Here is a 55,682-nt window from a genome sequence, read left to right as displayed (position 1 = left end):
TGAGTGACGTCCGCCTCGGCATAATCGACCTGGCTCTGGGTCAGCGGACGGCGCGACCAGTCGGTGAAGCGGTTCGATTTGTCCAGAACGATGCCGGTCACCCGCGCCACCAGCTGGTCATAGGAGATGGAGTCGCCGAAACCGCAGACCATCGCCGCCACCTGAGTATCGAACAGCGGTACCGGCACGAAGCCACCGAGGTGCCAGACGATTTCGATGTCCTGCCGGGCGGCGTGGAACACCTTCAGCACCGCTTCGTTGCGCATCAGCTCAAAGAAGGGCGCAAGGTCAAGGCCGGGCGCCAGCGCGTCGACCACGAACACCTGTTCGGGGCTGGCGAGCTGTACGACGCACAGCTTCGGCCAGAAGGTGCTTTCCCGGAGAAATTCGGTATCGACGGTGACGAAGTCGAAACGGGCGAGGTGGGCGCAGGCATCGGCCAGCGCGGGAGTGGTGGTGATCATCGACATGAGCACCGTCTATAGCGCAGGCCAAGCGCTTTGTCGCCCGCTCCGCCCTACGAAATGCAACCGATCCACGAAGGTTTATCGACGGGCCGCGAAGGTGGCGAGGGCACGCTTTCGTCCATCCTCATGATCGATGATTGGCGGCGAGTATACCGGGCGCAGCAACGGCGGCGAGTCCCATGGCCGGTGTAGCAGCTTGTTGGGCAGATCAGCGATCTCCGGCACGAAGCGACGAACGTAGACCCCGTCGGGATCGAACTTCTCGCCCTGCGCGATAGGGTTGAACACTCGGAAATAGGGCGCGGCGTCGGCGCCGGTTCCCGCCACCCACTGCCAGCCGAACGGGTTGGACGCGAGGTCCGCATCGACCAGCGTGTCCCAGAACCATTGCTCGCCCAGCTGCCAGTCGATCAGCAGATGCTTGACGAGGACCGAGGCGGTGATCATGCGCACGCGATTGTGCATGAAGCCGGTTTGCCAGAGCTCCCGCATGCCGGCATCGACGATCGGATAGCCGGTGCGGCCGGCCGTCCAGGCTTTCAGGGCCTCATCGTCCGTGCGCCATTGAAAATGCTCGAAGCCAGACTGGAAGTTGCGCGTCGCCAGGTCCGGGAAGATGGAGAACAGATGCCAGGCGAACTCCCGCCAACCGATTTCGGCAAGGAATTTCTCGGCGGCTTCATCCGGAATCGAGCCGGCGGCTTCCGCCTGCATCACCTCATGGGCAACGCGTGCCACGGCGATCTCGCCGAAACGCAGGTGGGGCGACAGACGGGACGATGCCTCGGCGGCCGGAAAATCGCGTTCCGCGGCGTAGCGGGATAGTCCCTTGTCGATAAAGGACGAAAGCCGCTTGGTAGCTTCGGCCTCGCCCGGCGTCCAAGTCGAAGCGAGACCAGCCGACCAGTCGGGCTGTGTCGGATGAAGATCGAACGAGGCCAGCGCTTCGCAAGCGACTGCACCTTCGAAGAAGGACATCGCTTCGGGCCGGCGGCAGAGCTGGTTTCGTGGGCCGAGGTATGGCCGGTGCGCTTTCCAGAACGGTGTGAAGACCCGGAAGGGACCGCCTGTCTTGGTCTGGATCGCGCCGGGCTCGAACAACAGCCACGCGGCATGGCTTGAGACGCTGATCCCCTGCTGGCGCAGCCTTGCGCTCACGGCATCATCGATATCGCTGCCCTCCCGATCGTAGCGACGATTGAAATACAAAGCGCTGGCGCCGATCTGGGCGGCAATCTCGGGCACGATGCGGCGTGGATCGCCGCGCCGCAGGATCAGCCGGCCGCCGAGCCGCTGGAGATCGCTATCGAGAGCCGCCAAGCTCTTGTCGAGCCACCAGCGACTGGCCGCGCCAAGTGATCGTCGCTTGGTCCCCTCTTCGAGCACGAACAGGCAAAGCACCGGATGGCCTGATGCGTTCGCCGCGTCGAGGGCAGGGTGGTCGGCAAGCCGCAAATCGTCGCGGAACCAGACGACCACCGGCGCCTTAGCGCTTTCGTCGCTCGTCATGTCGCTCCCTTCGTTCGCTCTTGCCAGCCGACTGCAAACCACCCCATATGACTTGGAATCTTTGGCCCTCACAAGATGCCGAACGAGGAGAAGGTCTTGCTCTCGCCATCCGATATCCTGCCGGCGGCTACAGACGATCGCCAGCCGGCCGCCTTCGGCGAGCTCTTCAAGATCGGCATAGGTCCGTCGTCATCGCATACCGTTGGGCCGATGCGCGCTGCCTTCGTCTTCATGCAGCATTTGCAACCGAGGCTGTCGGAGGTTGCCCGTGTGACGGCCACCGCCTTCGGCTCGCTCGCCTGGACCGGCAAGGGGCACGCCACAGACAAGGCACTGATTCTCGGCCTCGCCGGGTTTCGCCCGGATGACATCGATCCCGACCTCGCCGACGACAGGCTGGCCGACATCGTCGCGGCGCGGCGCCTGTTCCTTCCGGACGGCCGAGCGATCAGTTTTGATCCAGATCGCGACGTGGTCTTCGACTGCGTCGCCACCTTCGAGCGTCATCCCAATGCCATGCGCTTTGCCGCCGAGGATACGACCGGTACCGAGCTTCTTTCGGAAGTCTGGTACTCGGTTGGCGGCGGCTTCGTGGTGTGCGAGGGAGAGCCGGAGGGGGATGACGGCGGGACGCCGTTACCCTGGCGCTACGGCACGGCCGCCGAGCTCCTCGCCCTGTCGGCTGCAACGGGTCGCTCATTTGCCGACATAGCCCTCGACAACGAACGGGCCCGCAAGCCGGACCAGGATTGCCTTGCCGCCGTCGACCGTATCGCCGAGGCCATGTTCGCCTGTATCGACCGTGGTCTTGGGCGCGACGGCGAGTTGGCCGGCGGTTTGGGTGTTCGCCGACGCGCACGGCAGCTCTACGAGCGGTTCCAGGCGCGCGAGGCCGGCAATGACCGTTCGCCGATGGTGGTGATGGATTACGTTTCCTGCTTTGCCATTGCCGTCAACGAGGAGAACGCTGCCGGCGGCCGTGTCGTCACCGCGCCGACCAACGGTGCGGCCGGCGTGGTGCCGGCCGTGTTGCGCTACTACCGCGATTTCTGCGGCGGCGAGTCCGACGGCATTCGGCGGTTTCTGCTGACGGCAGCAGCGATCGGCGGCCTCATCAAGCGCAACGCATCGATCTCAGGTGCCGAAGTTGGCTGTCAGGGCGAAGTGGGGTCGGCGGCGGCCATGGCTGCGGCCGGCCTCTGTGCTGCCCTCGGCGGCAGTCCCGCCCAAGTGGAGAACGCCGCCGAGATCGCCATCGAGCACCACCTCGGCATGACCTGCGATCCGGTTGGCGGCCTCGTGCAGATCCCCTGCATCGAACGCAACGCCTTCGGCGCCATCAAGGCGATCAATGCCGCGTCACTGGCGCTGGCCGGCGACGGCCGGCACGTCGTGAGCCTCGACGCGGCGGTCGAGACCATGCGCCAGACTGGCCTCGACATGCAGTCGAAATACAAGGAAACCTCGCTTGGCGGTCTCGCCGTCAACGTCACGGCCTGCTGAGTTTCTCGGGCCGTTTGGGAGGTGGGGTTTCGTCAGCGCAGACATCGCGCCGGAGATGGTTGCTCAGGGCTGAGACATCGGCCTGTCTTTCCCGACCTTCGCCGACATGCTCGCCGCTTGCCGGCGCGCGCTGGCTTCACTCTGCTCTGGCCAACCCAAGTCTCGCGGCCTTTCGGGAGTGGATTCTCGCCGAGGCGGCCCGGAAGGCTGACTAAAAGCGAACGATCAGGCAAACAGCTGGCGCTCAGCCCTTCGCCAAAGGAAGTTCGTCGGCGATGGCATCGGCGAACTTGCGCATCAAGCGCACCAGATCGGCGAACTCCTGGGGATCCCAGTTTTCAAACACCTTGCGGCCGATGCGTTCGCGTGCTGCGTCGACAAGATCGGTGGTCGCCTTGCCTTTTTCCGTCACCACCGCTTCACGAACGCGCCGATCGGCCAAGCTGGCGCGCCGCGTCACCAAACCGAGACTCTCCAGTTTGGCTACCTGACGGCTGACGGTGGTGTAGTCGCGTCCGGCCCGGTCGGCGAGCTCGACGACCCCGATCGGTCCGAAGCGCTCGATGCCGACCAGGAGCGGAAATAGCGCCCGGTCGAGCGGTATGCTGGCCTCGCGGATCAGCATCTCATCGCGCTGCGGCCGGTTCATGGTGCCGACGATGTCGAGCATGGCGCTGTGCAGCTGGCGCATCTGGTCGGAGTTGAGTGTATTTTGCACGCTTTTCCTTGACTCCATCCGTTGGGTCAAATATATGCTCATTATACACGTAAATGAGACCGGAAGGAACGCCCATGCAAGCCACTGGAGTCTCCTTGCGCCGCTGGGCGACGCCGTTGGTCATCGGCGCTTTCCTGCTGATGTCGGCAACCGGCGTTCTGATGTTTTTCGAACTGGACGTCGGTCTGGTCACCGTAACGCACCAGTGGTTCTCCTGGGCGTTTCTGCTCGGTGCCGGCGCTCATATTGCCCTCAACTGGCGTCCCTTCCGTAACCACCTGAAGTCGGGCTGGGGTAGGGCAAGCATCGCCGCCTTCACAGCGCTGACGATGGTGGCTTTGTTTTCCTGGGGGATGATCACCGGCCCTCAGATCGAGCGACCGATTGAGGAAGCACTGGTGGACGCGCCCATTTCCGCCCTGGCAGCGGTGACGCGCAATACCCCGGAGACGGTGCTTCGTCGCCTTGCCGCCAGCGGCATCGTCGCCGACGGCGACGACAGTCTCCGCGATGTCGCCCTGAGGAGCGGCGCCGACGAGAACTGCCTGCTTGCCATCGTCTTCTTTCTCAACTGAATCCCATCCTTGAAGGAGAAACAGCCATGAAGGCTGCCATCGTTCGCTCCGCTGGAGCCACCCCCGTCTATGGCGATTTCACTGAGCCGCAACCGACCGCTTCGCTCGCTCGGGTCACCGTGACCGCCGCCGCGTTGAGCCGGATCACCCGCGCTCGCGCCTCGGGTCGTCACTACAGCTCGTCTGGTGCATTTCCCTTCGTGCCCGGCGTCGACGGTGTCGGCCTTGCCGACGATGGCCGGCGTGTTTACTTCGTCATGCCCGACGCGCCTCATGGCGCGCTCGCCGAACAGACGCTGGTACCGGTCGAACACTGCATCGACCTGCCGGACGATCTCGACGACGTAACGGCCGCAGCGATTGCCAACCCCGGTATGTCGTCTTGGGTGGCGCTGACCGAGCGGGCCAAGCTCAAGCCGGGCGAAACGGTGCTGATCAACGGCGCCACCGGCGCCTCCGGCCGTCTGGCGGTGAGGATCGCCAGACATCTCGGCGCGGGAAAGGTAATCGCCACCGGACGCAATGCCGCCGCTCTCGCCGAGGTCGGTGCCGACGTGATGATCGTCCTTGATGACGATGCGGAGATGCTGGAGAAGAGGTTCAGCGAAACCGTCGCCGAGGGCGTCGATGTCGTCGTCGACTATCTCTGGGGAATGAGCGCCGAGCGGCTACTGATCGCCGCTGCCAAGTCCGGACGCGACGCCGTGCCTCTTCGTTATGTCGAAGTTGGCTCGGTGAGCGGCGAGACCATCAGCCTGCCGAGTGCCGTGCTGCGCGCCTCGGCGATCGAACTGATTGGCAGCGGTATCGGCTCGGTACCTTTCGAACGGCTGATCGTTGCGGCCGGCGACGTGCTGCGCGTAGCGGTACCGGCCGGACTGACCCTCACGGCCCGATCGGTGCCACTGTCGGATGTCGAACAGGCCTGGATCGCGCCCGACGATGGCCAACGCATCGTCTTCACCCCCTGAGCGCTTCCACCGGCGACTGGCGATAGGCGAGGGCAGCCGGCAGCGCTGCCATCAGGGCGGCGACGGTGAGGAAGGTGGCTGCCAGAACGGCATCGGACGTCGTGAACTCCACGGGCATATGAACACCGCTTTGAGCTGTGAACAGGCCGGCCAGGAATTCAGCGGCGCCATAGCCCAGGCCGAAACCGGCGCCGACACCGATCGCCACCAGCAGCAGCAGTTCCAGCCAGACGATTCCGAACACGGCAAAGCGGGGCGCGCCGAAAGCCCGGAGAGCGCCGATCTGTTTGCGCCGTTGGGCCACATGAATGACGGCGATCAGCATCAGCGCCGCGGCGACCAGCGTTTGCGCCCCGTAGGCGACATACATCAGCACGGTGCGGGCATCGCCGAGCGTCGCGTAGAGTGACGTCAGAACCTCGGCAGGGAAAACTGCACGTGTGCCCTCCGTCGTGCGATAGGTCTGCCGCAGCGTATAGGCGTCGCCGATCGTCTTAGGCTTGACCAATATGGCCGGCAGCCCCGGCACGTCGCGGCTGAAACTCTCGTCGAGTGGTGCATCGGCGTCGATATGGCCGTGGTGGTGCTCCTCGCCGCCTTCGGCAGCCGCGTTATGGTCGGCGTTCGCTTCGCCAGCGTGGTCGTGATCCTCGCCGAGACCGTGAATGTGCCAAACCGCCTGAATAGGAACGAGAATGGCGCGATCCCAGGCCGTTCCGGTCGGCTGAAGCTTACCGACCACATGGTAGATGCTGTCCGCATGCGTCTCGCCGCCTTCGCCGGCGGCGCCATGCATGGGTTTTACCTCTGTGCCAACCGAGAGATCGACACCCGAGCCGACCACAGCTTCACCCTCGTGGGCAAACATCTGCCCCTTGGTGAAGCCGGTTGTAGTGCCGGAGATCAGGGCCGTGGTGGTGCCGACGATGGGGTAACCGATGAAGTTGTCGCCGAAACCGATCGGCGCCGCCCAGGCGACGTGCGGATCGGCGATGAGCTTGGTCAGCACCTCACCAGGCATCAACGGCAGCGCGGCCGGTTGCAGGAACACTGAGGACAACACGAGCTGCGTTTCCGAGCCGGGTGCGCCGACGATCAGATCGAACTTGTCGGCGGCGCGAGCAGAACCGAGGCGCAGCGCCCGTTCCTGCAAGGTCACTGCAACGCCGAGCGCGGTGGCAAGCGCCACCAGCAGCACGATGACCAGCGAGGCCGCCCAGAGGCGGCGAAGGTCGGCGAAGACGAAGCGGATCACGGCGAAACCTCCGCGGCGGTATCGGCAACGACACGGCCGGCGGCGAGCCGAATGCGTCGATCGAGCCTTTCGGTCAGTCGCTCGTCGTGGCTGACGACGATCAATGTGGCGCCTTCCTGGTCGGCCAGTTCCAGAAGCAGCCTGCCGACCTCGGCGCCGGCCTCAGTGTCGAGGCTGGCGGTCGGCTCGTCGGCGATGATCACGCCCGGCCGGCGCAGGAGGGCGCGCGCCACGGCGACGCGCTGCATCTCGCCGCGCGACATGGTCTCCACCGACTGGTTCGGCCGAGAAAGGCCGACGCGGGAAAGAAGCTCAAGCGCGCGTGCCTTGATCTCGGCTGTTGCGGCGCGGGCGAGACGGGCGGGCAGCAGCACGTTGTCGATCGCCGCAAGACCGGGAAACAGGTGGAAGTCCTGCATGACCAAGCCGACATTGGTGGCCCGCCAGCGGTCGCGACGGCTTTCCGAAAGTGTCGCGATGTCAGTATCGCGCCAACGGATGGCCCCGGTGTCAGGGCGTTCCAGGCCGGAGACGAGATTGACGAAGGTACTCTTGCCGGAGCCGGAAGCGCCGGTGACGGCGAGCCTGCCACCGGCCGGCACCGCCAGACCATCAATGGAGAGTACCGGCTGAGCAAGGCCGGGGAAGGAGATGGCGACGCCGGAAAGAGCGAGTGGCAGCATGGCTCAAACCGTCTCGAAGGAGGAATGGACGAGACGCAGCAGACTGACAAAGCCCGTCTCGGGATCGGTCCACGAGCCGACCTCCAGTGTGCCCGTCACCTCGATCAGCTTCGACGGCGGCACGAAAGTGGTCTTCTCATCGATGTAGACGACGACGATGTTGCTCGGCCAGTCGGCATCCGACGAACAGAAGGGGCAGAGCGCCATGGGAATTTCGGTGAGCACGAAGAACTTGGCTTCGGCCTTGAGCGGCGGCGCCATGAAACCGCGCATCGACACCGTCTTGTCGGCGAGCGCCTTCACCTTGTCGGAAAAGGCCAGGCCGAGAACCGACACCTTGCCGTAGAGTTCGTCGAAGGTCAGCGTGTCGCCAGCCCGCGCGAGTCCCGTGCAGGAGAGGGCGGCGAGACCGGCGAGAAATGTCCGGCGGCTAACCGCTGGGACTGCCATAGGGGCCATGGAAGTCTCCATCTGCGAGAAAAGGCTGCGGGCCGGACGGCCGTCGACCGTCCGGCCCGCGATGGTTCCGTGGAAAGCTTACTGCTTCACGCCGAGGGCGAAGGTATCGGCGAGCACCTTGTAGACGTCGCTTTCTTCCATGTAGCCCTTGAACTCGTCGGCGCCGGGGCCGGCGGCCTGCAGCACGACGTCGTCAACGGTGTGCGTACCGGTCGACTCATCCTTCGGCAGGTTGCCTTCGACGAAGATGGCGCCCGGAACGTCCTTGTACTTCTCGTTGGCGACGTATTCGCCCTTTTCGTTCTTCACTGCCGGTTCGAACGGCCCGTCGAGCTTGGGATTGAACGTCTCGTAATGGTCGGGGTAGTTCGAGACGAACATGGCGAGGCGGCGGCTCGGATCGATCTTGTCTGGATAACCGTCCTTGTTGGCGTCGGCGTAGGTCGGGAAGCCGGCATTGGCGCCGACCAGGAACTTCTCCCGGCCTTCCTTGCCAATGGTGTCATCGATGGTACCGACGATCGACACGCCATGGGTATGGTCGCCGGTGACGACGATCAGAGTGTCAGGGTTCTTGGCCTGGAACTCGCGGGCCAGGGCGACGGCCTGATCGAACTCAATGGTCTCGAACACGGCGCGTTCCATGTCGAGCGGATGGCTCGCCTTGTCGATGCAGGAACCTTCGATCATCAGGAAGAAGCCTTCGGGATTCTTCGAGAGGTTGTCGAGGGCGATCTTGGCCATCTCGACGAGGCCCGGCTGGTTCGGGAACTTGTCGACGGTGCCTTTCTTCAGCTGCATGCGGTCGAGGGCGTAGTCCATGTTGCCGGTGTGGAACAGGCCGAGGATCTTGTCCGACCCGGCAGCCTTCTCAAGCTCGCTCTTGTCGGTGGCGAGCTTGTAGCCGGCGTCCTGGAACAGCTTGATATAGTCCTTGTCGTCCTTGCGCTTGGAGCCCGGCACTTCCTTCGACAGGAAGTAGGCCGAACCGCCGCCGAGCACCACTTCCGGCTTGACGTCGTAGAGCATGCCGACGATGTCGGCCTTGTCGTCGCGCTTACGGGTGTGGGCGACAACGGCGGCCGGCGTGGCGTCTTCGATCTCGGAGGTGACGACGACGCCGATCGACTTCTTGGTCGTGCGGCGCAGCGCCTCGGCGATGTTTTCCACCTTCGGGTCGTCCAGCGACGGCGGCGTACGGTCGGCATAGACGCCGAGGGCGTTGATCGCCGTCTTGTGGCCGGTCATATAGGCCGACATGGTGTTGGCCGAGTCGGTGTTGATGGCGTTGGTCGAGGACGTGCCGATGAAGGCCATATGGTCGAGATCGTCCATGGCGAGACGGCCGTTGGCTTTGCCCTCGGTCATGCCCTTGGCCATGATGCGCGCGGCAGTGCGGTGGGCGACCGACAGGCCGTCACCGAGCAGGAAGATGATGTTCTTGGCCTTGGGCGTCGCGGGCGTCGCGTAGACGTTCCAGGTGACAGACTTCGTCTCGCCGCCGGCCGAAACGTCGACCGTATAAGAGCCGGCCTTGTTGATCTTGACGCCGCGCAGCAGCACGGCCGAGCCAAGGACCTTGTCGTCCTTGCCCTTTTCGTTCTCGACGAACTGAACATCGCTGCCGAGCGTCGCCTTGTAGTCGGCACCGTTGACGGTGACCTTGACGTCGTCGGCCTTCACCTGGCCGTCGAACTCGACCTTGAAGTCGAAAGGGGAGCCGGCGAGAATGGTGGCCCGGTCGAGCGGGAAAACGGTGGCCGCATTGGCCGTCCCGATCAAAGCGGTGCTGGCGGCAAGTGCCAGAAGAAGAGTGCGCATTATCTGCCCCTTGAAAATGGATCGCGTCGAAAAGAGCGCGCGCTCCTTGGTAGGCAGGGGGTATGACGAGGGCGTGACAGCTACATGAAGGCTGGGTGACATGTAAGCTTCTGAAAATATTTGTAATTTATCGAGATGGTTAGCCGCCGACCGAAGGCTTATCCGGTCGGCGGCTTGGTGGTTCAGAAGCGCTCTCCGACCAGTTCCTCGCTCTTCGCCCACAGCGCCTTGGCGCGATCGGGATCGACGGCGTAGGAGCGGACGCCTTCGGCAACCGGATTGATCAGGCCGTCCGTCACCTCGGAAACGTGGCAGTTTTCGCAATAGCGGCCGCCGACTTCCTCGGCATCGGCCACGACGCCGGCCCAGATCGATGTCGCGGCGCCCTGCGGAATGGTCTTCCATTTGTAGGGTGGCTTGCCTTCGGCGGCGAGGTCGGCGTTGATGCGCTCGATCATTGCCTTCAGCGTGTCGAGACCGACGTGCCGGCCGAGTTCGGTGTTGATGCCACCAGGGTGCAGCGCAGCGGCACGCACGCCGCGCGCCTTGTGACGGCGATCGAACTCCACGGCGAACAGGATGTTGGAGGTTTTCGAGCGGCCATAGGCGACCCAGGGGTCATAGGGCGTACGCTCGAAGTTCGGGTCGTCGAGGTCAACGTCGGCAAAGCGATGGCCTGACGAGGCGACATTGACGAGCCGGCCGCCCGGCGAAATCAGCCCGGCGATGCGGTTGACGAACAGAAAGTGGCCGAGATGGTTGGTGCCGAACTGCGTCTCGAACCCATCAGCCGTGTGGTCGAACGGCGCAGCCATGACGCCGGCGTTGGCGATGACGACATCGAACGTCCTGCCATCGGAAACGAGCTTGTCCGTGGCCGCGCGAATGCTGGCGAACGAAGCGAGGTCGAGCTCGATGAGCTCGAAGGCGCCCTTGCCTTCAGTGACTGCGGCGCGCACCGGCGCCGTCGCCGCCTCGGCTTTTTTGAGGTCGCGTGCCGCGCCGACCACCGAGGCGCCATGGGCCACCAGCGCGCGCGCCGTTTCGACGCCGAGGCCGGCCGAAACGCCGGTGATGAGGATGCGCTTGCCGGAAAGATCGATGCCGGCGAGCACATCGTCGGTCGTCGAGGTGGCCCCGAATTTTGCGGTCATGTCTATCTCCATATATCGAGATCACCCCGCTGAACCCGGCGAACCATTGCCCATCAGCCAGTTTGGATATAAAAGAGGAGGGCGTCTCCGCTTTTAAATACGGAGGCATCCTCCGTTTATCAAGAGGTTCACGCGGACGTGATCGACAAGGCCAAAAAGCCGACCCGCAAGCCGCGCGCCGACGCCGAGCGCAACCGTTTCAGGCTGATCGATGCCGCCAAGGCCGTGTTCGCCGAAAGGGGAGGGGCTGCCAGCCTTGAGGAAGTAGCCAGAAGGGCGGAGGTCGGCATCGGCACGCTCTATCGGCATTTTCCGACGCGCGACGCTTTGATCGAGGCCGTCTATCGCAACGAAAGCGACCAACTAGTGAGCGCAGCTGCCGAGCTTGTGGCCAGCCGACCGCCGGTCGAGGCGCTGAGGGACTGGATGCGGCTGTTCTTCCGCTACATGTCCGTCAAGAACGGCATGATGGAACTGCTCGACTCGCTTGCCGACGGCAAGACGTCGCTTTTTGCCGCTTCCGGTGCCGCGACCAAGCGGACGATCGATCTGCTGGTGGGCAACGCCGTCGCTGCCGGTGACATCGGCATCGATACCGAGCCGATCGACCTGCTGCGCGCCCTGGCCGGTATGGTTCATTTCAGTGGCGGGCGCGACGACGAAGAGGCCGCCGCCGCGGCCATCATCGACATCATGATCTCCGGCATGCAGGCGAAACGCCCGCGCTGACCGGTGCTAGATGCGCCGCTCGGTCTCAGCGTCGAATACCGACAGGCGCCCGAGATCGAAGCTGACCGTGACGGGTTCTCCGAGCTTCGGCAGCGTCTCGGTGGGAAACTTGCCGACGATCTCCTCACCGCCCATCGCCAGCACCACCAGATTGTCCGAACCGGTATGCTCGGTGAGTGTTGGTTTGAGGGTGAGTACAAAGGCTTCACCGCCCGTCGCCGGCTGCACGGACTCGGGGCGAAGGCCAACCACGACGGCCTGTCCATCGGCCGGCGGCGTGGCGAAGGCATAGCCATCAAGCGGTATCGTCGCAGCGCCGACGTCGGCGACCACGTGGCCGCCGTCGATGCGGAGATGCCCCTTCATGAAGTTCATGCCGGGATTGCCGAGGAAGTCGGCGACGAACAGGTTGACCGGCCGGTGGTAGACTTCCTCCGGCTTGCCGACCTGCTGGATCTCGCCGGCCTTCATCACCACCATGCGGGTGGCCAGCGTCATCGCCTCGAGCTGATCGTGGGTGACGTAGATCGCCGTCGTGCCCAGCGTCAGATGCAGCTTCTTGATCTCGGTCCGCATGCTGGCGCGCAGCTTGGCGTCGAGGTTGCTGAGCGGCTCGTCGAACAGGAATACCTTGGGATCGCGCACCAGCGCCCGGCCGATGGCGACGCGTTGCCGCTGGCCACCGGAGAGCTGGCTCGGCCGTCGGTCGAGCAGGTGGTCGATGTGCAGCATACGCGCCTTTTCCTCCACCAACGGCCGGATCTCCGACAGTGGCTTGCCGCGCATGCGGAGGCCGAACTCCATGTTGCTGCGGACGCTCATGGTTGGGTAGAGCGCGTAGGACTGGAACACCATGGCGATGTCGCGGTCCTTGGGCTCGACGTCGGTGACGTCGCGGCCGCCGATCTCGATCTCTCCGGAACTCAGCCGATCGAGGCCAGCGACGATGTGCAAGAGCGTCGATTTGCCGCAGCCCGATGGCCCCAGGAGCACGATGAACTCGCCACGCTCGATCTCGAGGTTGATGTCTTTCAGCACCCTCAGCGAGCCGTAGCTCTTGTTGCAGTTGGAAATGCGGATGTCGATCATGACGGTCAACCCTTGACGGCCCCGGCGGTCATGCCGCGCAGGAAATAGCGGCCCAGCAGGATGTAGAGGATGAGGGTGGGGGCGGCGGCGATCACCGTCGCCGCCATATGGACGTTGTATTCCTTCACCCCGAAGTTGGAGTTGACCAGGTTGTTGAGGGCCACCGTCATCGGCGCGCTCGACGGGTTGGAGAAGGAAACGGCGAACAGGAAGTCGTTCCAGATGCCGGTGAATTGCAGGATCAGCGCCACCACGATCACCGACGGCGATAGCGGCAGCACGATGCGGAAGAAGATCCAGAAGAAGCCGGCACCGTCGATGCGCGCCGCCTTGATCAGGTCGTTGGGCACCGACAGGAAGAAGTTGCGGAACAGCATGGTGGTGATAGGGATGCCGTAGATCACGTGGATAAGGATCAACCCCTCCACCGAGCCGAACAGGCCGAGCGTGCGGAGCGTTACCGCCACCGGCGCCAGCACCACCTGGAACGGCACGAAGTTGCCGGCGACCAGCGCCGCGAACACGAAGCGGGCGCCGGGAAACGGCCACTTGGCAAGGGCATAGCCATTGATGGCGCCGATCATCACGGAGATCAGCACAGCGGGGATGGTCATCACCATCGAGTTGCCGAAATAGCCCTTGAGGCCGCCGCAGGTGATACCGATGCAGGCTTCGCCCCAAGCGGTGACCCATGGCTGCACGGTCGGCTCGTGCGGCAGCGTCATCAGCCCGCCAGACTGGATCTCCGGCATCGTTTTGAACGACGTGCTGAGCAGGATGTAGAGCGGGCCGGCGAAGAACAAGGCGATGATGACGAGCAGCAGATAGAGCACGCCCCGCGTCAGGATGGCCTTGCGTCGCCGTGGCGTCAGCCAACCGGATCGCGTGGCCTGGGGCGTCACTTGTGTCGAGGCCGGCATCAGGCGCGCTCCCTCGTTTCGACGTAGAGATAGGGGATCAGGATCGCCAGTACCGTGCCCAGCATGACCACCGCCGAGGCGGCCGACAGGCCGAGGTTGGTACGGCGGAAGGCCATGTCGAACATGAACACTGACGGCAGATCGGATGATACGCCGGGGCCGCCATTGGTCAGCGCCACCACGAGGTCGAAGGCGCGGACGATCGACAGCGACAGCAGCACGACCACGGTGAGGAACACCGGCGCCAGCATCGGGATGACGATGTAGACGTAGACGCGCCAAGCCGGGATGCCGTCAACCGCCGCCGCCTTCCAGATGTCCTCGTCGATGCCGCGCAGGCCGGCGAGAAACAGCGCCATGACGAGGCCGCAGCCCTGCCAGAAAGCGGCGACCACCAAGGCCCAGATGACGGTATCGGGATTGGTCAGCCAGTCGAGGCGGAAGCTCGTAAAACCGAGCTGATGCACCATTACCTCGATACCGAGGGTGGGGTTGAGCAGCCACTGCCAGATGATGCCGGTCACCACGAAGGACATCGCCATCGGATACATGACGATGGACCGGAAGAAGCTTTCGGCGCGGATGCGCTGGTCGATCAGGATGGCAATCACCAGCCCGAGCGAGATAGTCACAAGCAGGAACAGTCCGCCGAACAGGAACATGTTGGTGAAGGCGACGTGCCAGCGCGGCGTGTGAAACAGCCGCCAATACTGCTCCAGCCCGACGAAACTATCGAAGCGTGGGAAGGCCTTGCTGTTGGTCGTGGAAACGGCCGCCGTGTAGGCGATGAAGCCGTAGAGAAAGATCGCGATCAGCGCCAGCGAGGGCGACAGGGCGACCTGCGACACGTGCCGCTGGAGAAATCTGCGCATGATCGGAGCCTTCGCTTGGCGGATCGGAGGCAGGCCGGCGGTTTCCCGCCGACCCAGCTTGTCGAAATCCTATCAGCGGGTCGCCGCCACGGCGTCGGCCATGGCCGTGACGCCTTCCTGCGGCGTCATCTTGCTGTGCAGGAAGGTGGTCATCTGGTCGACCAGCGCGCCGATGCCGGTGGCGTCGGTAACGTTGTCCGGAACGAGGAACAGGTGACCTTCAGCCGCTTCGCCCATGGCGATCTGGGCGCAGGGATCGAAGCCGGTCTTGTCGACGTCGAGGCGCGGCGGGATCGAGCCCTTGCGCAGGCTGAATTCCTTCTGCACCACCGGGTCCATGATGGTCTTGGCGAGCGCCAGCTGGGCTTCGCGCGTCGCTGGGTCCTTGACGGCGGTCATGGCGAAGGCGTCGGTGCCGAACACCAGCGTCTTGCCACCGGCCGGGAACACCTCGCAGGCAATGTCCTTGCCGGGGGCCTTGTTCGCCGCCACGAACTCGCCCTTCAGCCAATCGCCCATGATCATGTAAGCCGCCTTGCCGTTGATCAGCAGGCCGCCGGTGATGTTCCAGTCGCGGCTTGGGCTGCCGGGATCGACGAGGTCGCGCACCTTGGCGAAGGTCTCGAAAGCCTTGAGCATTTGCGGGCTGCGCAACGCGGTATCATCGAGGTCATAGGTGACCTTGGTCAGGAAATCGCGGCCGCCGACATCGATCAGGATGCTCTCGAAAACGAAGATCTCCTGCCAGGACTGGCCACCGAGCGCCAGCGGGATATAGCCCTTGGCGCGGATCTTGTCGGCCGAGGCGATCAGCTCGTCCCAGGTCTTCGGCATGGGAATGCCGACGTCGTCGAGAACGGCCTGGTTGCCCCACAGCCAATTGTGGCCGTGAATGTCCATGGGCGCCGTGACGTATTTGCCTTTGTACTTGGCGTTGTCGGCGATCACCTTGGGTAGCAGCTTGTCCCAATCCTGGGCCACCGCGTCGATGTCGTTGAGCTGGCCTTCTTCGGCCAGCGCCATCAGCGGCGCGCCGACCTGCCACTGCATGGACGTCGGCGGATCGCCGCCGAGAATACGGGTGCGTGCCACCATGCGGGCCGCCTCGCCGCCAGCGACCGGATTGTCTTTCCAGGTGTTGCCGGTCTTCTGATAGGCGTCGACGAGAATTTTCAGCGCCGCCGCCTCGCCACCGGTGGTCCACCAGTGAATGACCTCGGCGGTGCCGGCGAATACCGGCGTGGTCGTCGTCAGGGCAAAGGCCATGACCGAGCCCAGCACTCCAAGCTTTGTGAACATCTTTCTCCTCCTTCGTCGTGGCCCTCTCCCTTCGGGCCCCTCCAACACCGTCGTCCGCTAAGGCTGGCTCAGCCCTTCAAGAAGCTGGCGAGCCAGCGGCCGCTGTCCTTCATGGTCCGCTTCTGATTGGCGAAATCGACGTGAACCAAGCCGAACCGCTTGGAATAGCCTTCCGCCCATTCGAAGTTGTCGAGCAGGCTCCATGTGAAATAGCCGGCAAGATCGACGCCGCCGTCCATCGCCGCGCGCAACGCATCGATATGCCGATGGATATAGAGGGCGCGCTTATCATCATGAACGGCACCGTCCGCGCTGATCTCGTCGGGATAAGTGGCACCATTCTCTGTGATGGCGATGGGAGCCGGCCGATAGTCCCGCGTGACGCGCTGCAGCAACTCGGTCAGACCCTCGGGATAGACCTCCCAGCCGAAGCCCGTCACGTCGGTGGCGTCTGGCTCGACGACGCGCGACCGCATCGGCCCGCCCTTGGGATCGTCGGCGATGATCTCGCGGAAATAGTAGTTGATGCCGAGGAAGTCGGTTTGTCCGGCGATAATGGCCAAGTCGCCGTCGACGATTTTTGGGGCGGCGGTGCCGAGCTCGCGCAAAACGTCTTTGGGATAGTCTCGGCCATGCAGCGGATCGAGAAACCAGCGGTTCCGAAGGCCATCGTGGCGGATAGCTGCCAGTCGGTCAGCTTCAGAGTCCGAAGCCGTATGGATCGGATGCAGGCTCAACGCGATGCCGCACTTGGCATCGGCGACATTGTTTCGGACCACCGGCAAGGCCAGACCGTGCGACAACAGGACGTGATGGGTCGCCTGGATCGCCGCGGCAAGGTCGCGCTTGCCCGGCGCGAATTCGCCCTCGTAGTAGCCCTTGATGGTGCTGCACCAGGGCTCGTTATGGGTGATCCAGTGCTTGACGCGATCGCCAAGGCGGCGAGACACCACGTCGGCATAATTGGCGAAGGCGAGGGCGGTGTCGCGACGCGGCCAACCGCCGGCATCTTCGAGCGGCTGCGGCAGATCCCAATGATAGAGCGTCAGCCAGGGTTCGATGCCGCGCTCAAGCAGCCCGTCGACCAGACGATCGTAGAAGGCAAGACCCGCCTCGTTCACCGCGCCGGTCCCTCTCGGCAGGATGCGCGGCCAGGACACGGAGAAGCGATAGGCGGTGACCCCAAGCGCCTTGATGAGATCGAGGTCTTCTTGGAGGTGATGATAGTGGTCGCAGGCCCGCGTCGGTGTGTCGCCATTCCGGATACGGCCCGGCTCGGCGGCAAAGGTATCCCATACTGACGGACGGCGACCGTCGATATCCGACGCGCCTTCGATCTGTAAGGCAGACGTGGAAACGCCCCACCTGAAATCGCCGGGAAACTGAACGCGAGTGGAACGAGGCATTCTGACGACCGCCGTTGATGACCGAGTACGTTTCAATTAATTAAATGAAATGGAAACCGAGTCAAGGAAGATAATTTTGAAGTCCGAAATTTATTCGCGTCACTCTGCGTCCTTTGCGAAGGGTGCTGGCAAGTGGGCGGATTTCTCCGGGATATGCCGGTTCCAACCTTGTTGATAAGGTTTCGGGGCGACGATCCCGTGGCCATCCGGAAACAACCGAGCTGTTGAATCGCAACGCCTTTCATTTCTATAAGTGAAACGAACGGAGCTCGCGCTCCATAGAACGGAAGCGTCTTCATGCCCTCGCTGAAGGGGAACCAGAGCACTTCGCGCACTCTCAACCGGTTGCTGCTCCTCAATCATTTGCGTCGGCATGGCCCTACGGCGCGCTCTGATATTGCGGTGGCGACCGGGCTCAGCCCTGCAGCCATCTCCTACGTGTCGTCAGAGCTTCTGGAACAGCAGATCATCACCGAGCGCGACGCAGTCGCCGATGGTGGCCGGCGCCGGATGACACGGCTCGATCTCAACTACGCCGGTCACGTAGCTCTTGGCGTCAAGCTGATGGAGCATAACCTCAGGGCGACGCTCACCGACCTTGGCACTACCGTCATCGACACTCTGACCGCAGACGTCGATGCGCGCTCGCCTGACGCGGTCGCAAAGGCAATCGCCGATGCGCTCACGGTTCTCCTCGAACGGTCGGGGCAGGATAAGGGGCGGCTGATCGGCATCGGCCTTGCCATGCCGGGCCAGCACGACGCCGAACGGGGCGTCTGCCTTCGATGCGACCGGTTCGGTTGGAAGGACGTTCCGATCGCCGCGCTGATTTCCAATCTGGCCGGTACGCCCGTCTGGGTCGATAACGACGTCAACGCCTTCGCGCTGGCCGAGCATCTGTTCGGCGCCGGGCGGCAGGCTTCGTCGCTAGCGGTATTCTCCTTCGGCCGTGGCATTGGCGCGGCGATGATCGTCGACGGTCAGTTGATGCGAGGGCGACACGGTGGTGCCGGCGAAATCGGTCACCTCACCGTGGTCGAGGGCGGTCCGCGTTGCGAATGTGGCCGGCTTGGTTGCCTTGAAGCGGTGACCTCCCTACCGGCCATTCTGAATGCCTATGGCATCGTGCGACCGTCGGATCGCACCATTGATCCGACGTCTCTTGCCAAGCTGGCCGGGGAGGGCGACCCGGTGGCACGCGAGATTCTCGACACCGCCGGCCACCGGCTCGGCGCGGCAGCGGCCACGTTTGCCAGCCTATTCGATCCGGAGACGATGGTGATCGGCGGCGAGGGCGTGCAGTTCGGTCCGGCGCTGCTCGATCCCTTGGTGGCCACGCTCAAGGAAAAGAACTTCCAGCGCAACACCGAGGTATTCGTCGAATTCTGGAACGATGACGCCTGGGCGCGCGGCGCCGCCGCGCTCGCAATCGACAGTTTCTTTTCAATTCCGTCGTGAGGCAGAGTAGGGAAGCTGCTGGCCTCTAGATGTCGGAGCTATGAAGGTTGTTCATCCGGGCTTGGTCTGCGAGGCTGGGGTTGCGAAGCACCAACCCTGACCGGAGTGCCCGGATGAACGTTCATGAGAATGCGCGGATGACCGTTCGCGGTCGAGTCCTTTTGGTAAAGCGGATTGTCGAAGACCACTGGCGCGTTGCGTCGGCGGCGGAAGCGGCCGGCATTTCGGTTCGCACGGCCTACAAATGGCTGGCCCGCTATCGCACCGGCGGCGAGGCGATGCTGGCGGACAGGAGTTCGGCACCGCATCGGACACCACATGCGACGCCGGCCGCAGCGGTCGACGCCATCGAGACACTTCGGCGTCGTCGCATGAGTGGGCCGACCATTGCCCAAAGCCTTGCCCTGCCGCGCTCGACCGTGGGTGCCATCCTGCGGCGACTGGGTCTTGGTCGTCTCGAAGCCCAGGAGGTGAAGCCCCCGGCGATCCGCTACGAGCGACAGCGGCCCGGCGACCTCATTCACATCGACACAAAGAAGCTCGGCCGCATTCAGGGCGTTGGCCATCGCATCACTGGCAACAGGCGCGGCCAAAGCAACAATCGCGGTGTTGGCTGGGAATGTCTGCATGTGGCCATCGACGATGCCTCACGCCTTGCCTACACCGAGGTCCTCGCCGACGAAAAGCAGGAGACAACCTGCGCCTTCACAGCGCGAGCCATCGACTGGTTCGAGCGCCATGGCATGACCGTCACTCGCCTGATGAGCGACAACGGCAGCGCCTATCGGAGCCAGGCATTCCGCCAACTACTCATGGCGCGCGGTATCCGTCACATTCGCACCCGGCCCTACACGCCGCAGACCAACGGCAAGGCCGAGCGCTTCATTCAGACCAGCTTGCGAGAATGGGCCTATGTCGTGCCCTATCGATCCTCCTGGGAACGCACCAAGGCCGTGCCCGGCTGGATCGATGCCTACAACACAACGAGACCTCACTCAGCCCTCAATGGCATCCCGCCATTCAATAGGCTGAACAACCTTCTTGGAAATGACATCTAGAGCTCCTTGCTGTAGAAACGGCAGGCCTTTCCACTTCAATACAAATAGTGTGGGGGCAATGCCTTCGGCTCGAAAAGGCAGTCTTGTACAAGACATGAAAATGAGCCCAAAATGCCTGCCGTTGTTTAGCTAGGTACGAGATTGGCAGACTTTCCCGTCTCCTTTGGCTAAGGTGGCGTCTGTTTTTGAGTCGCTGAATGAGTTGCCTAAAGTGGTCCAGAGAGAAACCGCCAGTCTCGTGATGTTAGTGTTACCGCGGGTGACGACTGCCCTATCAATAATCGGGACGGCCACAGTTTTGATCTGGGCGATGAAATATTGCTCTTATGGAATCGATTTTACTGACGAAGGTTTTTATTTGGTTTGGCTGTCGAACCCGTTTCTCTATGACATATCGGCATCACAGTTCGGTTTTATTTACCACCCGCTTTATGTCGCTTTGGGTGGAAACATAGCGGAGCTTCGGCAGGCAAACATACTGATCAATTTCGGGCTTGGGTGGGTTCTGGTTTGTGTTTTTTTGGTTTCTCTCGCCCCAGAGGTGCGTGAAAGCCGATTGGTTCTAAATACCGTTGCTGCAGGTATAGGCACAAGTACTATTGTCATACTAAATACTTGGCTTCCTACTCCGAATTATAATGGGCTAGCATTTCAATCGCTTTTGGTGACATGCATTGGTTTGATTTGGGCAGAAAGGAATTGCGGTATAAAGAGCCTTTTCGGGTGGGGAATTATTGGTCTGGGCGGCTGGCTGACTTTTATGGCCAAGCCAAGTACAGCAAGTGCCTTAGGTATCGTGGTCCTCGTCTTTCTTGTGGCGTCGCGTAAGTTCTCGTTTCGGCCATTTCTGCTTACCCTAGCAACGGCGGTTGGATTACTTCTGCTTAGTGCCTTACTCATCGACGGGTCAGTATCCGGTTTCGTAGAGCGGATATTCCTTGGAGTGGATGCTGGACGGATGATGGGAGGAGGGCACACCGTTAGCCAAATGCTGCGTATTGATAGCTTCCGGCTGCGAACCCCGGGTAAGCGGGCTATATTGCTTATGCTGGTGATCGTCTCGTTGGCGATGATTTGGGCGTCATCTAGGAGGCCCGGTGCGGCAATTACTTCGTTTATTTTGTCTGCTATTTTTCTTGCAGTAACCGCGGTATTGGCGCTGGGTATGGTCCATAAGACTACGGGACTTGGAGAATACGAGGGGATACTTATTCTTGGAGTAGCATTGCCCGCAGCTTTTACTGGATTGCTTCTCGGGAAACTGTCTCCATTGAAGTCCCTATCGACACCACACTGGGCGATGGCTGTTTTATTTGTAGTTATTCCCTATATATATGCTTTCGGAACAAATAGAAATTACTGGCAGAACGCGGTTTGGGTGGGAATTTTCTGGTTACTTTCTGGAATGACATTGCTTGGCCCGGTTATGCGTGAGCGCTTGACCCTGTCATTCATGTTGCCTCTCACGCTTGCCACTCAGGCGACCACGGCAGTTCTTCTGAATAGGGGGCTGGAGCAACCTCAGCGTCAGGATCAGCCGCTGAGGCTCAATGAAAGCGTCGTGGAAATCGGCACGCAGCGATCCAACCTGATTCTATCGCCCACTTTTGCAGCTTATCTTGCTGACGCCAAGGCGGTTGCGCGGAGCGGGGGGTTTAGGCCTCACACTCCCCTTATAGATCTATCCGGGCGGTCTCCTGGCGTTCTTTACGCTCTCGGGGCAGAAAGCATTGGTCAAGCATGGACCATAGGTGGCTACCCCGGCAGCTTGGCGCTAGCCGAGGCTGCGTTGAAACGCGTTTCCTGCGAAAAGATCGCCGTAGCCTGGGTGCTATTTGAGCCGGACGGACCTAATAGTATTCCGACTGAGGTTATGCCGGCTTTGGGGGCTGCCTTTCCCGGTAATTACAGAAGAGTGGGTACTTGGCAAGCGGCAGAGGGGATTGGAGGATTTGACGGTCGGCGAACACAGGAATTATATGAGCCGATCCGCTCTGCCGAAGTGTTAGAATCATGTCGATCCTTGAGATCTGGAACGTAGTACAATGAAGAAGGTCGCGATCGTACAGTCAAACTATATCCCCTGGAAGGGGTATTTTGACATGATAGCCGCCGTGGATGAGTTTATACTCTATGATGATATGCAATACACGAGGCGCGATTGGCGAAACCGAAACCAAATCAAAACCCCCCAGGGGGTTCAATGGCTCACAATTCCCGTTCGCGTAAAAGGCAGATACTTTCAAAAGATCCGTGAAACTGAAATCGAGGATCCCGAATGGGGGCAAGCCCATTGGAGGAGTCTTGTTCAGGCTTATCGTAAGGCGCCCTACTTCAGTGAGGTAGCGGCGTGGTTGGAGCCGCTTTACCTGGACGAACCGCCTCTTCTTCTCTCACAGCTCAACCGACGCTTCATTGAGGCCATTTGCCGCGCGCTATCGATAACAACCCAAATATCGAACTCTTGGGACTACGAGTTGGTCGAGGGGAAAACAGAGCGCCTCGCGGCCCTATGCACTCAGGCAGGGGGGGGCGAATACGTATCCGGCCCCGCAGCAAAAGATTACGTGGATGAGAGAGTTTTCAGAGATCAAGGGGTAAAGCTTACTTGGTTCGACTACGCCGGTTATCCTGAATACAAGCAACTTTGGGGTGAGTTCGTTCACGGCGTCACGATTCTAGATTTGCTCTTCAATTGCGGGAAAGATACAAAACAGTACATGAAATACCTGAAATGAAACTATCAATTTCTGCTGCCATTTAACAATCCGCCCCTACATTCAGGATTCGCTTCGACGCAGATTACTGATTCGCGTATCTCGCCGGACAGTTGCGGGGAAGATCTTTTGAATATGACAGGAGGGATCATACCCTCATGGCAGGCGTAGAGCAGCTAGCGCCGTTGAGGAAATACATAATAGCGGAATAGGATGTAAAGAATTCCAGCTACCACGAAGATGGAGACCGCCTGAACTAATTGATGCGGAAATCCCAGACAATCTGAAAAAACAAATAGCATGCCGATACTGGAAACATAGCCAATCAAGTGGGCGACAATATATCTGACGATACCTTGTGAGGCGCGCCCGCTATATGAAAACGAATATCTGGCATGCCCAAAGTAGGCAGTCGTAGCGCCAATCGGATACATCAGCGCCACCACCGTCTTGGGATCAAGCCAGAGCCAGGTAACTAAGAGATAGATAAGGTAACCAAGAAGATTGTTTAGAACTCCGACCACGCCATAGCGAACTATTTGCCCGAATGTATTAGTAAAAGTGATATTAATCCTCATTTCAGCGATCCAGCAGGGCGTGTAAATGCTGCCGGTCAACTTTCCCATTGGCATTCTTAGGCAGATTGGACATTACGATGAGCTTGGCAGGAACCATGTAGTCGGGCACCAGTTGCCTGAGCTCCTGTAGCAGCGCCCTGTCATCCACCTCGGTAGTGCAGGCGACAAATGCCACCAGTTTACCGTAGGCGGCTTGGCTTCGCTCGTAAACTACGGCAGCCTGATTCACCTGCGACAGTCTCACCAAAGCGTTCTCAATTTCCTCAAGTTCAATGCGGTAACCCATATGCTTGATCTGATTGTCCTTGCGACCAACGAAGTGAAGCCTGCCATCCACTTCTTTTACGAGGTCCCCGGTGCGGTACATGCGCTTCATAAAGCGGTCTATATCAGTAATAGTGTGGAATGATGTGGCCGTGCGCTCCATGTCGTTGAAGTAGCCCGCCGCCACGTTGGGGCCAATCAGGCAAAGCTCGCCCTCTAAGGCATCACGGTTGTCTTCGTCGAGAATGCGATGGTCGAAATTGGGATTTAGGTACCCCAGCGTGGGAAGTCCCTCAAGATCGGTGAAGTCGTCCGCATTCAGGGTATGGGCACTGCAGATGCAAGTGCATTCAGTAGGACCATAGACGTTTACCAGAGTGGCTTGCCCAGAGAATCTGTCGTAAAGCTTCTTCAGTTCCACCTTGGGGTAGCCCTCGCCGCCGAAGACGATGGCGCGTAAATGCGACAAGGTGCCTGGCCCGATGGCCTTAACAGCCATCAGATACATAAGCGCCGAGGGGACTGAGAACCAGATGGTACAGGCTTGTGCGCTTATGTACGGCACCAACTCGTAGGGTTTGGCGAGCAGGCTACGGTGGATAGGACTCAGCGAAGCACCGCAGAAAAGACCAACGTAGAAATCAAACACCGAGTTGTCGAAGTACATCGGGCTCAAATTGGCGAAGTTATCCCGTTCGGTGATGCCGAAGCGCTCGCGTCCCCAGGCGATAAAATGCAAGACGTTCTGGTGCGTTACGGCCACACCTTTGGGTACTCCAGTGGAGCCCGATGTGAACATGATGTAGGCAATGGTGGATCCGTCCACTAAGCTCGAACACCGGCGCTGGCGCACCCGATCGACCGCGCTAGCCTTCGGCAGTAAAGTGGGGTCAAGTAGCAGCAGTTCGCAGCCTTGGGCCGTCGCCAGTTCGTTCATAGTGCTCTGGTAGACTGGGTTATCATAAAAGAGCAGCTTGGGGGCGCTGACCTGCAGGATACGGCTGGTACGTGCAATCGGTGAAGCCATGTCTATGTTGGCGTAAGCCACACCCAAGCGCAATGCAGCGAGCATGAGCGCGTAGGAGAGCGCATGCTTGTCATGGCCGATGGCAATGACGTCGCCACGCTTCAGTCCCTTGTCCATCAGCAGTTGAGCCAGAGAATCGGTCCAGCCACCGAGCTGGCTGTAGGTATGTTCGTCGCCTGCATAACGAAGCGCTGGCCGTGCGGCGTGAGTCGCCAGCACTTCGTCGAAAAGGTGGGCTAGGTTATAGTGGTGCAGGGTCGTACACATGTTTTCCTGTAGCTTTACCGGCTGATGGTGAAGAAAGGATAGGAATCATCCAGAGGCATGAAGCCCGCCGAACGACATAGCGCCATGGAAGCAATGTTGTTGGTAAAACAGTCCCATAACGGCAGCACATTCCGCGCGAGGCAACGCTGATTGAAGGAACGGACGACAGCCCTGGCCACACCGAGTTGCCGATAGGCTGGAAGCGTCAACACGTCGATCTCAGCTCTGCCGCCCGCCACTGCGGCGGCGTAGCACAAGCCGACGGCCTGCCCTTCTATCATGGCCAATACCGCGTTCGAATGATGTATAAAATCGTCAGGGGTACGCCAGAACCGGCCTATCACACCGAAACTATTCTCGATCAGATCCACATGGGTTGCATTGGCGTCGATCAGCGTCAGGCCTTTCACAGGCGCATCCAGTGAATTGCCAATTGTTCCTGCGCGAGCGGCGTCCAGCTGAAAGTGCTGGCGCCAGGAACGCATGCCATCGCAATCGCCGGTCAGAAGGAAGCTTGGGCAGTAAGGGGTGTAGAGCCGCGCCTTGGTGGATGAAAAAGCCTTGTCGACCAGCAGGTAACGCTGCAAGGCTCGCTCGAATGCCGGTACGGGCGCACCGAAAACCTGCGCAAATCCAAAGGCATGCTCGACGTAGAACTGGGTCGCGTTCTTTTCGCGATCCGCGTAGATCACGCCGTTCTGCTCACCGCCCAGCACCGCCGCGATCAGTGGGAAGTACGCACAGTGATCGCGGTAGATGGCATGCGCAACGGGGTACTGCGAGGGGGGGAGCCGTACCATATCAGATCGTAAGGCCGCCATTGACTTCAAGCACCGTGCCGTTAATGAAGTCGTTTGTGACTAGGGCGATCACTGCCTGCGCCACCTCGTCGGCTTGGCCAAGCCGGCGTAGCGGCGTGTTGTTCTGGATGTGCTTGAGTACAGTCTCGCTCAATGCGTGGCGTGTGGATTCGGTAGCGATGAAGCCCGGCGCCACTGCGTTGGCCCGGATGCCTAACCGGCCAAGTTCCTTGGACCAAGTAACTGTCATGGCATTGACGCCTGCCTTGGCTGCTGAGTAGGACGTCTGGCCTTCGTTGCCGTAAGCGCTGATAGAACTGATATTGACAATAGCGCCCTTGGTACGGTGCTTGACCATATGTTCGACGACGGCAGCAGTGACGATAAACACCGAGTCGAGGTTTATCCTGAGCGAGTCGCGAAATCGGCCATAGTCGTGCATGATTCCCGATGGGTTCATTACATTAACAAATGGCTCGCTGACGATAACACCCGCATTGTTGACTAGGATGTCCACGCGCCCATGGCGATCTACGATGCCGGTTACCTCCGCTTTGACCTGCTCGGGCTCAGTGACATCCATAACCACGCCTTCCAACCCCTGAGGCAGGGTATTGAGTGCCTCGGCATTGCGGTCGGCTACCACCACGGTAGCACTTTCGTTCATCAGCCGACAGGCAATGGCCAGCCCAAGCCCCTGCGCCCCGCCGGTAACCAAGGCAACTGCGCCCTTAACGTTCAAGATCCACCCCCTTATCTTTGAGAACGGCCATGATTTCGCCGACAGACTTCATGCGCAGGATGTCTGGTATCTCCAATGCGATACCGTACCCTCGCTCCAAGGATAGCACCAAATCCATCTGTTTGAGGGAATCCCAAGTGCCGACGTCGTACTGTTGCAGTTCCGGGTGTATTTCAGCCGCGCGCAGCCCAAAGACCTCCGCGAGAAGTTCCGCCAGTTTTTGATTCATTCTCAAATTCCAAAGTGCTTTATGTAGTCTTCCGACGAGTAGCGGAAGGGCTCAGCCGAGCGCGCCAAGTGGACGGAGTAAGGTTTGGTATCGCGTGATATCAAAGCGCTAGCTCCGATAACGTTATACTCCTCCACGGTAACGGCGTTGACCACTGTGCAACTTACCCCTAGGAAGGTGTTGCGCAAAACTTTGGCCTGTCCAGACACCGCGGTACCTGCGGCGACCCAGCAATGGTCGCCCACGCTACTGTGGTGGGCCAGCGTTACGTTGCTCCATACCATTGTGTTAGCACCAACGCGCGCGTGCGGTTCTATGACCGCGCCAGGAAGGACCACGCTGCCTTCACCCAAGGCCTGGTTAGTATAGATCCGTGCGTCGGGATGAATGTAAGTCTCTATGCCGTAGCCTGCGGCCTTGAGGCGCTCAAATAAAGTTTCGCGAGTACGATTCAGGTTGTTGTAACCCATTGCCATGATCACCCGGTGGGTATCCGGCGCGAATGCTCTTACAACCTCAGACAGGCCGACCGTACGGTATCCCTCGATGCTCCCTTTCGTTACGAACTCATCATCAACGACGAAGCCCTCCACCTCGAATCGAGCGTCTTGGCGAAGATAGGCGGATATAATCTCTGCGGTGATCGCATTGCCTGCGAGAATAACTTTCTGACTCATTCACTATCTTCCTCGAGGACCGCTAGTCCAAAGCCAGTTTTGCCATAACCGTTGCCATTATAGAGCATATAAATCCGACCCTGGTGCTCGAAAACGCAGGGATAGCAAATCATCTCGCTGTCCCAGCCGAAGGGAGAGACGTCAATACCCGCGAGCGGATCGTTGCGCTCCCAGTGACGGCCGTCAACGGACGAAGCAAAGCCAATGCGATAGGTATCGGTGGTCCTGGTTGCGCGGTGCGCATACCACATGAAATAAGTATCTTCGCAATGAATCACGCTGGGGCGACCGAAAGCGTACTCGTATTCGTCGGAAAACGGCAGACACATGCCAGGATGGCAAGTCCAGTCCACGCCATTGTGCGAATGTGCATAATGGATGCCGTAGTAATGTTTCCACCCTTGCTCTGTCTTCTCCCAACGAATGCCGGAATTGTACCATGTTTGCCAGAAGTCGCCCGAAACATGAAAAGCTGTGGCTGCTGCGAACAACGGATTGTTCTTGTCGCGGCCAAGCACAGGACCTTGGAACTCACGCTTGAGCGTAAGCGCGTCCTCATCTAGCTTTGCTCGTCCAGTATCACAGATCCACAGCCCCTCCGGCAGATTTTGCCAGCCCACGTAATAGAGGTAGATGGTACCACTGTGCTTGATAAAGCAGACGCTAATGACACCGTCGCAATCAAAGTGGCAAGGGGCACCCGGCAACAGGGCGAGCTTAGGCGTCCCAAGAAGCTCCATTCTTCCACTAGAAACCAGAGCGTTTGAGAGAAAGATATGGGATCGTTGACGATCGTCTCGGCGCGTGAACGCCACGACGTAACGATCACCTTCGATATGGATCGCGCAAGGGTGCGATCCGTGAGAGAAACCATCTTTTTCTGGCTCGAAGACTAACCCCTTCTTCCGCCACGGAAACGGTTGCTTGTGGGTGATAAAGGATTTCAGCGGTGACATACCTAACTCAGTCCTTGCCCAGTGACGCGCGAAGTGCTGACTCGAGGAAGGCCACGCGGCTCATTCCGCGTCGCTCTGCTTCCTCGTAAATCCGGTCGCGCAAAATAGGGTCTACCCCTTCCAAACGGCCCCAATAGCGGCTTCGGATGGTGCCGCCACGCTTGCCCAGATGGGGTATGTCGATATTGACTGGTAGTGGTTCGGTGCTTGCCTGGAACTCGATGACATAGAAGCAGTTGCTCAGTTCCCAACTCAACTTCACGGACCGCGCCGTCGCCGGCAAGGCCTCAAGCGGCGCGCTGCAGGCGTAGAGGCCGTTGTTGTTGATCAGCATGCGGCCCAACTCGGTTTTCACCAGCCAAGGAGCTAGGCCCTCGTCACCGATAACGATATTCCCGCCAGCTTTAACCACACGGTTCATTTCGGCAATACCGGTGGCGATGTCAGGAAAGAGGTTGATGCCACCAAAGTGGTAGGCCGCATCGAAGAAGCCATCTGCGAAGGGAAGATTTGTGGCGTCGCTCACCGAAAAGTGGAGACTTACGCCCGAGGCTGCCAACTCAGCCTTGTAACGCGACACACCCGCCAGAAGCATCTCCTTAGCGATGTCCTGCGCATAAATGTCTCCCTCGCCCCCGAGCGCACGCACAAGGTAAGGCAGGTCATTGCCCGCGCCCGCACCTGTTATCAGCACGCGCTGGCCCTTCTTCAGGCCGATGCGAGCGATGAGCCGTTCGCGCAGGTCTTCCTCGGTGGTCTGGAAGGTTTTGAACACCCAGCGAAGCGCGTTGTCATGAACCTCGGCGGCGTTCTCTCGAGAATACTCGTTGGCGCCTTCAGGTTCACAGACGAACATAGGAACGTCTGTGCCGGGCACGAATGCAAATAGGTGTCCGTTGGGGCACACCAAGCCATCGGGTCTCTCAGCCAAAGGGGCATGAGCACAATCGATCTCGGTGCAGCAGTAGGAGGAGTAACTGTTCATATACCTTGTCGCTTTTGACAAACAACCCAGAACAGGCGTTCGGTGACACCGAAGTAATCGTTGTCCGCGAAGCCGAATGAAAAACGCTCGAACCAAGGCGAAAGATACGCCTCGATCTGTCCACTACTAGAGAATGCATGAAGTCGATAGCCGTCGCGGTTGCCGTAAGGGTCGGCTTGAATGCGTAACGAGCCATCCTCCAATGGAATTGCGCCCTTGAAGATGTAAGACTCGCTGCTGGCGACGGAGGCCACCAGCCAAGCCCCCGGCTTCATCACTCTAGCATACTCCCTCATATTGTCGGCGAAAGCCTCCCCTTCATCGCAATAATAGCAGCAGTGGCAGGCCAGAACGTAGTCGAAGTAGTTGCTGTCAAATGGCATCCGGCTGTTGCGTCCGACCCGTAGGTCGGCTTGGTGGCCGAGTCTCGCCAAACGCTGCGCGGTCTGTTGTACGATGCCTTCAGTGATTTCAATGCCGCTCACCGCGTAGCCCTGGTCACATAGAAATACCGTGTTACGGCCATCACCAAAGGCGACATCGAGCACCCGCTCGCCAGCTTGTGGCTTGCGAAAATCCAATTTGGGGTACTTTGCAAGGAAGGTCCGTACGACAAATTCGGTTGGATAGACCCGGAGACCTGCGCGCTGAGCGTAAAACTGCTCATAGCTGTGATCAATGGATAGAGGTGGATTGGCCACGGATTGCCCTCACGATGAAAGATGGTCGCTGCTTGGTCTCGGAAAAGACCTTGGAGAGATAGATACCGATAATACCGACGAACGAAATGACCATGCCACCGAGCAGCCAGATGGAAACCATCACCGAGGTCCATCCATCCAAGGGGGTACCCAGCATCAGTTTTTGAAAAATAAGATAGCCTGCGTAGAACAGCGCAACCGCGAAGATGATCAGCCCGACATAGAAGATCAGCCTAAGTGGCGCTTCGCTGAAAGAGGTGATAGCGTCAGTGGCTCGCCCTATCTTTTTAGTGAGACTATAAGTGCTGGCACTGTGCGCGTGTTTTTTTACAGGCCGCGCGCATTGTTTGAAGCCCGTGATGACCCACAGGCAGGAAATTACCATTTCTCGCTCGCGGAATTGTAGAAGTGCGTCCACATACCGTCGCGACATCAGCCGTGCAGTGACGATGTCACGCGGATGGTCGATATTGGCAAGATAATTGAATAGAGAGTAATAGAGTTCGCCGCTCCAGCGCTCAAACCAATTACCCTTGCGGGTCTCCTGCACGCCGTAAACGACGTCCGCAGCCTCTTTGGTCATAGCCTGGGCAAAATCCGCCAGCCATTCCGGCTCCTCCTCCAAATCACTATCGATCAAAAAAATACGCTCGCCTTGCGCATAGGAGAGACCTGCGAGCATTGCTTTGTGGTGCCCAAAATTGCGAGACAAATCTACAACGACAACCCGAGAATCCTGCTCCGTAAGTTTGATGGCGAGATCCAAACTCTCGTCTGGCGATCCATCGTTGACGAGGACGATCTCGTAATCGTCTCCGACGAGGCGGTTTGCAGCGGCTGTCGCACGCTCGTGAAACTCGTTGATGTAGGAAGCCGATTTGTAGAGAGTTGCGACGATCGAAAGCTTCATGCCACATACCTCTGGTAGTTAGCTACGGATAGCCTCATAGATCGTCCAATCCATTGAAAGTATGAGTGTCATTCTCACTAAGGCAGAGTGGCTCGAGCCATGCAGCAATCTCTTCCAAGTGCGGCGCTCGATGCTATTTCCGCGCAACGGCTCTTCAATGTTTAACTGACCATCCGCTGCCGTCAATTTCCGATGGTGTTGCCCCCAGGATTTTCCTGAGTTCGTCCCGGCGTTGGTGAGGCGCTATCAGCTTCTAAGACAGGCGGATCTGGAATTCCAGCCTTGACTTACGAGTTCGCTGTAGGGTGACGCCGTCCTGTTCGCCTTGGAAAATTAGCCCGTAATTATCCACTTTCGTAGCCTGCCCAAAGGTTCACCACCGCGCCGCAAACCGGCACCTACCGACCACCAGTGCACTACTACCATTTGTATCTGGGGCTCAGTTAAATTGTAATCGGAAAAATGTTAGCGAACCTTGGTCGCCCCCTCACCAACGTGCCTGGATGAGCTATGCAGTTTGACTTGCCAAGATGCCGCCAATAGATCTGGATCGAAAATGAAAGCAATTCTTCTCGCCGGCGGTTCCGGTTCACGTCTCTACCCCCTCACGCAGGTGTCCAGCAAACAGCTGCAGGCCGTCTATGACAAGCCGATGGTCTACTATCCGCTGACGGTTCTGATCGCGTCCGGCATTCGGGAAATATGCCTCATTTCGACGCCGCAGGACCTGCCGCGCTATCAAAGCCTGCTGCGGGACGGCAGTCAGTGGGGTGTTTCGGTCGTGTATCGCGAGCAGGCGAAGCCTGAGGGGATCGCGCAGGCCTTTCTGATTGCCGCCGATTTTGTCGGCTCCGACGACGTAATCCTGATGCTGGGCGACAACATATTCTCCGGTGGCGACGACTTTCGGCGCGCGGTGACGGGTTTTATGGGCGGCGCCACGGTTTTCGCCTACCACGTCAAGGATCCAGAGCGTTATGGCGTGGTCGAGTTCGATCGGACCGGCAAGGCCATTTCCATCGAGGAAAAGCCCCTGGTTCCCAAGAGCAACTATGCCGTGCCCGGCGTATACGTCTACGACAACGGCGTTCTTGAAATCGCCAGGGACCTGAAGCCGTCGGCACGCGGCGAACTGGAGATTACCGACGTCAATCGGGAGTATCTCAAACGCGATAAGCTGCAGGTCTGGCGCCTGAGCCGCGGGTTTGCTTGGCTCGATGCCGGCACCAGCAGCGCGCTGCACGAGGCCTCCTCCTACATCGGCACCATCGAGAGGCGGCAGGGCGTGAAGATCGGCTGTCCGGAAGAAGCCGCTTTGGTGAGAGGGTTTCTCTCGATCGATGAATTCGAAGCCTTGATCGGGCACATGCCGCGGTGCGAATACAGCGAGTATTTGCGCGGCGTGGCTAGCGAGTGGCACAGGCTTCATGGGGAACAGCGGTGATCGAAAAGATACAGTTCAACAGGCCTTTCGTGACGGGCAGGGAACTCGACTACATTGCGGAAGCGGAACGTAACAATAAACTTTCCGGTGACGGGTCGTTCACGAAGCGCTGCCATGACTGGCTGACCCGCAAGAGCGGCTCCGAGAAGGCGCTGCTGACGCACTCGTGCACGGCAGCCCTGGAAATGTCTGCGTTGCTTCTGGACATCGAACCGGGCGACGAGATCATCATGCCGTCCTACACTTTCGTGTCGACGGCCAACGCCTTCGTTCTGCGCGGTGGCGTCCCGGTGTTCGTCGACATTCGGGAAGATACCCTGAATCTGGATGAGCGCCTGATCGAGAGCGCCATCACCGAACGCACGCGCGCCATCGTCCCTGTTCATTACGCGGGCGTCGCCTGTGAGATGGACACTATAATGGAAATTGCCAGGCGGCATGGCTTGAGGGTCGTGGAAGACGCCGCCCAAGGCATGATGGCGACCTACAAGGGCCGCGCGCTGGGTAGCATCGGCGACCTAGCCGCCTACAGCTTTCACGAGACCAAGAACGTGATTTCCGGCGAAGGCGGCGCACTTCTGGTGAACGATCCGGCATTGGTTCTGCGTGCCGAGATCATTCGCGAGAAAGGCACCGACCGCAGTCGTTTCTTCCGTGGCGAGGTGGACAAATATACCTGGCAGGAGGTCGGCTCCTCGTTCCTACCGAGTGAACTGATCGCCGCTTTCCTCTGGGCGCAGCTTGAGGAAGCCGAGCGCATCACCAGCGAACGGATGGCCATTTGGCAGAGATACCACACTCTTCTGGAGCCACTTGAGGCGCGGGGACCGCTGCGCCGACCCATCGTCCCAAATGAATGCCAGCATAACGCTCATATGTACTATGTCTTGCTCGACCGAACGATCGATCGGCAACACGTTCTCGATGAATTGAAGAGAAGCGATATTTTCTCCGTCTTTCATTATGTGCCCTTGCACTCCTCGCCTGCTGGACAACGATATGGCCGCGTCCAGGGGGAATTGGAGGTGACCGTGACACAATCGGAAAGGCTTGTGCGTTTGCCGTTATGGGTTGGCTTAACGCCCGGGCAGCAGGATCGCATTGCCAAAACTTTGACCGACACCGTCAGCTAACCCAATAAAGAGGTAAAGGGCGTGAAGATTCTAGTCACTGGCGGTGCCGGCTTTATCGGCTCGGCGGTCGTTCGCCATGTCATCCGGAATACCGGCAATTGGATCGTTAATGTCGATAAGCTGACCTACGCCGGAAATCTGGAAAATCTGCACGAGGTTGACAGCTCGGACCGCTATGCTTTCGAGCGGGTCGATATTTGCAACCGCGGCGAGCTGGAACGAGTCTTCGCGAAGCACTGTCCCGATGTCGTCATGCACTTGGCTGCGGAAAGCCATGTGGACCGTTCCATTGATGGCCCTGCGGCTTTCATCGAGACCAATATCGTTGGCACCTACACACTGCTCGAGGTAGCACGTAGTTACTGGCAGGAGCTAGACGGTCGGCGCAAGCGGGTCTTTCGCTTCCACCATATCTCCACCGATGAGGTCTACGGTGATCTGCCGCACCCCTCTGATGAGATCGATGCGGCATCCAGTCTCTTCACTGAGGCGAGTGCTTATGCCCCCAGCAGCCCCTACTCAGCCAGTAAGGCCAGCTCTGACCACTTGGTACGCGCTTGGATGCGCACCTATGGCCTGCCGATTCTCGTCACCAATTGCTCCAACAATTACGGCCCTTACCACTTCCCCGAAAAGCTGATTCCGTTGGTGATCCTCAACGCGCTGGACGGGAGGCCTCTGCCGGTCTACGGCAGCGGCGATCAGATAAGAGATTGGCTTTATGTTGAAGACCACGCGCGTGCGCTGCATAAAGTCATCACCGACGGCAAGCCTGGCGAGACCTACAACATCGGCGGCCACAACGAAAAACAAAATATCGAGGTCGTCCAAACCCTCTGTGATGTCCTTCAGAAACTTGCTCCTCCAAATGCCAGTCGGCCATTTAGAGAATACCGAGAACTCATCACATTCGTCCAGGATCGTCCGGGGCACGATCGTCGTTACGCCATTGATGCCAGCAAAATCCAACGGGACTTAGGCTGGAAGCCGATGGAAACGTTTGACTCGGGCATCCGGAAAACCGTGGAATGGTATCTCCGCAATCAGGACTGGTGTGAGCGAGCACTAAGCGGCCGATACCAACGCGAGCGGCTAGGCCGGGTTCGATAACCGATATTTCCTGAGGGGATTGACTAGCATTCACGGCGCTCTGACGAACGTCGTTCGTTCGCTCTGACGACGAAAATATAACCGCTTTGATCAAGCTGTTAGGGAAACCGATGGCTCCGCGAGTAGGACTCGAACCTACGACCCGGTGATTAACAGTCACCTGCTCTACCAACTGAGCTATCGCGGAACAGCTTCGGTGGCGGTGCGTATAACAAAGCTGCTCCGGTTTGCAAAGCCCCCTCGGCAAGGAAAATGCGCTAGCGGCACGAAAAGGCCGGAGAAGGTGGATATTCGGCAGCTAACAGCATGCGACAGAAAGACTTTTTCCGCTCGCCGGGCCAGTGTTTTCCCGCATCTGAAAGGCTGATCTTTGAAAGGCGACGGTTGCTTTCCTATCTGTCCGAGACCGGCTTTCCCGAGGGAACGCGGTGGATAGGAAAGGCGACCAATGCCGAAAGTGAACGTCTTTGGACGAAAGCTGCACCTGCCGCGTAGCCGACCGCTTCGGGTCACCATGGGCCTGGCCTTCGTCGCTATGGGACTTATTGGCTTCCTGCCCGTCGTCGGCTTTTGGATGATTCCAGTCGGTCTCGTCATTCTCTCGGTGGATTCGCCGCTGGCGCGTCGCCTCAGACGGCGTGCCGAGGTCTGGCTTCTGCGCCGCTATAACCGCTGGAAAAAGGGCGACGTCGAGTCCTCATAGACGAAAGGCGGAGCGCGTAAGCGGGGAGACCACCCATGAGGAATCAGTTCACGCGAATGTGCCTGACTTTGATATTTCGTTCCTGGAGCGGGGACTCCACTTGTGGCAGGTTGGATGCAGGACAAGCGCGATGAGGTCGCGATGTCGCCGGATACGACACTGAGCCGAATTGGACGGCGTCATATTTCGGTCGTTGTTGATCACTATCGGTTTGCCCCAGAGAGAAACGCTCTCTCGTTTTTGGGAAAGGAGGTCAAAATGACAAACATTTCGCACACGCAGATGGCGCGCACGAATGTATGCCGTTCGACGATCCTTCCCAATCATCTTGGCTCGAAACGCCAATGGCGAATGTGTCTCTGCTAAGCATCTGACACTTTTCAAGATAAACGTAATCGACAGGATGATGGTCTTGCTTAGGTGCTAGGCCAGGAGAGCTATACTATGTCCAAGCCAATCGTTATCGAAGTGGCCGGAAAGGCCGTTGCCGTCGCTGCTCCCGCCGGAGATCAGGTGCGTTTCGTTGCCGTCAAGTATGACGTCTGGGATCTCGACGGCGAGCTCTACAGCTCGGTTGACGAGGCCGAGCGGGCAGCGGCGCGTCACCTTGCCGGGCGGAGCGATGTGGGCCAGTCGTTTGACCGGGGCGGCTACCCCAATCTGGCGGTTGCCGTCTGAATGATGGCAATCCCGTCGATCGCCTCCTCACACAAAACGGCCGCTACCAGTCGAGCCGATTGGTGGCGGCTACCTGGCTGAACCACAGCCCGGAATCTTTGATCGTACGCTTCTGACTGCGGAAATCCGTGTAGATCAGGCCGTAACGCTCGGTGTGGCCCTCAGCCCACTGAAAATTGTCCAGTAATGTCCAAGCATGAAATGCTCGAACCTTTGCGCCGTCGGCAATCGCCCGGGCGAGTTCGGCGAGTACCTGCCTATACCATTCGATCCGCCTGAGATCAGGCACCGCACCACCTTCGTCCGGCGCGTCGAGATAACTGCAGCCGCTCTCGGTGATCTCGATGGGTAAACCGGCGTACTCCTGGGAAATCCGGGTCACGAGATCGTAGATGCCGCGCGGCCAAAGCTCCAACCCCGCCTCGGTAAGCGGTCCTTCCCTCGGCATTTCGGCGCTGAACCGGGTGTAGGGATCGCGGCCGCCAGGACCGCCGGATTCGATTTCGGTGCCGCTGAAGCTGCCGCCGCCGAAATGCTGCTCATGGCTGGCGTCGGAGATGATGCGACGCGTGTAGTAATGAAGGCCAATCCAGTCGAGCGGCGCTTTGAGGATGTCCTCGTCCCCCGGCCGGAAGCCCATCAGCGCCAGCGGTGCCTCGCCGACGAAGGCGTTCGGATAGCGACCGGTCATCGCCGCTTCCAGAAAGAACACGTTGTTCATGGCGTGGTAGCGCGCCGCCGCAGCCCGGTCCGCCTCGCTATCGGTCTTGGGATAGGCGGGCGCCATCTCGTAGGCGCTGCCAAAGCTGGCTTTGGGCGACGCTGCCTTGACGGCGCGATGCGCCTCACCCTGCGCAAGGCCCAGCGTATGTGCCGCCTTCAGGAAGTCCGTGAGGCTGGTGCGTTCCGGCGGAAAGGCGCCGGCGGCATATCCCATATAGGCAATGGCCCAGGGCATGTTGAACGGCGCCCATGTGGTGATGCGGTCGCCGAGATGCCTTGCCAGAATGCCCGCGTAATCGGCGAAATAGCCGGCGAGATCGCGATTCGGCCAGCCGCCGCGATCCTCGAGCGCCTGTGGCAGATCCCAATGATACATGGTGCACCAGGGGCGGATGCCGGCTTCGAGCAGAGCGTCGACCAGCCGACTGTAGTAATCGAGCCCCTTCATATTGGGCGTGCCGGTGCCATCGGGCTGGATGCGGGGCCAGGAAACGGAAAAGCGATAGCTTTTGAGATTGAGCGTCCTCATCAGCGCCACGTCTTCTTCGTAGCGATGATATTGGTCGCAGGCCACGTCGCCCGTCACCCCGCCGCGCACCTTGCCGTGCGTATGGGTGAATCGGTCCCAGATCGACTCGCCCTTGCCATCCTCGTTCCAGGCGCCTTCCACTTGATAAGCGGCCGTCGCGGCACCCCAGATGAAACCGTCGGGAAACCGCGCCTTGCGAGTATCCGCGTCCGGCACGGCACCAGGAACGCTGCTGGTTGGTGTGACGATCGTAGAGGCGTAGGGAGCAAGATGGTCCATGATCCATCCTTCCTATTGCGACGCGTAGACAAGCCGTCGAAGTTCCGTAAAAGAACTTATCGCTGGTTGTGGTGATTGTCACCCAAGGGCAGGCGATAAATGATGTCGAAGGTGTTCGGTGCGATGCATTTTCACCGGTTGCCCCCTTGTCTACACCGCTGCGCTCGCTTATGAAGCCTTCCCCATGGGGCCACGTGGCGGAGTGGTTACGCAGCGGATTGCAAATCCGTGTACGGGGGTTCGATTCCCTCCGTGGCCTCCAGTTTTTTCCCTCGTTCCACCAAGCCGTCCCTGCGTCTCTCTGGGATGGAAGCGCCTGTGTTTCAGGCTTTTGGGCCTGGATCTCTCTTCGGGTGTCATCAAACGACGGTTTCGCCGCCGTCGACCACCAGGATCTGACCGGTCATGTAGGATGAGCGGTCGGAGACCAGGAACAGGATCGGCTCAGCGATTTCTTCGACTGAGGCCCAGCGGCCGAGCGGCACCTGGTTGGCCACGTAGCTTTCGATAGCCGTGCGGCCGCCCATCTGGGCGATGAAGGGCTCGTTGAACGGCGTATCCACCCAGCCGGGGCAGATGGCATTGATGCGGATGCCAAACCTAGCGTAGTCGCCAGCCATTTGCCGGGTCATAGCGATCACCGCATGCTTGCTGGTGGTGTAGGCCACCATCTCGCGGTCGTAGAGCACGCCCGAGCTTGAGGAGGTGTTGAGGATGACACCTCTTCCTTGCCTGCGCATGATCGGCAGCGCATGGCGGATCCCCATGAAAATGGCTCGGACGTTGAGCGACCAGGAGCGATCGAAGCCGGCGACCTCGACACTCTCCGCCGTGCCGGCGACCTGGGCGCCGGCATGATTGTGCAGGATGTCGAGCCGGCCGTGGCGCTCGGCGACGGTGGCGATCGCCCGGCCGAGAGCCTCGTCGTCGGTGACGTCGACGACATGAGCCTCCGCTCTACCGCTGGCCTGCTCAATCATGTCGACGGTGGCCAAGGCGCCTTTGGGATCGCGGTCGAAGACGGCGACGATGGCGCCTTCACGGGCCATGATGGCGGCGCCGGCGCGACCGATGCCCGACCCCGCCCCGGTGACGATGGCGACGCGGTTCTTGAGAATCATGCGGGGTTCACTCCGAAGGAACGGGGCTTGGTCGGTCGCGCATCAAAAAGCGGGACAACAGGATCAGCAGCAGCGAGGCGGTCAGAACCAGCGTGGCGATGGCGTTGATCTCCGGCGTCACGCCGCGGCGAACGGAGGCGAAGATGTAGATCGGCAACGTGGTCTTCGAGCCGCAAACGAAGAAGGCGATGATGAAGTCGTCGAAGGAAAAGGTGAAAGCCAGGAGGAAGCCCGAGAGGATCGCCGGAAAGATCTGCGGCAGGACGATGAGGCGGAAGGTGTTGAAGGGCGTGGCATAGAGATCGGCCGAGGCCTCGACGATGTCGCGGCCGAGCGTGGCGATGCGAGCGCGGACGATCATGGTGACCAGCGCCATGGAGAACAGTCCGTGTGCGGCGATGATCGAACCGTAACCGAAGCCGAACTGCGGCGGGCTGTCAGTGGGCCAGAGGGCGGCGACGATCGGATTGAGCAGCGCGAACAGCTGCACCAGCGCCACCAGCGTGGCGATGCCGATGACGACCCCCGGCACGACAATGGCGGCGGCCAGGAGACCGTCGAACAGCATCCGCCCGCGCTTGCCGAGGCGTTCAAGCCCCATGGCGGCCATGGTGCCGTAGATGGCGGCAAGACCCGCCGAGATGAAGGCCACCATCAGGCTGTTTTCGAGCGCCTGCATCAGGAAGGTGTTGGACAGCGCCTTGCCGTACCACGCGGTGGAAAAGCCGGTGAAATCGGAGGCGTTGCGTCCGGCGTTGAACGACAGGAGCACCACCAGGGCGATCGGCGCGTAGAGGAACAGATAGACGGCGGTGATGAAGGCGCGCATCAGACGAGATCCACCTGACGGGTACCGGCAAAGCGCCAGGCAAGGCGCATGGCCAGCGTGATGATCAGGACGACGACGGAAACCAGCGTGACCGCGATGGCCGAGCCATAGGGCCAGTTGCGCGATTGGAGGAACAGGTCGACCAACGCGTTGCCGATGAAGAACACCTTGCCGCCGCCGAGCAGCTGCGGGATCAGATATTCGCCGAGCAGCAGGATGGTGACCAGCGCCACGCCGGTGGCGACGCCGGGCAGCGACAAAGGCAGCGTGACATTGAAGAAGCTGCGCACCGGCGAGGCGCCGAGGTCGGCTGAGGCCTCGAGGAGGCGGCAGTCGAGCTTTTCGAGGCTGACATAGATCGGCATGATCATCAGTGGCAGGTAACCGTAGACGATGCCGAGCAGCACGGCGCCGGGCGTGTTGAGAAGGCGCACGTCCGGCAGGCCGATCAGGGCGAGAAGATTGGGTAGGCCACGAGCGCCGAGGATGAAGATCCAGGCGTAGGTGCGTACCAAGAGGCTGGTCCAGAAGGGCACCACCACCAGCGACACCAGCAGCATGCGATAGCGCGCCGGCGCCTTGATCGCCAGGTAATAGGCCGTAGGGTAGGCGACCAGCAGGCAGAAGAAAGCCCCGACAGGTGCCAGAATCATGGTGTTCCAGAAGGCCGTGGCGCGCGCCGGCAGGTTCATGAACTGCGCGAAGGTGAAGGCGGCTTGATAGCCGCCCTCCGGGGCTCGTTCACCCACCGAGAACACCAGGATGGCGATGAAGGGCAAAACCAGGAAAAGGGAGAGCCAGGCCGCGGACGGCCCGATCAGCAGCGCCGTCACAAGGCGTTTCCGGGTTGCGATCGTCATCGCCATATCAGCCTCATGCCGCCTTGAAGCGCGCCATCAGTTCGGCGCGGTTGGGGTCGGTCAGGGTGATAGCGGCGCCGAATTCCAGCGGCGTCAGCGCGGCTTCGTCCGGATAGACGATCTTGTTCGAGGTAACATCGGCCGGCAGCATCGCCAGCACGCGGCTGTCGGTGGTTGGCGCGCCGTTGGCGATGTGCTCCTTGACGGCATTTTCCGGCGTCATCAGGTAGTTGAGCAGCGCGTAGCCGGCCGGCTTGTTGGCGGCGCTCTTCGGGATGGCGTAGAAATCGGTCCAGATCTCGCCGCCGTCCTTGCCGAGCACGTAGATGATCTCCGGCATGTCGCGGGCGAGTTGGGCGCCATCATTGGTCCAGCACATGGTCATCCACGCATCGGTGGAGCGCATGGCCGGCTGGTAGTCCGAGTTGATGCCATAGAGGTGAGGCTTGAGCTTGATCAGCAGTTCCTCGGCCTTGGCCAGTTCGTCGCTCTTGATCGAATTGAAGGAATAGCCCAGCGATACCAGCGCGCTGCCGATGGTGGTCAGTTGATAGTCGTGCACCATGGCGCGGCCGTCGGCCTCGGTCATCGCCACTTCAAAATACTGCTTCCAGCTGGAAATCGGTGTCTTCACCTTGGCGGTGTTGATCGACATACCCGTGGTGCCCCAGTTCTTGGGAAGCGCATAGGTGACGCCGTCGACCGTGCCTTCGTGGGTGAAGCGTGGCGATTCCGTGGCGGCCGAGAAGGCCGAGAGCTTGCTCATGTCGAGCGGGTCGATCAGCTTCAGCTTGGCATAGGTGGAGATGGTGTAGTTGGTCGGCACGAACAGGTCCCAGCCTGTACCGCCGGCCTGGAGCTTGGCCAGCATTTCCTCGTTGGAGCCGAAAACGTTGACCTCGACGGCAACGCCCGTCGCCTTGGTGAAGTTCTCGAAGGTGGCAGGGTCGTGGTAGTTGGGCCAGGTGGCGAGCGACATCTGGGTGCCCAAGTTGCCGGCGAAGGCTTCGGCGTTGAAGGCGCCCGGCAGGCCACGGCTCATGACCGATGCCGCAAGGCCGAGGCCAGTGACACCGAGGAAATGCCGCCGGGTCACCGAACCGCGCTTGAAGCGCATGAACTCGTCGGTCAGCGCGCTGGCAGTGATGGGCAGGTTGTCTTTGTAGCTTTTCGACATGACACCGGTTCCCCTTATGGTTTGTTCGTGTCTGCAGAAGTCTCAGGCTGGGTAAAGACGAAGGGCCTCGGGGTTGTAGCCAATCGAAACCGCTTCCCCCGGTTCGATCAGGTCGTTGGCATCGAGGCCGTGGCGGTTGGTGGAGATCAGGAATTCGCCGACGCCGGGAACGGCAACCGAATATTCGGCGAGCGAGCCGAGGAAGATGCGATGGGTGACCTCACCGACGAGAGGCCCGCCCGATGCGCCCGAGCGGGCGATCCGCATGGCTTCCGGCCTCAGGGCCAACACGGCTTGGCCGCGCTCCGGGCCGGCAAAGGGAAGAGTTGCGCCGTTGCCGAGACGCAGCAGGCCGGGCTCGGCGGTAACGGTCATCTTGTTGGTCTTGCCGACGAAATCGGCGACGAACAGATCGGCCGGCCGGTCGTAGACCTCCTGCGGGCGGGCGAACTGACGGATCCGCCCGGCGCTCATGACGCAGACGAGGTCGCTCATCGACAGCGCCTCTTCCTGGTCGTGGGTGACCAAGAGGAAGGTGATGCCGAGGTCGCGCTGCAGGCTTTGCAGCTCCATCTGCATGTCGGTTCTGAGCTTGCGGTCGAGCGCGGCGAGCGGTTCGTCGAGCAGCAGCACCTTCGGCTTGTTGACGATGGCGCGCGCTAGCGCGACGCGCTGCTGCTGGCCGCCCGACAATTCGTGGATCCGCCGCCGCCCGAAACCCGTGAGACGAACCATTTCCAGCGCGGCGCCGACGCGCTTGCCAATCTCGGCAGAGGCGATGCGCGGCCGTTGCTGGCGCAGGCCGTAGGCAACGTTGTTCTCAACGTCGAGATGCGGGAACAGCGCATAGTGCTGGAACACCATGTTGACCGGCCGCCGATAGGCAGGCAGGTCGTTCACCCTGATATCACCGATGAAGACGTCGCCTTCGCTTGGCTGCTCGAAGCCGCCGATCATGCGCAGGCAGGTGGTCTTGCCACAGCCCGATGGGCCAAGCAGCGCGACGAACGCGCCCTTGGGCACGGCAAGGTTGATGTCGGTGACGGCCGTGACGTCGCCATAGCGTTTGGTCACCGACCGAAATTCAATGTCATGAATATCGGAAGCGGACACAGTTGATCCCTGCGGTTTGGACGGAGGCGGGCCTTTTGGCCTCTGTACTCCATCAACCTCAGGGGTAGCGTCCCAGGAACTTCGCCCAAGGTATATACCACAAAAGGGGTATTTTCGGAAAAGCTGCGGGGATCGAGGAGTATATCGTCCCAGGCGCATGAATCGGGCTTTGGGCTCTATCAGGGGGTAGATGGTGGCTATTGACGTGAAGGCCCTTTTCGCCAGCCTGATGCCCCTGGTCGAGCGGCGGCCGATGTCGGAACGCGAAACGGGCTCGGTCTTTCGCAGCCTGATGAAATCGCTGGTGCATTTCGACAATGCGGTGGGCTTTGCCTACCGGGGCGAGGAGCGTCCTGTCGATTTCTACGACACCTTCAACGCCGAAAAATACGAGGTGCACGTCACCATCTATCAGGCCGGCGCCTTCTTGCTCGATCCGTTCTATCATGCCACCCGGGCAGGCCGTTCGGGCTTCTTCCGCATGCGCGAGCTGGCACCCGATCGCTTCTTTGTCAGCGAATACTACCGCACCTATTATGGAGAGACCCGGCTGGCCGAAGAGGTGGGTTTTTTCGTGCCGCTGACCGCCGGCGTGGGCGCGGTCTTGTCGTTGATGCGGCTGGAACGGAGCGGCGAATTCTCGCCCGCCGAAATCGAGATCCTCCGGGCCGCCGCCCCGCTGGTGCTGGCGCTGGTGCGGACAGGCCTCGGCGACATGAGCGGCCGCTTTGCCGGCGCCCCGGCCGAGCCGACCACGCCGCGCAATGGCGGCGGCGCAGCTTACAGCGTCTGGGAGCGGCTCGGCCTTACCCTGCGCGAGGCGGCCATCGTCGACTTGGTGCTTCAGGGGCATTCGTCCGAGGCGATCGGCCTCCGACTCGGCATTTCCACCGGGACGGTGAAGGTTCACCGTCGCAACGTTTATCGCAAGCTCGACATTTCCTCGCAAACTCAACTGCTGTCGCTCTATCTCGATAATTTCTCACGGGTATGAGCCGATCATCGGCACAACATGACGCCTGGCGGTGCGGCTAAAGGTCGGTCCGGGGTTTAGTCGCGCATCGCGCCGGGACGCTAGGTGCGGTTAATCCAGGTTTTTGACCAGCTTGGCTTCCATGGTGGGTGGTCGGGTGGAATGCAGGTGTGCGAGCTTTATCCATCACTCCGCAAAGCTGCGTAGAAGCCCTTGTTTCGGAGGAGGGGGGCGGCTATTGGAGGAGCCGGAAGAGAATTGCGGCAGGGGACTTGGATCCATGGTCGATTTTCCGGCGTTGCGCACCAAGATGGTCGATGGTCAGGTAAGGCCCAACGACGTCACCGATCTACGCATCATCGATGCGATGGGCGAGGTGGCGCGTGAGGATTTTGCTCCCGAAGACCAAAAGACGCTCGCCTATCTCGATCGCGACCTGCCGCTCGGCAATGGTCGCGCGGCCCGCGTTCTGATCCAGCCGATGGTTCTGGCCCGGCTGTTGCAGTTTGCCAACGTCAAACCGACCGACAAGGTGTTGGAAGTCGGCACTGCCTCGGGTTACGGTGCCGCCGTGCTGGCCCGCCTCGCCGGGTCGGTCGTTGCTCTGGAACAGGATCAGGATCTGGCGGCGATCGCTCGCAGGCAGCTTGCCGGCCTTGCCAATGTCGCTGTCGTCGAGGCCTCGCTCAGCAAGGGTGCCGCGGACGCCGCGCCGTTCGACGTCATCATCTTCAACGGTGCCGTTGCCACATTCCCGGACACCATCGCCGGCCAGCTTGCCAAGGGTGGACGCCTGCTCCTCGTCGAGGAGGGCGGCAGCGCCCCTTGGGCCAAGCTCTATACACGTGGCGATGCCGGTGTTTCTGGCCGTCCCCTGTTCAATGCGTCGGTCCCGATACTCCCGGGATTTCAGGCGATCGAGACTTTCGCCTTCTAATTTCGCATTGTAGCGGTACGCATTACACGACTGTACCGTCCGCCAGCGTTAAGCTGCGTGGCTGGTCTTGTTTGGCCATTGTGATTTCTGTGCATCGATTTGACTGAATTCGCCGCCGTACCGCCGGCCGCGCTTTCGTTCGTCTGCTCATCGGCTATAGTCCGTCGCCGTACGATTAACGTTTTCTTAGGAAATGTGGCGATCTCACGGCTTTCTCGCGAAGGCGTGATAAGACCAAGCTCCATTCGTTGGCTATATGGCGCTGGTAGCGATGAACATGAGGTGTGTCGTGGCGTTCCGTCCCTCTCTATACCTTTCGGCCGCCTTCGGCCTTCTTGTTGCCGTATCTGGCGTCGCTTCGGCGGAAACCATGCAGGAGGCGATGTCGGCGGCTTATGCCAACAATCCCTCGCTCAATGCGGCACGCGCAGGGACGCGAGCTGTCGACGAGAACGTGCCGCAGGCGCTGGCCGGCTATCGGCCGACCATCAATGGCCAGGTTTCGGCCGGTATTACCGCTACCGACACCCGTTTTCGCTCCAGCGGTGCCACGAATTGGGCCAGCACCTATACCGATACCGGCGCCGTCCAGGGACAGATCCAGATTGTCCAGCCGCTCTACATGGGGGGGCGGATCGACAATGGCGTCAAAAAGGCGGAATCATCCGTAAAGGCATCGCGTGAGCAGTTGCGCAATACCGAGCAGTCGACCCTGCTTGATACCGCTTCCGCCTACATGAACGTTATCCTGTCGGGGCAGGTCCTGGAGCTTCGCCAGTCCAACGTTGCCTTCCTGCAGGAACAGGTGCGCGCTGCCAACGACCGCTTCTCGGTCGGCGAGGGTACGCGGACGGATGTCTCCCAAGCCCAGGCGGCGCTGGCCGCGGCGACGTCGGCCGTCAGCTCGGCGCAGGCTGACCTGATGACCGCGCGGGCCAACTACGTCAAGGTGGTGGGGCATGAGCCGAAGGGGTTGCGCTCGCCCGGCCCGATTACCAAGCTTTTGCCGGCCAAACTGTCGGCTGCCATCGACGCGTCGCGCACCGAACATCCCATGATCCGTGCGGCGATCTACAATGCCGATACCGCTTCCTATAACGTGGAGATCGAAGAAGGCGCGCTGCTGCCGAGCTTCGTGTTGCAAGGCACGGTTAGCAGCAGTTTCGCTGGTAATACGACGAACAGCGCCACAACTCCCGATCGGGCGCGGACGCTTGAGGGCTCCGTCGCGGCCGTCCTATCCATCCCGATCTATCAGGGTGGTGGCGAGTACGCCACCGTCCGCCAGGCCAAGGAAGAACTCGGCCAGGCCAAGCTGCAGATCGACGTCGCGCGCATGTCGGTCGATGCCTCGCTCACTCAGGCCTGGAGCACGCTCGAATCGGCGAAAGCTCAGATCGTCGCCGCCCAGGCATCAGTGAAGGCAAGCCAACTGGCTCTGGAGGGTGTTGTCGAGGAGCAGAAGGTGGGACAGCGGACGACGCTCGATGTTCTGAATTCCCAGAGCACTCTCATCGATGCTCGTCTGTCCGAGGTTGGCGCCCAGGCCCAGTTCGTCGTGGCCAGCTATAGCGTCGCCGCTGCCATGGGGCGCCTCGACCGCGAAAGACTTGGTCTCAAGGTCGCTGCCTACCAGCCTGAGCATCATTACGAGCAGGTTCGGGATAAGTGGATCGGCCTCCGCACGCCGGACGGTCGCTGATCTTTCAATGGGGCGCCGGGGATAACCATCGGATTTCCGGCGCAAACCATTTTCTACAGCGTTAACTAATCTATACTTCGGAGGTCGAATCAGGCTTTTCGCTGGTGGTTGCCGGTGGTCGACGCGTATGCAGGCGTTGGGTCTTGCCGCCAAACGGTGGTCTGAACCGGTGAGACGTCGTAGGTGCCGCGTGGAAACTGGCCTTGATCGATAGTGTAGCAGTTGGTGGGGCAACCCACTCGGAGTAGAGACCAATGGCCAAGGCAGCTGCGTCCGCCGAACCTTCAATGGAAGAGATCCTGGCTTCCATCAGGCGGATCATTGCCGACGAACCCGACGGCAAGGAAGCAGCTGCGCCCAAGGCTGCTCCGGCCAAGGCGGCTGCTCCCAAACCGGAGGTCGAAACCATGGCCGAGCCGGCGCTCGAGGACGAGCACATTTCCGAGGAAGATCTCGACAAGCTGTTCGCCCAATCCGGCGACGACGAGGACGAACCGGAGATGGACGTCGACGACGCCGACGATGGGGATGAGCCGGAAGTGCTCGACCTCGCGGATGTCGCCACCGTCGATGAGGCAGAGCCGCTGGAACTGGTGGAAGGGCTGAAGGACGACGAAGCCGAGGTCGCCTTCGCCGCGCCGGAACCACCACCGCGCCGCGCCGAACCTCCGAAAGCGGAAGCGCGGGCCCGTCCGGCGCCTGAGCCGGAGATGGACGAGCCGCTGGTCTCCGCTGCTGCCAGCGCCACTGTCCAGTCCGCCTTCGGCCAGTTGAGCCATACCGTGCTCGCCGCCAACGGACGGACGCTTGACGATCTCGTCAAGGAAATGCTGCGACCGATGCTGCATGCTTGGCTGGATGAAAATCTTCCGGTGATCGTGGAGCGGCTGGTGCGGGCCGAGATCGAACGCGTTTCGCGTGGACGCTGAGCGGCGTGAGATCGATCCTATTCCAAATCGTCGCTGCCTTTTTTGAAATCACCGGCTGCTTCGCCTTCTGGGCGTGGTTGCGCCTTGGCCAGTCCGCTTTGTGGGTGCTGCCGGGTGCGGTGTCGTTGGTGGCGTTTGCGCTTGTGCTGACACGGGTCGATAGTGCCGCTGCCGGTCGTGCTTTTGCCGCCTATGGCGGCGTTTACATCACCGCCTCGCTTGTCTGGCTATGGACCGTGGAGCGGCAGACGCCGGACCGCTGGGACATCGCCGGAGCGGCGATTTGCCTCATTGGCGCGGCAGTCATTCTCCTCGGGCCGCGGGCGACGGCTGGGTGAGCTTCCTCAGGCCGCGACGCCGGCCGAACTCATGACGGAGGCGCTGTTGGCGACGCTCGCATAGAGGTTGCTGACCGTCTGGGACAAGCTGGCACTGGTCGCTCCGCTATTGCCCGCGCCTGAAGTGTAGGGCTGGTTGGCGGAGGATGTGTCCGATCCAGAGGCCGACTGCCCTTGGCCACCGGTCGTCGTCACACTCGTCGAGCCATCGGAATAGGTCACGGTAATCGTTGTGCTTCCATCTGGGTTGTCGAGGTAAGTGGTGTTGACCACTTCCTTGCTTTCGCTGGTACCAGAGGCGGCCGACGCGCTGTCGGAAGATGATGTTTCGTCAGACACCGAGCTGCTGTCGTCGGTTGAACTGGTTGATGTGGTCGACGCGGTCGACGTTGTTGAAGTGGTCGAATCGGTCGAGCTTGCAGCCGAGGCATCGCTGCTGGAGTCATTTGCTGCCGACGTCATTTGCGGTGGCGGCGGGGGAGGCGGAGCCATGCCGGTGCCGGTCGTTTTACCCGAGGTCGTATCTCCCGACGTGCCAGCCGTCGAGGTGCCAGACGACGAGCTATCCGATGGCGGCGGAGGCGGCGGTGGGGCCATGGCCGCATTGGTCGCTTCACCAGAAGCATCGGATCCCGTCGTATCGCTTGTCGAGGTGGAGGACGACGTATCCGACGGCGGTGGTGGCGGCGGTTGCATCGAGGCCGTATCCGTTCCGCCCATTTGCTCCTGCAGAGACAGCAGCGCCGACTGCATGCCGCTGCCAAGCGATGAGAAAGCGCTGCCCGACGACACCGTGCTGGATGTCGAACTGCTGCTTTGCCCTTCGGAAGAGGGCGGCGCGAAGGCGGTGGCAGCCGACGTCCCCTTGCTGCTCGACGATCCGAAAAGGGCGGCAAGGCTGCCGGTATTGCTGGTCAAGGCGGAAAGGGACGACATCTGCTGCCTCCGGGAAAAACTCCCTCTGCAGCTTTAGACGTGGCATTTTGCGAAACCAGGCGCGGAATTCTTGGGAAAATAAGGTTAACGGAGCAGGCTATTCTGTTAACGAAGTCGACCGTTATAGCGGATGCGCCTCAATGTCCTTCAGTAGCCAGTCGCGAAAGGCGCGGATCTTCGGCTGGCTGCGCCGGTTTTCCGGATAGACCATCCAGTAGGCGGACCCGTCGCTGGCGACGAGGTCGAACGGCATGATCAACCGACCATTGGCCAGTTCCTCGCGATAGAAGGCCGGCGTCAGGATGGCGACGCCGTGACCGGCGATGGCCGAGCTCGCTTCCAACGCCTGCGATCCGAACAGATTTCGCGGCCGTCCCTCAAGGTCGGCGTCGGGTATGCCGGCGGCATCGAACCAGCGCCGCCACCAGGGATCGCCGGGATCGATAAGCTTGCATTTGAGAAGGTCGCGCGGGCTGTCGAGTGGCTTGACCCATTCAAGCAGGGATGGGCTGAGCATCGGCGCAAAGTCGAGGTCCATGATGTGGTGAGTGACGAGGCCTGGCCATTCGCCCTTGCCGCCTCTGCCGGCGCGAATGGCCACGTCACCCGGATCGCGGTTGAAATCCATCACGGTCGTGTCGGTGATAAGCCGCACGGCAATATGCGGGTCGCCGAGTTGGAAATTGCCGATACGCCGGGCGAGCCAGTGGGCGGCGAACGTCGGCGTGGTGTTGATGACGAGCAGTTCATCGGCCGCCGTTCGGGCCGCCGACATCGCTTCGTCAAGAAGCGCGAAGGCTTCGCTCACTTTGGGTTTCAAACGCTCCCCGGCCTCGGTCAACTCGATACGGCGTGGCAGCCGGCGAAATAGCAACTCGCCCAACACACCTTCCAGGAGCTTTACCTGATAGCTCACCGCCGTTTGCGTCATGCCGAGCTCCTCGCCCGCACGGGTGAAGCTCATCAGGCGCGACACTGCCTCGAACACCCGGAGCGCGTTGAGCGGTATCTGTCGGCTCAGCTTCATGCATAAGCTCTCTTTATGGGTGGAGACGAAGGTTCGATTGGAAACGTTCGCCTTTTGGGCAGAGATTGCTCTCACCGCATCAACGGATCAAGGGATATGACAATGACTTGCGTGGATCAAACCATGATCCGGCGCGGCCGCTGGCGCGCCGTGGTCCTCCCGGCTTTTGCCGCGTTTGTCGGCAGCTTCGCCCTCCGCTCCCGGCGACGCGAAGGGAAGGTCGGAGAGCTCAACGACTACATGCTGCGCGACATCGGCTTTCTCGATGGCCGCCAGACCGAGGCTGCAATGCGGCGGGCGGCCGAGCAGCTTGACGGAATAGAGCGGTTTTGACGATCGGGAAGGGCGCTTCTTGTTGATTTTCGGGGTTACAGCGGCTAACCGTCGCTCACCCAAAGACGACAGGAAAAAGACGCCGGATCATGCTGGAAAAGACATTCGAAGCGGCGGACGTTGAGCCGCGCATCGCCAAAGCCTGGGAAGACGCGAAGGCGTTCGCCGCCGGCGCCGGCAAGAAGCCGGGCAAGGACACCTTCACCATCGTCATTCCGCCGCCCAACGTCACCGGCTCCCTGCACATGGGCCATGCGCTCAACAATACGCTGCAGGACATCCTGGTGCGTCTGCAGCGCATGCGCGGTCTCGATGTTCTCTGGCAGCCTGGCCTCGATCATGCCGGTATCGCCACGCAGATGGTGGTGGAGCGCCAGCTGGCGGAAAGGCAGATCCATCGCCGGCAGATCGGTCGCGAAGAGTTCGTCAAGCGCGTCTGGGAATGGAAGGCCGAGTCGGGCGGTACGATCGTTGGCCAACTGAAGCGCCTCGGCGCCTCCTGTGACTGGTCGCGCGAGCGCTTCACCATGGACGCCGGCCTTTCCAAGGCCGTGCTGAAGGTGTTCGTTCAGCTCTATCGCGAGGGCCTGATCTACAAGGACAAGCGCCTCGTCAATTGGGATCCGAAGCTTCTCACCGCCATTTCCGACCTCGAGGTCGTGCAGACCGAGGTGAAGGGCAATCTCTGGCATTTCCGCTATCCGCTGGCCGACGGCGTCACCTATCAGTATCCGATCGCCTTCGACGAGGCCGGCAAGCCGACCGAGTTCGAAACGCGCGATTACATTGTGGTCGCCACCACTCGTCCCGAGACCATGCTGGGCGACACCGCCGTTGCCGTGCATCCGACCGACGAGCGCTACAAGTCGATTGTCGGCAAGAAGGTGAAGCTGCCGTTAGTCGGTCGCTTGATCCCCATCGTAGCCGATGAATACTCCGACCCCACCAAGGGCACCGGCGCGGTGAAGATCACCCCCGCGCATGACTTCAACGACTTCGAAGTCGGCAAGCGACACGGCTGCAAGCCGATCAGCATCCTCGACGTCGAGGCGGCTGTGACGCTCAAGGACAACGCTGATTTCTTCGAGGGGGTCGCGCCGTCGGCCGAGCTTGAGCACACGGTCGACAGCCTGCACGGCAAGGATCGCTTCGAGGCGCGCAAGCTGGTGGTCGCCGCCTTCGAGGCGGCCGGTCTGCTCGACAAGATCGAGTCGCACACCCATCAGGTGCCGCATGGCGACCGTGGCGGCGTGCCGATCGAGCCGTTCCTGACCGACCAGTGGTACGTCAACGCCAAGGTTCTGGCCGAACCAGCGCTCGCGTCCGTCAAGGAAGGCCGCACCAGCTTCGTGCCGAAGAACTGGGAGAAGACCTACTACGACTGGATGGAGAACATTCAGCCCTGGTGCATCTCGCGCCAGCTCTGGTGGGGCCATCAGATCCCCGCTTGGTATGGTCCGGATGGCAAGGTGTTCGTCGCCGAAAGCGAAGCCGCCGCTGCCGAGGAAGCCAAGGCTCATTATGGCAAGGCGGTCGAACTGAAGCGCGACGAGGACGTCCTCGATACCTGGTTCTCGTCGGCGCTGTGGCCCTTCTCGACGCTCGGCTGGCCTGACCAGACGCCGGAACTTGCCCGCTACTATCCCACCAACGTGCTGATCACCGGCTTTGACATCATCTTCTTCTGGGTTGCCCGGATGATGATGATGGGCAAGCACTTCATGGGCACCGAGCCCTTCAAGGACGTCTACATCCACGCCCTCGTCCGTGACGAGAAGGGCGCCAAGATGTCGAAGTCCAAGGGTAATGTCATCGATCCGCTCAACCTGATCGACGAGTTCGGCGCTGACGCTCTGCGCTTCACGCTGGCTGCCATGGCTGCCCAGGGCCGCGACATCAAGCTGGCCACCAGCCGTGTCGGTGGCTATCGCAACTTTGCGACCAAGCTCTGGAACGCCGTCCGCTTCTCGGAGATGAATGGCTGCGTCCGCGTTGCCGGCTTCGATCCCGACAAGGCGACGGAGACGCTCAACCGCTGGGTCGTCACCGAACTGCGCAAGACGCAGGCCGAGGTGTCGGAAGCGCTTGACGCCTACCGCTTCAACGATGCCGCCGGCGCCATCTATCGCTTCGTCTGGAACTCCTTCTGTGACTGGTATCTGGAGTTCACCAAGCCGGTGCTGACCGGCGAGGACGGTTCGGCCAAGGACGAGACGCGCGCCACCTGCGCCTGGGTGATCGACGAGATCCTGAAGGTGCTGCATCCCTTCATGCCGTTCATCACCGAGGAGCTGTGGGCCAAGACCGGCGAAACCGGTCCGGCCCGCGAAAACCTGCTGGTGCTGACGTCCTGGCCGGAAGGCAGCCGCGAGACGACCGACGCCGCCGATGAAATCAACTGGCTGATCGACGTCATCACCGAGATCCGTTCGGTGCGCGCCGAGATGAACGTGGCGCCGGCAACGCTGTTGCCGCTGGTTCTGGTTGGTGCGTCCGCCAAGGTGAAGGGCTGGCTTGCCACCCACACACCGGCCATCCTGCGTCTTGCCCGCGTGTCTGAGGCGTCGACGGCCGATGTGGCGCCGGGTCAGTCGGCCCAGATCGTCACGGCTGACGGCGTCATCGCCCTGCCGCTGTCCGGCGTGGTCGACCTCGACGGCGAGCGCGCCCGTCTCGGCAAGGAGGAAGGCAAGCTTGTCGGCGAGATCGAGCGTATCGACAAGAAGCTCGGCAACGCCGCCTTCGTCGCCAAGGCCCCTGAAGAGGTGGTCGAGGAAGAGAAGGCCAAGCGTGACGGCTATGCCGAGCGGCTCGCCAAAGTGCGCGAAGCCCTGGCTCGTCTGGCCTGAGGATCGCTTCCTTATTGAATGATCGGGAGCCCCGCGGTTTGCTGCGGGGCTTTTCTTTTGCAGGCTTGTTTATGCATCCAGGCGCGCAGTTGGAGCGAGTATCCGAATCCGCTAAGCATTGCGAAGAGTTCTCAGGACGGTCCCATGCGCATCGCTATTCTCTCCGATATCCACGGCAACGCCGACGCTCTCGCGGCGGTACTCGACGATCTCTCGGGACGATCGGTGGACGCCACGGTCTGTCTCGGCGATCATTTGTCGGGACCGCTCGAGGCGCGACGGACCGCCGACATGCTGATGGCTTCCTCGATCTCCTGCATTGCGGGCAATCATGATCGGGCTCTGGTCACCACGCCCCGCGACGAAATGGGGCCGTCGGACGGGCACGCCTATGACCAGCTATCCGGAGCGCATATCGCCTGGCTGAAGGGTTTGCCGCCCTCGCTGTCGGTTGGGCCGGTCATTGCCTGGCACGGCACGCCCGCTTCGGATATCGAATACTGGCTGGAGACCGTTGAAGGCGGCCGTATGCGGCTCGCTGATCGCGACGCCGTCGAGGCCCGGGCCCCTGCGCCGGCGGCGACCATCGGGCCGTCGAGCCTGCTTCTTTGCGGCCATACGCACATGCCGCGCATCGTTCGGTTGAAGTCAGGAGCGGTCGTCGTCAATCCGGGTAGCGTCGGCCTGCAGGGGTACACTGACGATGCTCCGGTGCACATCATGCAGGTTGGCGCGCCCGAAGCCCGCTATGCCGTTGCCGAAAAGCGCTATGCCGGCTGGGCCGTGGTGCATCACGCCGTGCCCTATGACACCACCAATGTCGTGCGCCTTGCCCGTGAAGCTGGTCGGCCGGAATGGGCGTCAGCCCTTGAAAGCGGCTGGATCGCCTGAGCCTTTCACGCCTCGTCGGACGTGGGATGGACTGAATGGATGGCGAAGGCCGCGGCGACGGCGCGGATGCGCGCTGGGTCGAGCGGCTTCGCCGGATCTTCATCCTCCGACACGGCTGCGCGGAATCCGAGGTGGTCGGGGCGGAGCGGCAGCAGCGTGCCGACATCAACGATACGCAAGCCGCCGGAGAGGCCAACCGTCAGCTTCGACCGACGAGCGGCAGCGATGAAGCGGGCGATATCAGCGAGCTTGACCGCCTTGGTCAGACCGTCAGCGGTTTCCGGCGCCAAAAGCCAGACGCCGGAAAAGCCGGCAATGGCCGCCACAGGCATGAGATCGAAGTCCGGTCCTGCCTCGGGCGAAAAAGCAGCGATCAGCTTGACGCTGGTTCCCAGGGAGCGACCGACCCGCGACAGCAGCGCCGCCCCAGCGTCACCCTCCGGCACAGGCAAGACCAGGGCAGAAACGCCGGTTGCGGCGAAGTCGGCGAGGCCGTCGGGCGAGAGGCCGCCAGCGGCAGCTGCCACCTCGGCTCGTTCGCCCGCAGCCGCCAGGATCGAGCGCAGTTCGCCGACCGAAAGAGCCGCAGGCACTCCCTCGACACTGCCGGCGGCAAAGATCATCGTCACGCCGGCAGCGATGGCGGCCTGCGCCTCATCGGTGTTGGCGACAGTCACCTGCAGAGCGGTCATGGCAGATCTCCGGCGCGTCCGAGCTTTTCGATCGGATCGTTCGCGAATCGGGCCGCCAGCTCGGCGACCGTCCTGTCGCCAATCAAGAGGTCCGGCGCGATCTCGGCAAGAGGTATTAGGACGAAGCCGCGTTCATGGGCATGGCGATGCGGCAGAGTCAGGTCAGTCGTATCCATGCGCACGCCGTCATAGGCTATGAGGTCGATGTCGATGAGGCGCGGCCCCCATCTTTCATGGCGGACGCGGCCGAGTCGCCGCTCCACCTCAAGGCAGGTAGCGAGCAGTTCGTGCGGCGGGAGCGTGGTTTCCACGACGGCCGAGACATTGGTGAAATCGGGCTGGTCCGTCTTGCCCCAAGGGCGGGTGCGATAGTCCGACGACCGAGCGATGACATGCACGCCGGCCGCCTCCAGCAGATCAAGCGCGCCAGCAATGGTAGCCCGCACATCGCCGATATTGCCACCGAGGCTGAGCGCCGCCTTAGCCATCGGCGCGGCCCCGGGTGATCTCAACCGACACATTGTCGAGCACATGCGGCACCGGCGCCGACGGCTTGTCGACGCGGACGGTGATTGCCTCGACGAGGGGGAAGCGTCCAAGGATTTCGGTAGCGATCGCCTCGGCCAGTGCCTCCAGGAGGTTGAAGCGGCGCGTGGTCGCGATCCCGACGGCAACGTCAGCCATGTCCGCGTAGGATACGGATTTCGTCAGGTCGTCGCTGGCGCCCGCGGCGCGCGTGTCGACTTCCGCATCAAACGAGATGAAGAAACGCTGGCCGGTCACCGCCTCTTCCGGCAGCACGCCGTGGCGGGCGAAGACGGCGAGCCGGTGAACGCGGATATGGTCGCTCATCGCATCTCCCTCCTGATGGCATCGGCAACGGCGGCAGCATCTCGGTGGGCCGCGACATCATGAACGCGGACGATATCCGCGCCGGCCAAGATGGCAGCGACGTTCGACGCGACGGTGCCGATCAGCCGCTCGGCGACGGGGCGCTCGGAACCGATCAGCGCACCAATCATCCGCTTGCGCGACGTGCCCATCAACACCGAATGGCCAAGCGCCTTGAGCTCGCCGACGCGTGCCACCGCCTGAAGGTTCTGTTCCAGCGTCTTGCCGAAGCCGACCCCCGGATCGAGGATGATCTGGTCGTCGAGAATGCCCGCCTTGCGGGCGATGGTGAGCGAGCGTCCGAAGAAGACCTTCATGTCCTCGATGATGTCGATTGACGGATCGATATCGGTCCGGTTGTGCATGACGATCACCGGCGCCCCATGGGCGGCGGCGACGGAGGCAATGTCCGGCTCGCGCTGGAGGCCCCAGACGTCGTTGACGATGGCGGCCCCGGCGTTGAGGGCCGCCTCGGCGGTTGCCGCCTTGTAGGTATCGATGGAGATCGGCGGGCAGCCGCCGGCGGTGAGGCGCCGGATCACCGGCACCACGCGCGCCATCTCGTCGTCCTGCGACACCTCGACGGCACTCGGCCGGGTCGACTCGCCGCCCACGTCGAGAATATCCGCGCCCTCGTCGATCATGCGGCGAGCATGAGTGAGCGCGGCTTCCACCGAGGTATAGCG

57 protein-coding genes and 2 tRNA genes (2 of these 59 running past the window's edge) are annotated in these 55,682 nt (G+C 61.0%); 23 read left to right on the top strand and 36 right to left on the bottom strand.

Annotated elements, in window-relative coordinates:
* On the bottom strand, nucleotides 1-470 hold the 5' end (the start) of the coding sequence (gene rnd, locus G522_RS0101640; protein ID WP_026789564.1) for a ribonuclease D. The gene continues 679 nt to the left of window position 1, outside the view; the window shows 470 of its 1,149 coding nt (coding positions 1-470); the start codon lies at nucleotides 468-470; its stop codon lies beyond the left edge, outside the window.
* A gap of 75 nt (nucleotides 471-545) precedes the next feature.
* Nucleotides 546-1,976, bottom strand: coding sequence for a cryptochrome/photolyase family protein (locus tag G522_RS0101635; protein ID WP_026789563.1), 1,431 nt, complete (start codon nucleotides 1,974-1,976; stop codon nucleotides 546-548).
* Between the two features lie 117 nt (nucleotides 1,977-2,093).
* Between G522_RS0101635 and G522_RS0101630 the strand changes: the two genes are divergently transcribed.
* Entirely contained in the window at nucleotides 2,094-3,479 is a 1,386-nt protein-coding gene (locus tag G522_RS0101630; protein WP_051228206.1) for an L-serine ammonia-lyase, read from the top strand.
* Nucleotides 3,480-3,723: 244 nt separating this feature from the next.
* Here the strand turns inward: G522_RS0101630 and G522_RS0101625 are convergent, their stop codons facing one another.
* The gene (locus G522_RS0101625) at nucleotides 3,724-4,215 is read right to left on the bottom strand and encodes a MarR family winged helix-turn-helix transcriptional regulator (RefSeq protein WP_026789561.1); all 492 of its coding nucleotides are present in this window, start codon (nucleotides 4,213-4,215) and stop codon (nucleotides 3,724-3,726) included.
* A gap of 56 nt (nucleotides 4,216-4,271) precedes the next feature.
* Between G522_RS0101625 and G522_RS0101620 the strand changes: the two genes are divergently transcribed.
* Both G522_RS0101620 and G522_RS0101615 read left to right on the top strand, forming a co-directional pair.
* Entirely contained in the window at nucleotides 4,272-4,772 is a 501-nt protein-coding gene (locus tag G522_RS0101620; RefSeq protein WP_026789560.1) for a DUF4405 domain-containing protein, read from the top strand.
* A gap of 26 nt (nucleotides 4,773-4,798) precedes the next feature.
* Complete coding sequence (locus G522_RS0101615) at nucleotides 4,799-5,743, top strand: quinone oxidoreductase family protein (protein WP_026789559.1); 945 nt, start codon at nucleotides 4,799-4,801, stop codon at nucleotides 5,741-5,743.
* Here the strand turns inward: G522_RS0101615 and G522_RS0101610 are convergent.
* From G522_RS0101610 to G522_RS0101590, 5 genes are all read right to left on the bottom strand, one after another.
* Nucleotides 5,733-6,998 carry an ABC transporter permease gene (locus G522_RS0101610; protein WP_026789558.1) on the bottom strand — a complete coding sequence of 422 codons (1,266 nt, stop codon included), beginning with the start codon at nucleotides 6,996-6,998 and terminating at the stop codon, nucleotides 5,733-5,735. The genes G522_RS0101615 and G522_RS0101610 overlap by 11 nt on opposite strands.
* Nucleotides 6,995-7,681: an ABC transporter ATP-binding protein gene (locus G522_RS0101605; RefSeq protein WP_026789557.1), complete on the bottom strand. Its 687-nt coding sequence runs from the start codon at nucleotides 7,679-7,681 to the stop codon at nucleotides 6,995-6,997. Before G522_RS0101605 ends, G522_RS0101610 begins: the two co-directional genes overlap by 4 nt.
* A 3-nt stretch (nucleotides 7,682-7,684) precedes the next feature.
* Nucleotides 7,685-8,140, bottom strand: a complete 456-nt coding sequence (locus G522_RS0101600; RefSeq protein WP_026789556.1) for a hypothetical protein — start codon at nucleotides 8,138-8,140, stop codon at nucleotides 7,685-7,687.
* Nucleotides 8,141-8,218: 78 nt separating this feature from the next.
* Nucleotides 8,219-9,961, bottom strand: a complete 1,743-nt coding sequence (locus tag G522_RS0101595; RefSeq protein WP_026789555.1) for an alkaline phosphatase — start codon at nucleotides 9,959-9,961, stop codon at nucleotides 8,219-8,221.
* A 182-nt stretch (nucleotides 9,962-10,143) separates the two neighbouring features.
* A complete protein-coding gene (locus G522_RS0101590; protein WP_026789554.1) occupies nucleotides 10,144-11,115 on the bottom strand; it encodes an SDR family NAD(P)-dependent oxidoreductase in 972 nt (323 codons plus the stop codon).
* 138 nt (nucleotides 11,116-11,253) lie between these two features.
* Between G522_RS0101590 and G522_RS0101585 the strand changes: the two genes are divergently transcribed.
* A complete protein-coding gene (locus G522_RS0101585; RefSeq protein WP_026789553.1) occupies nucleotides 11,254-11,844 on the top strand; it encodes a TetR/AcrR family transcriptional regulator in 591 nt (196 codons plus the stop codon).
* Between the two features lie 6 nt (nucleotides 11,845-11,850).
* On the opposite strand, the gene G522_RS0101580 is transcribed toward G522_RS0101585, so the two are convergent.
* From G522_RS0101580 to G522_RS0101560, 5 genes are all read right to left on the bottom strand, one after another.
* Nucleotides 11,851-12,933, bottom strand: coding sequence for an ABC transporter ATP-binding protein (locus G522_RS0101580; RefSeq protein ID WP_026789552.1), 1,083 nt, complete (start codon nucleotides 12,931-12,933; stop codon nucleotides 11,851-11,853).
* Nucleotides 12,934-12,938: 5 nt separating this feature from the next.
* Nucleotides 12,939-13,853, bottom strand: a complete 915-nt coding sequence (locus tag G522_RS0101575) for a carbohydrate ABC transporter permease (RefSeq protein WP_084632647.1) — start codon at nucleotides 13,851-13,853, stop codon at nucleotides 12,939-12,941.
* Nucleotides 13,853-14,725, bottom strand: coding sequence for a carbohydrate ABC transporter permease (locus G522_RS0101570; protein ID WP_026789550.1), 873 nt, complete (start codon nucleotides 14,723-14,725; stop codon nucleotides 13,853-13,855). Before G522_RS0101570 ends, G522_RS0101575 begins: the two co-directional genes overlap by 1 nt.
* A gap of 72 nt (nucleotides 14,726-14,797) precedes the next feature.
* On the bottom strand, nucleotides 14,798-16,024 hold the full coding sequence (locus G522_RS0101565; protein ID WP_026789549.1) for an ABC transporter substrate-binding protein: 1,227 nt from the start codon (nucleotides 16,022-16,024) through the stop codon (nucleotides 14,798-14,800).
* Nucleotides 16,025-16,092: 68 nt separating this feature from the next.
* Complete coding sequence (locus tag G522_RS0101560) at nucleotides 16,093-17,430, bottom strand: GH1 family beta-glucosidase (protein ID WP_026789548.1); 1,338 nt, start codon at nucleotides 17,428-17,430, stop codon at nucleotides 16,093-16,095.
* A gap of 297 nt (nucleotides 17,431-17,727) precedes the next feature.
* On the opposite strand from G522_RS0101560, the gene G522_RS0101555 reads away from it, so the two are divergent.
* From G522_RS0101555 to G522_RS0101545, 4 genes are all read left to right on the top strand, one after another.
* The gene (locus G522_RS0101555) at nucleotides 17,728-18,888 is read left to right on the top strand and encodes an ROK family protein (RefSeq protein WP_026789547.1); all 1,161 of its coding nucleotides are present in this window, start codon (nucleotides 17,728-17,730) and stop codon (nucleotides 18,886-18,888) included.
* Nucleotides 18,889-19,001: 113 nt separating this feature from the next.
* Complete coding sequence (locus tag G522_RS0101550) at nucleotides 19,002-19,946, top strand: IS481 family transposase (RefSeq protein ID WP_026789546.1); 945 nt, start codon at nucleotides 19,002-19,004, stop codon at nucleotides 19,944-19,946.
* A gap of 298 nt (nucleotides 19,947-20,244) precedes the next feature.
* On the top strand, nucleotides 20,245-21,987 hold the full coding sequence (locus tag G522_RS29370; protein ID WP_245586567.1) for a hypothetical protein: 1,743 nt from the start codon (nucleotides 20,245-20,247) through the stop codon (nucleotides 21,985-21,987).
* Between the two features lie 4 nt (nucleotides 21,988-21,991).
* Nucleotides 21,992-22,684 (top strand): WbqC family protein, encoded by a 693-nt coding sequence (locus tag G522_RS0101545; protein ID WP_026789545.1) that lies wholly within the window; start codon nucleotides 21,992-21,994, stop codon nucleotides 22,682-22,684.
* 155 nt (nucleotides 22,685-22,839) lie between these two features.
* On the opposite strand, the gene G522_RS25050 is transcribed toward G522_RS0101545, so the two are convergent.
* From G522_RS25050 to G522_RS0101500, 10 genes are all read right to left on the bottom strand, one after another.
* On the bottom strand, nucleotides 22,840-23,289 hold the full coding sequence (locus G522_RS25050; protein WP_210162866.1) for a GtrA family protein: 450 nt from the start codon (nucleotides 23,287-23,289) through the stop codon (nucleotides 22,840-22,842).
* Nucleotides 23,243-24,799, bottom strand: a complete 1,557-nt coding sequence (locus G522_RS0101540; protein WP_026789544.1) for an AMP-binding protein — start codon at nucleotides 24,797-24,799, stop codon at nucleotides 23,243-23,245. The genes G522_RS25050 and G522_RS0101540 overlap by 47 nt, the downstream gene beginning before the upstream one ends.
* Before the next feature lie 14 nt (nucleotides 24,800-24,813).
* A complete protein-coding gene (locus G522_RS0101535) occupies nucleotides 24,814-25,599 on the bottom strand; it encodes a GNAT family N-acetyltransferase (RefSeq protein ID WP_036837573.1) in 786 nt (261 codons plus the stop codon).
* A 1-nt stretch (nucleotide 25,600) separates the two neighbouring features.
* Nucleotides 25,601-26,341: an SDR family NAD(P)-dependent oxidoreductase gene (locus G522_RS0101530; RefSeq protein WP_026789542.1), complete on the bottom strand. Its 741-nt coding sequence runs from the start codon at nucleotides 26,339-26,341 to the stop codon at nucleotides 25,601-25,603.
* Nucleotides 26,331-26,570 (bottom strand): acyl carrier protein, encoded by a 240-nt coding sequence (locus tag G522_RS0101525; RefSeq protein ID WP_026789541.1) that lies wholly within the window; start codon nucleotides 26,568-26,570, stop codon nucleotides 26,331-26,333. The genes G522_RS0101530 and G522_RS0101525 overlap by 11 nt, the downstream gene beginning before the upstream one ends.
* A gap of 2 nt (nucleotides 26,571-26,572) precedes the next feature.
* Nucleotides 26,573-27,247: an acetyltransferase gene (locus G522_RS0101520; protein WP_026789540.1), complete on the bottom strand. Its 675-nt coding sequence runs from the start codon at nucleotides 27,245-27,247 to the stop codon at nucleotides 26,573-26,575.
* Nucleotides 27,244-28,203, bottom strand: a complete 960-nt coding sequence (locus G522_RS0101515) for a glycoside hydrolase family protein (protein WP_156886785.1) — start codon at nucleotides 28,201-28,203, stop codon at nucleotides 27,244-27,246. Before G522_RS0101515 ends, G522_RS0101520 begins: the two co-directional genes overlap by 4 nt.
* A 7-nt stretch (nucleotides 28,204-28,210) precedes the next feature.
* Nucleotides 28,211-29,059, bottom strand: a complete 849-nt coding sequence (locus G522_RS0101510; protein WP_051228031.1) for a class I SAM-dependent methyltransferase — start codon at nucleotides 29,057-29,059, stop codon at nucleotides 28,211-28,213.
* 125 nt (nucleotides 29,060-29,184) lie between these two features.
* Nucleotides 29,185-29,889: a class I SAM-dependent methyltransferase gene (locus G522_RS28735; protein ID WP_084632644.1), complete on the bottom strand. Its 705-nt coding sequence runs from the start codon at nucleotides 29,887-29,889 to the stop codon at nucleotides 29,185-29,187.
* Nucleotides 29,864-30,799: a glycosyltransferase family 2 protein gene (locus tag G522_RS0101500; protein WP_026789537.1), complete on the bottom strand. Its 936-nt coding sequence runs from the start codon at nucleotides 30,797-30,799 to the stop codon at nucleotides 29,864-29,866. The genes G522_RS28735 and G522_RS0101500 overlap by 26 nt, the downstream gene beginning before the upstream one ends.
* A 556-nt stretch (nucleotides 30,800-31,355) precedes the next feature.
* Here G522_RS0101500 and rfbA point away from each other — a divergent pair.
* The 3 genes from rfbA to rfbB are packed head-to-tail and all read left to right on the top strand — an operon-like array spanning nucleotide 31,356 to nucleotide 34,486.
* Nucleotides 31,356-32,243, top strand: coding sequence for a glucose-1-phosphate thymidylyltransferase RfbA (rfbA, locus tag G522_RS0101495; RefSeq protein WP_026789536.1), 888 nt, complete (start codon nucleotides 31,356-31,358; stop codon nucleotides 32,241-32,243).
* Entirely contained in the window at nucleotides 32,240-33,376 is a 1,137-nt protein-coding gene (gene rffA / locus G522_RS0101490; protein ID WP_084632643.1) for a dTDP-4-amino-4,6-dideoxygalactose transaminase, read from the top strand. Before rfbA ends, rffA begins: the two co-directional genes overlap by 4 nt.
* Nucleotides 33,377-33,397: 21 nt before the next feature.
* Entirely contained in the window at nucleotides 33,398-34,486 is a 1,089-nt protein-coding gene (gene rfbB, locus G522_RS0101485) for a dTDP-glucose 4,6-dehydratase (protein WP_026789534.1), read from the top strand.
* A gap of 111 nt (nucleotides 34,487-34,597) precedes the next feature.
* Here rfbB and G522_RS0101480 read toward each other — a convergent pair.
* Nucleotides 34,598-34,673: transfer RNA gene (locus G522_RS0101480), tRNA-Asn, on the bottom strand.
* A gap of 261 nt (nucleotides 34,674-34,934) precedes the next feature.
* Here G522_RS0101480 and G522_RS25040 point away from each other — a divergent pair.
* Entirely contained in the window at nucleotides 34,935-35,189 is a 255-nt protein-coding gene (locus tag G522_RS25040) for a PGPGW domain-containing protein (protein WP_036837567.1), read from the top strand.
* Nucleotides 35,190-35,633: 444 nt separating this feature from the next.
* Entirely contained in the window at nucleotides 35,634-35,867 is a 234-nt protein-coding gene (locus G522_RS25035; RefSeq protein WP_051228025.1) for a hypothetical protein, read from the top strand.
* A gap of 43 nt (nucleotides 35,868-35,910) precedes the next feature.
* Here the strand turns inward: G522_RS25035 and G522_RS0101465 are convergent, their stop codons facing one another.
* Nucleotides 35,911-37,398, bottom strand: a complete 1,488-nt coding sequence (locus G522_RS0101465; RefSeq protein WP_051228024.1) for a glycoside hydrolase family 1 protein — start codon at nucleotides 37,396-37,398, stop codon at nucleotides 35,911-35,913.
* 188 nt (nucleotides 37,399-37,586) lie between these two features.
* Between G522_RS0101465 and G522_RS0101460 the strand changes: the two genes are divergently transcribed.
* Nucleotides 37,587-37,660: transfer RNA gene (locus tag G522_RS0101460), tRNA-Cys, on the top strand.
* A gap of 97 nt (nucleotides 37,661-37,757) precedes the next feature.
* Here G522_RS0101460 and G522_RS0101455 read toward each other — a convergent pair.
* Genes G522_RS0101455 through G522_RS0101435 form a run of 5 tightly spaced genes read right to left on the bottom strand, consistent with a single transcriptional unit; the run spans nucleotide 37,758 to nucleotide 42,498 of the window.
* Nucleotides 37,758-38,519: an SDR family NAD(P)-dependent oxidoreductase gene (locus G522_RS0101455; RefSeq protein WP_026789532.1), complete on the bottom strand. Its 762-nt coding sequence runs from the start codon at nucleotides 38,517-38,519 to the stop codon at nucleotides 37,758-37,760.
* Between the two features lie 7 nt (nucleotides 38,520-38,526).
* Complete coding sequence (locus G522_RS0101450) at nucleotides 38,527-39,348, bottom strand: ABC transporter permease (protein ID WP_026789531.1); 822 nt, start codon at nucleotides 39,346-39,348, stop codon at nucleotides 38,527-38,529.
* Complete coding sequence (locus G522_RS0101445) at nucleotides 39,348-40,208, bottom strand: ABC transporter permease (protein WP_425414038.1); 861 nt, start codon at nucleotides 40,206-40,208, stop codon at nucleotides 39,348-39,350. Before G522_RS0101445 ends, G522_RS0101450 begins: the two co-directional genes overlap by 1 nt.
* Nucleotides 40,209-40,221: 13 nt before the next feature.
* Entirely contained in the window at nucleotides 40,222-41,385 is a 1,164-nt protein-coding gene (locus tag G522_RS0101440; RefSeq protein WP_026789529.1) for a polyamine ABC transporter substrate-binding protein, read from the bottom strand.
* A gap of 42 nt (nucleotides 41,386-41,427) precedes the next feature.
* Nucleotides 41,428-42,498 (bottom strand): ABC transporter ATP-binding protein, encoded by a 1,071-nt coding sequence (locus tag G522_RS0101435; RefSeq protein ID WP_026789528.1) that lies wholly within the window; start codon nucleotides 42,496-42,498, stop codon nucleotides 41,428-41,430.
* A 193-nt stretch (nucleotides 42,499-42,691) separates the two neighbouring features.
* Between G522_RS0101435 and G522_RS0101430 the strand changes: the two genes are divergently transcribed.
* The 5 genes from G522_RS0101430 (at nucleotide 42,692) to G522_RS0101410 (ending at nucleotide 47,377) form a co-directional block, all read left to right on the top strand.
* A complete protein-coding gene (locus tag G522_RS0101430; RefSeq protein ID WP_026789527.1) occupies nucleotides 42,692-43,492 on the top strand; it encodes a helix-turn-helix transcriptional regulator in 801 nt (266 codons plus the stop codon).
* Between the two features lie 259 nt (nucleotides 43,493-43,751).
* Nucleotides 43,752-44,408, top strand: a complete 657-nt coding sequence (locus G522_RS0101425) for a protein-L-isoaspartate O-methyltransferase family protein (RefSeq protein WP_026789526.1) — start codon at nucleotides 43,752-43,754, stop codon at nucleotides 44,406-44,408.
* A 289-nt stretch (nucleotides 44,409-44,697) separates the two neighbouring features.
* Nucleotides 44,698-46,110 (top strand): TolC family outer membrane protein, encoded by a 1,413-nt coding sequence (locus G522_RS0101420; protein WP_026789525.1) that lies wholly within the window; start codon nucleotides 44,698-44,700, stop codon nucleotides 46,108-46,110.
* A 254-nt stretch (nucleotides 46,111-46,364) separates the two neighbouring features.
* Nucleotides 46,365-47,039 carry a PopZ family protein gene (locus tag G522_RS0101415; RefSeq protein ID WP_026789524.1) on the top strand — a complete coding sequence of 225 codons (675 nt, stop codon included), beginning with the start codon at nucleotides 46,365-46,367 and terminating at the stop codon, nucleotides 47,037-47,039.
* Between the two features lie 5 nt (nucleotides 47,040-47,044).
* Nucleotides 47,045-47,377, top strand: a complete 333-nt coding sequence (locus tag G522_RS0101410; protein ID WP_026789523.1) for a YnfA family protein — start codon at nucleotides 47,045-47,047, stop codon at nucleotides 47,375-47,377.
* 6 nt (nucleotides 47,378-47,383) lie between these two features.
* Here G522_RS0101410 and G522_RS0101405 read toward each other — a convergent pair whose 3' ends face one another.
* On the bottom strand, nucleotides 47,384-47,650 hold the full coding sequence (locus tag G522_RS0101405) for a hypothetical protein (protein WP_026789522.1): 267 nt from the start codon (nucleotides 47,648-47,650) through the stop codon (nucleotides 47,384-47,386).
* On the opposite strand from G522_RS0101405, the gene G522_RS0101400 reads away from it, so the two are divergent.
* On the top strand, nucleotides 47,643-48,350 hold the full coding sequence (locus G522_RS0101400; RefSeq protein ID WP_169453449.1) for a hypothetical protein: 708 nt from the start codon (nucleotides 47,643-47,645) through the stop codon (nucleotides 48,348-48,350). The genes G522_RS0101405 and G522_RS0101400 overlap by 8 nt on opposite strands.
* Nucleotides 48,351-48,434: 84 nt before the next feature.
* Here G522_RS0101400 and G522_RS0101395 read toward each other — a convergent pair whose 3' ends face one another.
* Complete coding sequence (locus G522_RS0101395; protein WP_026789520.1) at nucleotides 48,435-49,340, bottom strand: LysR substrate-binding domain-containing protein; 906 nt, start codon at nucleotides 49,338-49,340, stop codon at nucleotides 48,435-48,437.
* Between the two features lie 123 nt (nucleotides 49,341-49,463).
* Between G522_RS0101395 and G522_RS0101390 the strand changes: the two genes are divergently transcribed.
* The 3 genes from G522_RS0101390 (at nucleotide 49,464) to G522_RS0101380 (ending at nucleotide 53,413) form a co-directional block, all read left to right on the top strand.
* A complete protein-coding gene (locus G522_RS0101390; protein ID WP_156886784.1) occupies nucleotides 49,464-49,673 on the top strand; it encodes a hypothetical protein in 210 nt (69 codons plus the stop codon).
* Nucleotides 49,674-49,762: 89 nt separating this feature from the next.
* Nucleotides 49,763-52,522, top strand: a complete 2,760-nt coding sequence (locus tag G522_RS0101385) for a valine--tRNA ligase (RefSeq protein ID WP_026789518.1) — start codon at nucleotides 49,763-49,765, stop codon at nucleotides 52,520-52,522.
* A gap of 144 nt (nucleotides 52,523-52,666) precedes the next feature.
* On the top strand, nucleotides 52,667-53,413 hold the full coding sequence (locus G522_RS0101380; protein ID WP_026789517.1) for a metallophosphoesterase family protein: 747 nt from the start codon (nucleotides 52,667-52,669) through the stop codon (nucleotides 53,411-53,413).
* A 5-nt stretch (nucleotides 53,414-53,418) separates the two neighbouring features.
* Here G522_RS0101380 and G522_RS0101375 read toward each other — a convergent pair whose 3' ends face one another.
* The 4 genes in view from G522_RS0101375 to folP are tightly spaced (each overlapping or abutting the next) and all read right to left on the bottom strand, a layout consistent with a single transcriptional unit that may run on beyond the window.
* Nucleotides 53,419-54,105, bottom strand: a complete 687-nt coding sequence (locus tag G522_RS0101375) for a (5-formylfuran-3-yl)methyl phosphate synthase (protein WP_026789516.1) — start codon at nucleotides 54,103-54,105, stop codon at nucleotides 53,419-53,421.
* Complete coding sequence (gene folK, locus G522_RS0101370; RefSeq protein ID WP_026789515.1) at nucleotides 54,102-54,593, bottom strand: 2-amino-4-hydroxy-6-hydroxymethyldihydropteridine diphosphokinase; 492 nt, start codon at nucleotides 54,591-54,593, stop codon at nucleotides 54,102-54,104. The genes G522_RS0101375 and folK overlap by 4 nt, the downstream gene beginning before the upstream one ends.
* Complete coding sequence (gene folB, locus G522_RS0101365; RefSeq protein WP_026789514.1) at nucleotides 54,586-54,957, bottom strand: dihydroneopterin aldolase; 372 nt, start codon at nucleotides 54,955-54,957, stop codon at nucleotides 54,586-54,588. The genes folK and folB overlap by 8 nt, the downstream gene beginning before the upstream one ends.
* Nucleotides 54,954-55,682: the 3' portion of a dihydropteroate synthase gene (folP, locus tag G522_RS0101360; protein WP_245586566.1), read on the bottom strand. 90 nt of this gene lie beyond the right edge of the window; 729 of the gene's 819 nt are visible here — the last part of the coding sequence; its start codon lies beyond the right edge, outside the window — the gene reads right to left on this strand; its stop codon occupies nucleotides 54,954-54,956. The genes folB and folP overlap by 4 nt, the downstream gene beginning before the upstream one ends.

Origin of the sequence: Pleomorphomonas oryzae DSM 16300 (assembly GCF_000422965.1) — a bacterium.
GTDB classification, from domain to species: domain Bacteria; phylum Pseudomonadota; class Alphaproteobacteria; order Rhizobiales; family Pleomorphomonadaceae; genus Pleomorphomonas; species Pleomorphomonas oryzae.
This window is presented reverse-complemented; position numbering and strand designations above follow the sequence as displayed.

What these genes read in the sequence shown, in the direction of transcription:
- G522_RS0101600 (WP_026789556.1), bottom strand. Translation starts at nt 8,140, where the DNA reads ATGGCCCCTATGGCAGTCCCAGCGGTTAGCCGCCGGACATTTCTCGCC.
- G522_RS0101500 (WP_026789537.1), bottom strand. Translation starts at nt 30,799, where the DNA reads ATGAAGCTTTCGATCGTCGCAACTCTCTACAAATCGGCTTCCTACATC.
- G522_RS0101615 (WP_026789559.1), top strand. Translation starts at nt 4,799, where the DNA reads ATGAAGGCTGCCATCGTTCGCTCCGCTGGAGCCACCCCCGTCTATGGC.
- G522_RS0101380 (WP_026789517.1), top strand. Translation starts at nt 52,667, where the DNA reads ATGCGCATCGCTATTCTCTCCGATATCCACGGCAACGCCGACGCTCTC.
- G522_RS25040 (WP_036837567.1), top strand. Translation starts at nt 34,935, where the DNA reads ATGCCGAAAGTGAACGTCTTTGGACGAAAGCTGCACCTGCCGCGTAGC.
- G522_RS0101515 (WP_156886785.1), bottom strand. Translation starts at nt 28,203, where the DNA reads ATGTCACCGCTGAAATCCTTTATCACCCACAAGCAACCGTTTCCGTGG.
- G522_RS0101395 (WP_026789520.1), bottom strand. Translation starts at nt 49,340, where the DNA reads ATGAAGCTGAGCCGACAGATACCGCTCAACGCGCTCCGGGTGTTCGAG.
- G522_RS0101625 (WP_026789561.1), bottom strand. Translation starts at nt 4,215, where the DNA reads ATGGAGTCAAGGAAAAGCGTGCAAAATACACTCAACTCCGACCAGATG.
- G522_RS0101570 (WP_026789550.1), bottom strand. Translation starts at nt 14,725, where the DNA reads ATGCGCAGATTTCTCCAGCGGCACGTGTCGCAGGTCGCCCTGTCGCCC.
- G522_RS25035 (WP_051228025.1), top strand. Translation starts at nt 35,634, where the DNA reads ATGTCCAAGCCAATCGTTATCGAAGTGGCCGGAAAGGCCGTTGCCGTC.
- G522_RS0101465 (WP_051228024.1), bottom strand. Translation starts at nt 37,398, where the DNA reads ATGGACCATCTTGCTCCCTACGCCTCTACGATCGTCACACCAACCAGC.
- G522_RS0101590 (WP_026789554.1), bottom strand. Translation starts at nt 11,115, where the DNA reads ATGACCGCAAAATTCGGGGCCACCTCGACGACCGACGATGTGCTCGCC.
- G522_RS0101375 (WP_026789516.1), bottom strand. Translation starts at nt 54,105, where the DNA reads ATGACCGCTCTGCAGGTGACTGTCGCCAACACCGATGAGGCGCAGGCC.
- G522_RS0101575 (WP_084632647.1), bottom strand. Translation starts at nt 13,853, where the DNA reads ATGCCGGCCTCGACACAAGTGACGCCCCAGGCCACGCGATCCGGTTGG.
- G522_RS0101565 (WP_026789549.1), bottom strand. Translation starts at nt 16,024, where the DNA reads ATGTTCACAAAGCTTGGAGTGCTGGGCTCGGTCATGGCCTTTGCCCTG.
- rfbA (WP_026789536.1), top strand. Translation starts at nt 31,356, where the DNA reads ATGAAAGCAATTCTTCTCGCCGGCGGTTCCGGTTCACGTCTCTACCCC.
- G522_RS0101595 (WP_026789555.1), bottom strand. Translation starts at nt 9,961, where the DNA reads ATGCGCACTCTTCTTCTGGCACTTGCCGCCAGCACCGCTTTGATCGGG.
- G522_RS0101385 (WP_026789518.1), top strand. Translation starts at nt 49,763, where the DNA reads ATGCTGGAAAAGACATTCGAAGCGGCGGACGTTGAGCCGCGCATCGCC.
- folB (WP_026789514.1), bottom strand. Translation starts at nt 54,957, where the DNA reads ATGAGCGACCATATCCGCGTTCACCGGCTCGCCGTCTTCGCCCGCCAC.
- G522_RS0101635 (WP_026789563.1), bottom strand. Translation starts at nt 1,976, where the DNA reads ATGACGAGCGACGAAAGCGCTAAGGCGCCGGTGGTCGTCTGGTTCCGC.
- G522_RS25050 (WP_210162866.1), bottom strand. Translation starts at nt 23,289, where the DNA reads ATGGGAAAGTTGACCGGCAGCATTTACACGCCCTGCTGGATCGCTGAA.
- G522_RS0101520 (WP_026789540.1), bottom strand. Translation starts at nt 27,247, where the DNA reads ATGAGTCAGAAAGTTATTCTCGCAGGCAATGCGATCACCGCAGAGATT.
- G522_RS0101560 (WP_026789548.1), bottom strand. Translation starts at nt 17,430, where the DNA reads ATGCCTCGTTCCACTCGCGTTCAGTTTCCCGGCGATTTCAGGTGGGGC.
- G522_RS0101450 (WP_026789531.1), bottom strand. Translation starts at nt 39,348, where the DNA reads ATGCGCGCCTTCATCACCGCCGTCTATCTGTTCCTCTACGCGCCGATC.
- G522_RS0101545 (WP_026789545.1), top strand. Translation starts at nt 21,992, where the DNA reads ATGAAGAAGGTCGCGATCGTACAGTCAAACTATATCCCCTGGAAGGGG.
- G522_RS0101620 (WP_026789560.1), top strand. Translation starts at nt 4,272, where the DNA reads ATGCAAGCCACTGGAGTCTCCTTGCGCCGCTGGGCGACGCCGTTGGTC.
- G522_RS0101550 (WP_026789546.1), top strand. Translation starts at nt 19,002, where the DNA reads ATGAACGTTCATGAGAATGCGCGGATGACCGTTCGCGGTCGAGTCCTT.
- G522_RS0101605 (WP_026789557.1), bottom strand. Translation starts at nt 7,681, where the DNA reads ATGCTGCCACTCGCTCTTTCCGGCGTCGCCATCTCCTTCCCCGGCCTT.
- G522_RS0101580 (WP_026789552.1), bottom strand. Translation starts at nt 12,933, where the DNA reads ATGATCGACATCCGCATTTCCAACTGCAACAAGAGCTACGGCTCGCTG.
- G522_RS0101525 (WP_026789541.1), bottom strand. Translation starts at nt 26,570, where the DNA reads ATGAATCAAAAACTGGCGGAACTTCTCGCGGAGGTCTTTGGGCTGCGC.
- G522_RS0101455 (WP_026789532.1), bottom strand. Translation starts at nt 38,519, where the DNA reads ATGATTCTCAAGAACCGCGTCGCCATCGTCACCGGGGCGGGGTCGGGC.
- G522_RS0101415 (WP_026789524.1), top strand. Translation starts at nt 46,365, where the DNA reads ATGGCCAAGGCAGCTGCGTCCGCCGAACCTTCAATGGAAGAGATCCTG.
- G522_RS0101390 (WP_156886784.1), top strand. Translation starts at nt 49,464, where the DNA reads ATGATCCGGCGCGGCCGCTGGCGCGCCGTGGTCCTCCCGGCTTTTGCC.
- G522_RS0101510 (WP_051228031.1), bottom strand. Translation starts at nt 29,059, where the DNA reads ATGTTCGTCTGTGAACCTGAAGGCGCCAACGAGTATTCTCGAGAGAAC.
- G522_RS0101540 (WP_026789544.1), bottom strand. Translation starts at nt 24,799, where the DNA reads ATGTGTACGACCCTGCACCACTATAACCTAGCCCACCTTTTCGACGAA.
- G522_RS0101445 (WP_425414038.1), bottom strand. Translation starts at nt 40,208, where the DNA reads ATGACGATCGCAACCCGGAAACGCCTTGTGACGGCGCTGCTGATCGGG.
- G522_RS0101440 (WP_026789529.1), bottom strand. Translation starts at nt 41,385, where the DNA reads ATGTCGAAAAGCTACAAAGACAACCTGCCCATCACTGCCAGCGCGCTG.
- folK (WP_026789515.1), bottom strand. Translation starts at nt 54,593, where the DNA reads ATGGCTAAGGCGGCGCTCAGCCTCGGTGGCAATATCGGCGATGTGCGG.
- G522_RS0101535 (WP_036837573.1), bottom strand. Translation starts at nt 25,599, where the DNA reads ATGGTACGGCTCCCCCCCTCGCAGTACCCCGTTGCGCATGCCATCTAC.
- G522_RS0101425 (WP_026789526.1), top strand. Translation starts at nt 43,752, where the DNA reads ATGGTCGATTTTCCGGCGTTGCGCACCAAGATGGTCGATGGTCAGGTA.
- G522_RS0101555 (WP_026789547.1), top strand. Translation starts at nt 17,728, where the DNA reads ATGCCCTCGCTGAAGGGGAACCAGAGCACTTCGCGCACTCTCAACCGG.